This window comes from Streptomyces sp. NPDC043685 (genome assembly GCF_056436585.1).
In genome coordinates, this window is sequence record NZ_JBWKCH010000009.1 from 1 (window position 1) to 54,979 (window position 54,979).

Genomic DNA, 54,979 nt, shown 5'->3' on the forward strand with positions numbered 1-54,979 from the left:
TACTGCAGGGGGGACCCTGTGGGAGAGTAGGACGCCGCCGAACAATTTTTATAGAAAGCCCCCGCATCTTCGGATGCGGGGGCTTTCTGCGTTTCCGGACCCTTTTTACGACGGCTGAACCAGCTTTGTGTCATAGGCCAGGATGACCGCCTGGATGCGGTCCCGGGACCCCGTCTTCGCCAGGATGCGGCCCACATGGGTCTTCACCGTCGACTCGGCCAGATGGAGCCGCGTGGCTATCTCCGTGTTCGTCCAGCCCCGGCCGATGACCGTCAGGATCTCGCGTTCCCGGTCGGTGAGGGACGCCAGGCGGGGATCCTCCTCCGTGCCGTTCTCCGCGCCGGGGCCGGTGGGCAGGTGGTGGACGTAGGCGTCGAGGAGGCGGCGGGTCAGGCTGGGGGCGACCACCGCGTCGCCCGTGGCGACCGCGCGGATGCCGGCGAGGAGTTCCTCGGGCTGGGCGTCCTTGACGAGGAAGCCGGAGGCGCCCGCGCGGAGGCCGGCGTAGGCGTACTCGTCCAGGTCGAACGTGGTGACGATCAGGATGCGGGTGCGGTCGCCGGCGGCGGTGATGCGGCGGGTCGCCTCGATGCCGTCGAGGCCGGGCATGCGGATGTCCATGAGGACGACATCGGGGTGGAGCTCGGCCGCCATGCGGACCGCTTCGCTGCCGTTCGCCGCCTCGCCCACGACCGTCATGTCGTCCTGGCTCTCCAGCAGCATGCGGGAGCCGAAGCGTTGCAGTGGCTGGTCGTCGGCGATGAGGACCGTGGTCACTGGGGGGATTCCTCCGGGAGATGTAGGCGGACACGCCAGCCCTGCTCCGGGTGGGGGCGGGGGCCGGCCTCAAGTGTGCCGCCGTACAAGGCGGTTCGCTCGCGCATTCCGGGTAGTCCGCGGCCGTCCCGGGAGGTTCCGCCGGGAGGGCCGCCCGGACGCGTGCCGGTGTCCGTGATCGTGACGGTGACGGCTCCCTTCTCCTCGTAGGAGAGGGATATCTCCGCTGTGGCGTCGGGGCCGGCGTGTTTGAGGGTGTTGGTGAGGGCTTCCTGGACGACCCGGTAGACCGTGAGCTGGCGGCCCGGGGGGAGGGCCGGGCTGCCGTGGGTGGTGATGCCGACGGGGAGGCCGGCGGAGCGCACCCCGTCGAGGAGCCGGTCGAGGTCGGTGAGGCCGGGCTGGGGGGTCAGGTCGGCGCGGGGCTTGTCCTCCTCGCGCAGCACGTCGAGGAGACGGCGGAGTTCGGTGAGGGCCTGGCGGCTGGTGGTCGCGATGGCGTCGAGGGCCTGGGCGGCCCGTTCGGGCGACTTGGCGGCGGCGTACCGGCCGCCGTCGGCGAGGCCGGTGATGACGGAGAGGTTGTGGCCGATGATGTCGTGCATCTCGCGGGCGATGCGGGCGCGTTCGGCGGCGGTGGCGAGCTGGGCCTGCTGATCGCGTTCGGTCTCCAGGCGGCGGGCCCTGTCCTCCAGGGCCGCCGTGTAACCGCGGCGGGTGCGGACCGTGATGCCGATGAGGGCCGCCACCGCGGTGGACATCAGGTGTGATCCGATCTGCTGGTCCCAGCTGCCCTCCCCGTGGCGCAGGGCCGAGACGAGGACCGGGGTCATCACCAGGGCCGTCGCCCACCACAGGCTGCGCAGGGGGCGGCGCAGCGCCAGGTGGTAGACGAGGACCAGCTGGAGCAGGGCCGCCTGGAGGGCGGCGCCGGTCCATGCGTCGACGAGGGTGAACGGGACCATGGCGGCGAGGGCCGCCGCGGGGTGGGTGCGGCGCCACAGGAGCGGGACCGAGAGGCCGAGGCTCAGGGTGAGGAGCAGCCAGCCGGGGAGGACGAGCTGGTGGGCGTTGTGGCGCCAGCCGCCGCCGGCGTAGTCGATCAGGGCCGCGGTCACCCAGAAGCCGGTGAAGTGCAGGTCCCACAGCAGGGGGTGGCGCCGGTCGAAGGCGCGCACCTTGTGGGTGAGGCGCTGGGCGTATTCGGTGAGGGGCTCCGGCGCCCGGTCTCGCGTCACGGGGTCCATCGTGAGGGATCCGGTGCCGGGCGTCATACGTCTCGGCGGCGCAGGACCAGGGCCGCCAGTGCGAGGGTCGTCGCGGTCCACAGGAGCATGGCAGACAGGGCCGCTCCCGGGGAGGTGGCTCCGGGCAGGGGCTGGGCCGTGGTGAGGGCTTCCAGGGCCCTGCCGGGGAAGTGGCGGACGGCGTCGTCGACCAGGGCGTACGGGAGCATGGCCAGGATCTCCGGGAGGATCATGACGAGGCCGATGAAGGCGCCGATGGCGGTGGGGACCGAGCGGAGCAGGGCGCCGAGGGCCAGGGCCAGGACGGCGAGGAGGGTGAGGCCGGCCGCGTTGCCCGCGAGGGCGCGCAGGACGCCCGGGTCGCCGAGGGAGGCGGACTGGTCGGTGCCGGAGAGGAAGAGCTGGGCCAGGGGGAAGGTCAGGAGGTTCGTCGCCAGGGTGAGGGGCAGGGCGACCGCGGCCAGGACGGCGGCCTTGGACCACAGCACGGGCAGGCGGCGCGGGACGGCGGTCATGGTGGCGCGGATCTGGCCGGTGGAGTACTCGCCGGCCGTGGCCAGGATGCCGAGCACCCCGAGGTTGATCTGGGCGAACTGGGTGCCGAGGAGGACGAAGACGACCGTGTCCAGGCCGCCTTCGCCCGTGCCGTCGTAGGCGGCGCCCAGGCCCGCGCCCATGGCGGTGGTGAGGGCGCTGGTGACGACGAGGGTGATCCAGGTGGAGCGCAGGGTCCAGAACTTGTGCCACTCGGAGCGCAGGACGCGGGCCGGGGTCACGCGGTGGGGGAGGGGCGCCGTGGTCATGCCGCTGCTCCTTGCGGGGTCGCCGGGTACTCCACCGCGTCGCGGGTGAGGTCCATGAAGGCCTCCTCCAGGGAGGTGGCACAGGGGGTCAGTTCGTAGAGGGGGATGGCGTGGGCGGCTGCCGTGCGGCCGATGTGTTCGGCGTCGGTGCCGCGGATGTGGAGGGTGCCGGGGGTGTCGGTGGTGATGTCGACGCCGGGGGCGGTGAGGAGGCGTACGAGGGCCGGGGCCTGCGGGGTGACGACCTTGGTGGTGCCCGCGCCGGAGTGGTGGACGAAGTCGGTGACCGTGGTGTCGGCGAGGAGGCGGCCGCGGCCGATGATGACCAGGTGCTCGGCGGTGAGGGCCATTTCGCTCATCAGGTGGGAGGAGACGAGGACCGTGCGGCCTTCCGCCGCGAGGGACTTGAGGAGGGTGCGGATCCACAGGACGCCCTCCGGGTCGAGGCCGTTTACCGGTTCGTCGAGGATCAGCACGGCCGGGTCGCCGAGGAGGGCCGCGGCGATGCCGAGGCGCTGTCCCATGCCGAGGGAGAAGCCCTTGACGCGGCGGTGGGCCACGCCGGTCAGGCCGGTGAGGCCGAGGACGTGCTCGACGCGGGAGCGGGGGATGCCGTGGGTGAGGGCGAGGGCGCGCAGGTGGTGGTAGGCGGTGCGGCCGGGGTGCACCGAGCGGGCCTCCAGCAGCGCGCCGACCTCGGTGAGGGGTGCGGGGTGGGCGGCGTAGGAGCGGCCGCCGACGGTGGCGTGGCCGCGGGTGGGGGCGTCGAGGCCCAGGAGCATGCGCATGGTCGTGGACTTGCCGGCGCCGTTCGGGCCGAGGAAGCCGGTGACCGTCCCCGGGCGGACGGTGAAGGACAGGTCCGTGACGACCGTCCGGTCGCCGTAGCGCTTGGTGAGTTCGTGTGCCGTCAGCATGCTTCGATGCTCGTGGGCGCGGGGGCCGCGGGCGTCGGACCGGCGGGGTAATCGGGGTGAGGGGCGTCGTACCCGGGTACTACCGTGGCCGCATGAGCTATGTGATCCGGTCCGTCTGTGCTGATGAGTGGCCTGCGGCGAAGGAGCTGCGGCTGGCGGCGCTGCGGGACCCGGTGGCGCACCTGGCGTTCCTGGAGACGTACGAGGAGGCCGCTGCCCGGCCGGACTCCTACTGGCGGGAGCGGACGGCCGGGGCCGCCGAGGGGGTGGAGGCGCGGCAGCAGATCATCGCCGCGGGGCCGGACGGGCGGTGGGTGGCGACGCTGACCGTGCTCGTGGAGGAGCCCGGGACGACCGACTGGGCCGGCTTCCCGGTGGAGCGGAAGCAGGGGCATGTGGTCGGGGTGTTCGTGCGGCCCGAGGAGCGGGGGAGCGGGCTGACCGAGGTGCTGTTCGACGCGGCCCTGGAGTGGGCGTGGGGGCGCGGTCTGGAGCGGGTGCGGCTCATCGTGCACGAGGAGAACGGGCGGGCGCAGCGGTTCTACCGGCGGGTGGGGTTCCTGCCGAGCGGGGTGACGGTGCCGTTGGGGGACGCGGGGGAGCGCGAGCTGGAGTTCGTCCTCGAGCGGGAGTGACGGCGCCTAGACGGGCAGTTCGTCGTGCGGCCAGCGGGCGCGGCCCTGTTCGCGGGACCGGAGCAGGGCCAGGGTCGGCATGCCCCGGTCCGCTCCGGTGGCCAGCAGCTCCGGGAGTTGGGGAAGCGGGGCCACGGCCGCGACGTCGTCCAGGACGAGCGTCATTGGTGGGTCGAGGCGACCGGCCGATGACCGTTCGGCCATGTGCCGGCCGCGCTCGACCACGCTCGAGACGAGGGCCGTCAGGAAGGGCATGGCGCCCGGGTGCGTCCTGGGGTCCTCGATGGATTCCCCCACCACGTAAAGCGTGCCCCCTTCGTGGACGAAGGAATCCAAGGCGAGGGCATCAGTTCGGTTGGGAGTGCAGGCTTCGCGGATGTTGACCGTGGACAGGGCAGCGAGGGCACGGGTGGTCAGCTGCTGGGCCATGTCGCGGCGTTCGGGGTGGGCCGTGAGGGCGCCTTCGAGTTCACCGGCGCTGCCGGGGGCGGCCTTGGGGCTGGTGCGCAGGATGCGTACGGCGTCCTGGATCTGGGTGCCCTGGGACCAGCGGTGGACGTGGCGGATGGTGCGGCCGTCGATGGCGGCGGCGTGCAGGTAGCTGCGCAGGAGTGTGGCCGCCGTGTCGGTGAGGGCCTGGTCGAGTTTGGCGGTGGGGCGTACGGGGGTGAGGAGGGCGGTGGCTCTGGCGGCCGCCGTGTCCTTGTCCTCGCAGCCGGCCGTGGGGGACCAGTGGAGGCGGGCCGGGGTGTCGCAGAGGTGGGCGGGGTCGTAGAGGTGGGTGGGGCCCAGTTTGGCTCGGGCGTCCTTGGTGTCCTGCCACAGGAGCGGGTTCGACGTGACGACGAGGGCGGGGCCCTCCGCGTCGCGCACGGCTTGGGCGGCGGTCGTGCGGCGGGTTTCCCTGGGGGCCACGAGGATCTTCTCCCGGGTGCCCGGCCGTTCCTGGCCGAACAGGGGCACCGGGGGTGTGGTGGGGGCGGTCGCTGACGCAGCCGGACCGGTTGCCGTCCGGGGCGGGTGCGAGCGGGGTGTCGGCACCTCGTGTCGCGCCGTCGTGGGGCCGGGGCCCTGTGGCGGTGCGGGGGTCTCGTGCACGGCCGCCGCCGTCGGAGCCGGCTGGTCCTGCGCGGTCAGGATCCTCTCCTGACGCCGTCGCGCCCGGACCGCGCGCCATCGGGCCAGGGTGCCCATGACGAACACCGTCAGGACGACCAGGATCATCAGCTGGCCGATGAACAGGCCCCAGAACAGGCCGTAGCCGGAGAGCTCGCCGGGGGGTGTGTCGGGCCAGGCGCCGGGGACGTCGTGGGGCTGGGCGATGAGGCCGCGCATGGCCAGTGGCGTCCGGGCGAAGGTGACGCCGGACGGCCAGTGACCGTGGGCGAACACGGCGGACAGGCCCGTGGCCGTCCACACCAGCACGGTCATGCCGAGGAGGAACGCGAGTATGCCGACCAGCAGGCCGTCCGGGATGCCTCCCTGGGGGCCGCGCTGGGTGGGGCGGTCGTCCGGTCTCACGCGTGCTCCCCTGTGCCTACGCCACCGTCGATTCGGAGTCGCCCAGGTGGTGCTCCACGAAGGCCGCGGCCCGTTCCTCCGCCTCGAGTTCGGCGGCGTGCAGGGCGTCGTCCGCGAGGTCGGCGGAGGACTGGGTCATCGCGCGGTCGGTGAAGACCAGGGGGCGTTCGGTCTCCGTGACCAGGTGTTTGACGACCTGGACGTTGCCGTTGACGTCCCAGACGGCGATGCCGGGGGTGAGCGTCGGGATGATCTCCACCGCCCACCTGGGCAGCCCCAGCACCCGTCCCGTCGCTCTGGCCTCGTCGGCCTTCTGGGCGTAGATCGTCCTGGTCGACGCCATCTTCAGGATCGCGGCGGCCTCCTTGGCCGCAGCGCCGTCGACGACGTCGGAGAGGTGGTGGACCACCGCCACGAACGACAGGCCCAGGCGTCGGCCGAACTTCAGCAGGCGCTGGAAGAGCTGCGCGACGAAGGGGCTGTTGATGATGTGCCAGGCCTCCTCGACCAGGAAGATGCGCTTCTTCCGGTCGGGGCGGATCCAGGTGTGCTCCAGCCACACGCCGACGATCGCCATGAGGATGGGCATGGCGATGGAGTTGCGGTCGATGTGGGACAGGTCGAAGACGATGAGCGGGGCGTCCAGGTCGATGCCGACCGTGGTGGGGCCGTCGAACATGCCGCGCAGGTCGCCGTCGACCAGGCGGTCCAGGACCAGGGCGACGTCGAGGCCCCAGGCGCGCACGTCGTCTATGGCGACGTTCATCGCCTCGGCCGACTCGGGCTCGGGGTGGCGCAGTTGCTCGACGATGTCGGTCAGGACCGGCTGGCGGTCGGTGATCGTCGCGTTGACGTAGGCGTGGGCGACCTTGAGGGCGAAGCCGGAGCGCTCGTCCAGGCCGTGGCCCATGGCGACCTCGATGATCGTGCGGAGCAGCGCGAGCTGGCCCGTCGTGGTGATCGCGGGGTCGAGCGGGTTGAGGCGGATCCCCATGTCCAGGGCCGCCATCGGGTCCAGGCGGATGGGAGTTATGCCCAGCTCCTGCGCGATGAGGTTCCACTCGCCGACGCCGTCCTCGCCCTGGGCGTCCAGGACGACGACCTGGCGGTCCTTGAAGCGGAGCTGGCGCAGCACGTACGTCTTCTCCAGCGCCGACTTGCCGTTGCCGGACTCCCCGAGGACCAGCCAGTGGGGGGCCGGGAGCTGCTGGCCGTAGAGCTGGAAGGGGTCGTAGATGTAGCCCTTGCCGGAGTAAACCTCGCGGCCGATGATGACGCCCGAGTCGCCGAGGCCGGGGGCGGCGGTCGGGAGGTAGACGGCCTGGGCCTGGCCCGTGGACGTGCGCACCGGGAGCCGGGTCGTCTCGACCTTCCCGAAGAGGAAGGACGTGAAGGCCTCGGTGAGGACGGACAGCGGATCCCGCATCAGGTCCTACCTCCGGATGCCGGTGGCGAAGGGAAGGGTGTTCACGAAGGCGCGGTGGTGCTCGCGGTCGCACCATTCGAGCTTGAGGTACGACTTTCCGGCCGAGGCCCTTATCGTGCGCTTGTCGCGGGCGAGGGCTTCGGGGGAGCGGGAGCTGACGGTGATGTAGCCGACGAGGTTGACGCCGGCGGCGCCGCTGGCGAGGTCCTCGCCGCGCTGGTCGAGCCGGGAGTGGGCGGCCACGTCACGGGGGTCGACCGTGCGGTTCATCTTGGCGGCGCGGGACGCCTCGGCCTCGTCGTTGGTCTTCTCGGTGAGCATGCGCTCGATGGCGACCTCGGTGGGTTCGAGGTCCATGGTGACGGCGACCGTGCGGATGACGTCCGGGGTGTGGACGAGCAGCGGGGCGAGGAAGTTGACGCCGACGGGGGTCATCGGCCACTCCTTCACCCAGGCGGTGGCGTGGCACCAGGGGGCCCGGGTGGAGGACTCGCGGGTCTTGGCCTGGAGGTAGGTGGGCTCCATGGCGTCCAGCTCGGCCGGCCAGGCGTTGCGCTTGGTCATCGCCTGGATGTGGTCGATGGGGTGGTCCGGGTCGTACATGGAGTGGATCAGCGAGGACAGCCGGCTCTGGCCGAGGGGCTGGCGTACGCGGATGTCGGCCTCCTGGAGGCGCGAGCAGATGTCGGTGAGCTCGCGGGCCATGACGACGGCGAGTCCGGCGTCGCGGTCGACCTTGCCGCCGTGGGCGCGGGCGGCGCGGGCCATGGCGTTGGCCTCGGCGGCGAGGTCGCGGGTGTAGTGCATGCACGCGACGAGGTAGGCGCGGTGCTGCTCGCTGCTGGTGGACACCATCGACTGGAGCTGGTCGTAGGACTCCTGGAGCCACGGCAGGGCCTTGTCGTCGCCGCGGACGGCGACGTCCTTGGCGTGGGCGTCCGGGTCCGCCGGGAGGGTGCGGGCCAGCATCTGGAGCCGGGTGACGAAGCCGTCGCCGTTGGCCACGTGCTTGAGCAGCGTGCCGAAGCGGTCGACCAGGGCCTCCTGGTCCTCGCTGTCGCGCAGGCCGACGCCCGGGCCCTCGATCTCGATGGCGGCGGTGACGGTCTTGCGGTCGGCGTGCAGGAGCACGGCGATCTCGTCGGGTCCGAAGGGGGCGGCCAGCCAGGTGATGCGGCCGATGCCGGGGGGCGGGCCGATCTCCACCTCGCGGCCGTCCAGCCGGGTGCCGGCCTCGATGACGGCGGAGCGGTAGGCGGTGCCCCGCTTCAGGGTGCGCTTGTAGCTGCGGTTGATCTCGAACCACTTGTAGAAGGTGCGGTGCTTGTAGGGCACGTACACCGCGGCCAGCGCCAGCATCGGGAACCCGGCGAGCAGCACGATGCGCAGGGACAGCACCGGGACGAGGAGCCCGCACATCATGCCGAGGAACGCGCCCACGACGATCAGGGCGATCTCACCGGTCTCGCGGTTGCGGCCGATGATCGCGTTCGGCCGGGCGCGGCCGATCAGATATGTCCGGCGGGGCGTGACCGGATGGGACACGTGGGACTCGGTCGTCAACGCCCTTCACCTCCCGTGCGATTGGTACTGCTGTTGCGGGTGTTGCTGGCGTGGGGAGTGTTGACGGGACTGCTCGAACGGGGGGCGGGTGCGGCGGAGGGGACAGATCCGCCGCCGCCGTTCGAGGGACGCCCGCTGTGCGCGGCGACTCCGCCGGATGCGGGGTTGCTGGGGCGGGGGGCGGAGGACTGGCTGCCTCCGCCGTTGTGGTCGGCGCGGGTGCTGTGGGTCTTGATGCCCTGCGCGACCAGGGAGGCCGGGGAGCTGATGACCGCGGCGGCCTTGCTCTCGGCGCCCTGCATGAGGCGGTTGTTGCGGGAGCCGGCGATCTCGTCGCCGAAGCCGGGGACGAAGCGGTAGATCATCGCGCTGGCGAAGATGGCGAGCAGGATGATGGCGAGGCCGGAGACGACCGCGGAGAAGGCGTTGGGGCCGTCGTCGGCGGAGAGCGCGCCGGCCAGGCCGAGGACGATGACGATGACCGGCTTGATGAGGATGACCGCGATCATGATGCCGGCCCAGCGGCGGACGTGGCCCCACAGGTTCTTGTCGACGAGACCGGCGTAGACGACGGTGCCGAGGAGGGCGCCGACGTAGAGGAGCGCGGCCCTGATGACGAGCTCCAGCCAGAGGACGCCGGCGGCGAGGATGCTGACCAGGGAGACCACGATCAGCATGATCGGGCCGCCGCCGATGTCCTCGCCCTTCTTGAGGGCCTCGGAGAAGGTGCCGAAGAAGGCGTCGGTCTGGTCGCCGGTGGCTTTGGCGAGGACCTCGGTGACGCCGTCGGTCGCCGATACGACGGTGTAGAGGATCAGCGGGGTGAAGGCGGAGGCGAGGACGGTCAGCCAGAGGAAGCCGATGGCCTCCGACAGGGCGGTGGTCAGGGGTACGCCGCGCACGGCTCGCTTGGCGACGGCGAGCAGCCAGAGCAGGAGCGTGAGGATCGTCGACGCGGCGAAGACGACGGCGTACTGCTGGAGGAACTTGGGGTTGGTGAAGTCGACGTTGGCGGTCTCCTTCACGGCGTCGCTGAGCTTGTCGACGGTCCAGGAGGCGGCGTCGGCGCAGCCCTTGGCCAGGGAGGAGAGGGGGTCGAGGGTGGAGGTGGGGTCGAGCCGCGAGGTGCCGCCGCCTCCGCCACTGCCGGTGTCGCCCTCACAGATCTCCCGGGCCTCGCCCCTGAGGAGGTCGCAGGCGCTGTTGCTGGGTGTGGGGGACGGAGTGGGGGCGGCGAAGGCGCGAGTGGCCAGCAGGACGGTGGCCGTCTGCACCGCCGCGACCGCGGCGCCGAGTGTGAGTACGCGATGCCTACCGGGCATAGGTGAACCCTCCGTACTCCTCGACGGCCTTGCTCATGTCCTCCGCGGTGGAGGCTCTCTGGTCGCGCCCGACCGGGACCGGGCCGTCCTTCTGGGTGGAGTCGGTGACCTTCCAGTCACCGTCGACCCACTTCAGCTGGTAGGTCGTGGTGTACCAACTCTCGGTCACGGGGTTTTTGGAGCCCTCGCCCGAGAGGCCGAAGAGGGACGTGTACCAGAGGGCGACCGAGGCCGTGGTGTCGTTGTAGGAGGTGACCTTGGTGCCGACCGGGACGACGCGTGAGACGAACGTCTGGCCGCTCGGCGCGGTGCCGTCCTTGTTGAGGCCGATCTTCTCGAGGAAGCTCTCCTGCGAGTACACCTGGTCGAACGCGGGCAGTTGGGTGGCGGCGACATCGGGGGCGTACACGGTGTTGACGATCGCGTGTCGCTTGTCGAGGTCGTACATGTCGGCCGACCCGAGGGCTACTCCGTAATTGGTGGCCGCGGACTGGGCGCCCTGCTCCGAATGGGCGTAGCCCGTGGCGATGTCGCCGGTCTTCGACTTCACCGGCTGCTTCCCCGTGGGCGCTGTCGCCGAGCTCTCGGCCTTGTCCCCGCCCGAGCCGCCGGTCTCGGTGTCACCACCCCCCCGGTTCGCGAAGGCGATCGCTGCGATCAGGAGGACCACCACGCCCACCACCGTGACCAGGCTGCGGGACGAGCCGCGGCGGCGGGGCTCGCCGAAGGCGTCGCCGGACTCGGGCAGGCGGGTGCGGGTCTGGCCCGTGCCCGCGTAGCCACCGGAGGACTCGTGGTCGTCACCCAGACTCATGCCGCGTACGCCCCCTCGACGTCGTGCGGAAACACTTCGTACCGGTCGTACTTCTCATACTCCTCGTACGACGGTAGCCGTGCTGGTTCCCGCGCGGGCGCGGTGTGGTGACTCGACATCAGGGAAACGCAACCTCAGCCGGTGGGCACGACGGGCGGGTGGGATGGAGCGGGAGAAGGAGCCGGGCGTGACCGGCCGGGCGGACGGTGCCCCGGCTACACGGCCATGCCGTACACGATGGTGAACAGCGTGCCGAGCGAGCCGATGATGAAGACGCCTGTCAGGCCCGCGATGATGAGGCCCTTGCCCTGCTCCGCGCTGAAGGTGTCGCGCAGTGCGGTGGCTCCGATGCGCTGCTTGGCGGCGCCCCAGATGGCGATGCCGAGGCACAGCAGGATGGCCACCGCCATCACGACCTCGATCATCACCTTCGCCTCGTTGCCCAGGCTGCCGAAGGGGCCCCAGTCCGGAGCGATCCCGCCGATGATGGTGTTGATGTCACCCTTGTCGGCCGCAAAGAGCATGTAAGTCACCGCCCCTGTTGGGTAGTTCGCATCCTCTGCGGTCATGCAGAGGTCAGGCCTCATTCTCGCCGACAATGACGCTGTCGTATGTCGACTTGGCGTCATTGATGGGCGGGTTCCGTACGAATACCTTGCCACCGATCCGCGCCGGGCCCTAGGGGAGGCGACGGGTGGTGTGCGAAGGATCGTATGGTCACTCTGTGTATCACGGCAGGTCACGCCGGGCAATGAGGCCTGAGCGGAACCTGGTGTGTGGTTCCGTCGTTGTGCCCTCTTGCGGCCTTTCTCACCTTTACCGGCTGTTTTCTGACGGCCGGTCGGGTGAGTGGTCGCCCCGGTGTTCCCCGGGTGAAGGCTACCTGGCAAGGCGAACGGGCCGCGGCTGGGTTGCCGCGGCCCGTTCGCCCTCGGCCGGTTCCGGGGCCCCACGGCCCCGGATGGCGGCGCTCGGTGACGTTCTGTCACGAGCGGGAGGTGTCAGCCGGTGAAGGCGACCAGCCCCTTCGGGGTGCCCAGACCGGTCGGGCCGTCGTAGCCCGTCCGGGCGGTGCAGAAGTAGGCGGTGGCGCAGCTTCCGTTGCTGCCGCTGGTGACGTCGTTCAGGGCGGTGGTGTTCGCGTAGGGGAACTTCGCCGGGTAGGAGCCGCTGGACGGGGTGCCCGCGAGGGCGTAGACGGCCGCGATGATCGGGGCGGAGGCGCTGGTGCCGCCGTAGGTGGCCCAGCCCTGGCCGTCGGCGCCGTAGGTGTCGTAGACGGAGACGCCGGTGGCCGGGTCGGCGACGGCCGAGACGTCGGCGATCATGCGCCGGGCGCAGCCGGTGTCGGTCTGCCAGGCGGGCTTGGTGTCGTAGGCGGAGCAGCCGGAGCCGGTGCCTTCGGTGCTGCTGGTCCGCCAGACGCTCTCGGTCCAGCCGCGGGTGGTGGAGGAGGAGGGGGTGAGGGCGGTGCCGCCGACGGACGTCACGTACCTGGAGGCCGCCGGGTACTCGGCGCCGTAGCCCGCGTCGCCCGCGCTGACGGTGATGGCGACGCCCGGGTGGTCGAAGTAGGCGGAGTCGTACGAGGCGTCGGAGGAGGACTCGCCGCCGCCGTAGCTGTTGGAGACGTACTTCGCGCCCAGGGCGACGGCCTCGTTGACGGCGGTGCCGAGGTTGGCCATGGACGCGGACTTGGCCTCGACCAGGGTGATGCGGCAGTTCGGGCAGACGGCGCTCGCCATGTCGAGGTCGAGGGAGATCTCGCCGGCCCAGCCGCTGTCGGGTGCGGGCAGGGCGGTGGTGGAGCCGGTCTGGCTCACCTTCTTGAAGCATCCGTTCGCGGTGGTGCAGGCGGGCAGGCCGTAGTGCGAGCGGTAGGCGGCGAGGTCGGACTCGGCATTGGGGTCGTCGTAGGCGTCGACGATGGCGATGGTCCGGCCGGAGCCGTTGCCGGTGGCGGCGGAGGTCAGGCCGTAGGCGCTGCGCAGGTCGGAGGGGCCGTAGCCGGACGGGGAGGTGGCCTCGGCGGCCTTGGCCGCTATGCCGTGCTGTCGCTGGAAGGCGGTGCGGCCGCCCGTGACGCGCAGGGCGTTGCAGGCCATCTCGTCGGTGTGGCGGGGCAGGGCGCAGGAGCGGGTCCAGGTCACCTGGGAGGAGGTGCTCGTGTCCGCGGCCTGGGCGTGGGCGGCGGTGGTGAGGCCGGTGAGCAGGAGTGCGGCGGCGGCGGTGGCGGCGGACGCCGTGCGGCGCCATCTGCGGCGGGGGGCGGGGGAGTCGGTGGGTGTGCGCAAGGTACAGCCTCCTGGCAGTGGTGGGGCAGAGGCCTGCGGGTGGGGGACCGCCGGTGTGATTCCCGGCGGGGGCGGCGACCCGCGACGACCCTCGCTTGTTGAGTACGTGACAACAAGACGGTGATCGGAATCCTGACTTCCGCCTTACCGAAGGGGGGCTGGCGCTTACCGATCGCTGACGGCTCGATGGCGGGGCGATGGGCGCGGCTTGACCCGGCCGCTCCCGTGCGGCCGGTGACCCGCTGACGGTCCGGCGGCTGTGGCGGGTGCCGGAGGAGCCGACGAGCCCACGCCTGTGGCCGGCCCGGGCCGGACGGGCCGGCGTCTGACGTTCCTCTCACCTTCGTCGGGCACAGTCGCTCCGGTGAAGCGCGTCCTGTCCATCGCCGTGGTCCTCGTCGCCCTCATCACCGCGTCCGCCGCGACCGCCGACGACGGGGCCGGGCCCTTCGGCGTGACCGTCACCGCGCGCACCCCCCGGGTCGGGGTGCTCGTCCCCGCCGACCGGGCGGCCCGCCTGCCCGGCGGGCACTTCTGCACGGCGTCCGTGGTCGGCTCGCCGCGCCGGGACCTGATCGTCACCGCGGCGCACTGCCTGGGCGGCGACGGCGGCCTGCTCTTCGTGCCGGGGTACCGCAACGGCCGCGCGCCGTACGGGGAGTGGCCGGTGCGGCGGCGCTACCTGCCCCGCGGGTGGGTCGAGGGACGGCACGAGGACAGCGACGTCGGCTTCGCCCGGCTCGCGCCGCGGGGCGGGGTGGAGGTCCAGGACGTCGTCGGCGGGAACCGGTTCACGACCGGTACGGCCACGGGGGCCACCGCGGTGACCGTCACCGGGTATCCCGACGCGCGCGAGACGCCCGTCAGCTGCACCGCCAAGCCCGCCGCGCACAGCCGCACCCAGCAGCGCATCGCCTGCCCCGGCTTCAGCGGGGGCACGAGCGGCAGCCCCTGGGTGAACGGGGACGGGCAGGTCGTCGGCGTCCTCGGCGGGCACGACCAGGGCGGGACGACCGCCGGGGTCTCCTACAGCGTGGTCCTCGGCGCGGAGGCACGGCGGCTGTACCGGGAAGCGGCCGGAGACACGTGACGCGCCGCGCCCCCGTGCGCCGGGCTGGTCCGCCGTGCCCGCACCGTGCCGCCCGTGCCGTGCCCCGTCCCACCGTCCGCCCCCGACTCTCCTGCCCGTGATCATTCCCGGGTGTGGCGGCCGCCTCTACACTGAGCGACGGACTCCTGGGCGACGAGGGGCGGTTGACGGTGCGTAAGGCGTGGATCGTGGCGGGTGTTGCGATCAGCTCCGCCCTGGCCTTCGTGATGCTGCTCGTCGTCGGTGTCTACCTCGTCGCCGGGAACCTGGTCAACGGCGAGGCCGGCGGGGCGAAATCACTGGCCAAGGGATCCGTGCCCGCCGCGTACGCGGCCACCGTGCAGAAGTGGGGCAATCTCTGCCCCGCCATCAGTCCGGCCCTGCTCGCCGCCCAGCTCTACCAGGAGAGCGGCTTCAACCCGAGGGCCCAGAGCCACGCCGCCGCGCAGGGGATAGCGCAGTTCATCCCCGGCACCTGGGCCAGCCACGGCATCGACGGCGACGGCGACGGCGACCGTGATGTGTGGGACCCGAAGGACGCGATCCCCTCGGCCGCCTCCTACGACTGCGAACTCGCGTCGTACGTGAAGAAGGTTGGCGGGAATCCGACCGAGAACATGCTGGCCGCCTACAACGCGGGCGCGTACGCGGTGATCAAGTACGGGGGCGTGCCGCCGTACAGCGAGACCCGGAACTACGTGAAGCGGATCACCACGCTCGCGGAGAGCTTCGCCGCGCCGGTCGGGCGGGTCGACCCCTCCGAGCAGGCCGCCGCCGCCATCGAGTACGCGCAGAAGAAGCTCGGCACGCCCTACCTCTGGGGCGGTACCGGCACCGCTGAGCAGGGCGGACGCTTCGACTGCTCGGGACTGACCCAGGCCGCCTACGCCACCGTGGGCATCAGGCTCCCGCGGGTGGCGAACGACCAGTACAACGCCGGTCCGCACCCCTCGCGGGACGAGCTGCTCCCCGGCGACCTCGTGTTCTTCTCGGACGACCTCACCAATTCGCGCGCCATCCGGCATGTCGGCATTTATGTCGGAGGTGGGTACATGATCGACGCGCCCCGGACCGGTGCCGTCATCCGATTCGACCCGATCGACACCCCTGACTACTTCGGAGCCACCCGCGTCACCGAAGATGGCGCGAAAGCACTGCCCACGACGGTGTGAACCGTGCGTGAACCCACCCCCTGAGCTGCGACAACGTATCTCTCTTCGATAACGTCTGCGTGATCATTCGGTGGAGTGTGGAACGTATCAACGGGGACCGTGCGTTCCTGGAGACGTAGCCGAGCGGACGTTCATCGGCACGCGTCCCGCACGCGTGCGGCGGAAGCGGATCTGCAACCACGGGGGTGGCGGGAGCGGCGCACGCAAAGGTGCGCCGGGAGAGACGACGAAGGGGCCGCAGCACCATGGCTGGACTCGCCGATTCCGGGTCGAACCCCGACGTCGACCTGCTGTACGACATCAATGGCCTGGCCAAGGACGCGCCGGCGTGGTTCGACCGCGTCATGGAGTTCGTCGGTGAGTACGGGCTGCTGTTCGCCATCGTCGCGCTGGTGGTGGCCTGCTGGTGGACCGTCAGGCGACGCGGGGACGAGGACGCGGTGTCCACCGTCGCGGCCCTGATCTGGGCGCCGCTGGCGGCGGGGATCGCCGTCCTGGTGAACGTGCCGATACGGGGATTCGTGGAGCGGCCCCGGCCGTTCCTCGATCACCAGGGCATCGAGGTGCTCGTCCAGGGCAAGACCGACTACTCGTTCGTCAGCGACCACGCGACGATCGTGATGGCGCTGGCCGTCGGACTGTTCGTCGCCCACCGCAGGTTCGGCCTGGTCGCTCTCGTGCTCGCGCTGTTCGGCGGGTTCATCCGCGTCTACATGGGCGTGCACTACCCGACGGACGTGGTCGGCGGCTTCGCGCTGGGCACGGCGGTGGCGCTGCTGCTGTCGCCGCTCGCCATGGCGCTGCTGACGCCCCTGGTGCGGGCCGTCGAGCGGTCGCCCCGGGCGGGATGGCTGGTGCGCGCCCGCGGGCGGGCCGAAGGGGAGGACACGGCGCTCCCCGAGGCCCGCAGCGAGCGGGCCTCGGAGCGGGACCTCGCCGCGTAGCGCCGAGGCGGCCCCTTACAGCGCCTGGGGATAGGTGAAGAAGCGGTCGGGGTCGTACCGCTTCTTCAGCTGGGTCAGGCGGGTCGCGGCGTCTCCGTAGTACGCCGTGCGCCAGTCGGTCAGGGTCGGGTCCGTGTAGTTCTGGTAGGCCGCGCCCGAGGCGTAGGGGCGCATCGCCCTGTGGGCGGAGGCCAGCCAGTCGCGGGCCGTCGCCCCGCTCGTGCCGGCCCGCCAGGCGGCGATGTACTGGGCCAGCATCCGCGAACGCCGGTGCACGAAGGCCGTCGACGTCGGGGAGACGCGGTTGACCGCTCCGCCGAGGGCCGTCAGCGCGATGCTGGCCGTGCCGCCGCGCACCGAGGCGATCCGGGACAGCAGCGTGCGGATGCCGTCCGGGGAGAGCGAGCGGTCGAAGAAGTCCGAGGCGGCCGCGTAGGTCTCGCGGCCCAGCGCGCCCTTCGGGGAGCGGCCCGGCGTCGAGCCGGGCAGATGGCACTGCGCGTCCGTCGGGAACGAGGAGCAGCCCGCGTACACCTCCATCGACTCCTCGTACGAGCGGCGCTTGAGGGAGACGCTGCGGGCCGGGGCGCCGACGCGGTCGGCCAGGCGGTCCACGGCGTTCTTCAGCTCGCCGTGGGTGCCGAGGGAGAACGCCGAGACCGAGACGGTCGGGGTGCCGCCCGCGGCGTTCGCCACGTGCAGGGAGGACCAGATCTCGTCGGGCTGCGACGGGCCCCATTCCTGCCAGGCCTTCACCACCGCGGCCGCCTTCGACCACGGCCAGGACAGGTACGCCGAGACGCCCTGCGGGGCCGGGTGGGTCTTGAAGTGCAGCTCCGTCACCACGCCGAAGTTGCCGTTGCCGGCGCCGCGCAGGGCCCAGAACAGGTCCTTGTTCTCACGGGAGTCGGCGGTGAGCTGCTTGCCGTCGGCGGTGATCAGGGTGGCCCGGGTGAGGCTGTCGCAGGTCAGGCCGTAGGCGCGGGAGACCACGCCGTGGCCGCCGCCGAGGGTGAGGCCGGAGACGCCGACGGTGGGGCAGGAGCCGGCGGGGATGGTGACGCCCTTCGCGGCCAGCGCCCGGTAGACGTCGATGAGTTTGGCGCCGGCGCCGACCACGGCGGTGTCGCCGGAGGCGCGGACACGGCTGAGTTTGGAGACGTCGACGATCAGGCGGCCGTTGCCGGAGGACCAGCCTCCGTAGGAGTGGCCGCCGTTGCGGATCGCCACCCGCAGGGCGTGGGCACGGGCGTAGGCCAGCGTCGTGCGGATGTCGTCCGGGTGGGACACGTACGCGACCGCGGCGGGCTTCAGGCTGTCGAAGCGGGTGTTGTAGAGCTGCTTGGCCGCGGGCCAGTCGGCGTCGCCCGGGCGGATCAGCGGGCCGTCGAGGTCGCGCGCCAGGGCCGACCAGTCGAGGGCGGTGGATCTCGAGGTGGTGGAGGTGCGCGCGACGTCGGACGCCGTGGCTTCGGAGCGGGCGCCCGGCTGGGTGCAGGCGGAGGTGAAGGGGGTCGCGGCCGCGGCGATGGCTGCCGTGCCGGCTGTGAGGATGGTGCGCCGTTCCATGGGGCCTCCCGGTGGTTCCGTCGTGGGAGACGGGGTGACGGTGGTGCGGGTTCCACGGCTCCGACGTGACCCGGAGCGGGCGTCTGCCGCGGGCGTCAGCCGGGGGTGTGTTTCTCCGCGTCGGTGCGCGCCTGGCTTCGCGCTCTTCGCGCCGGGCCGCGCCAGCCGCAGGTGCAGTGAGCCATGCAGAAGGGTCCCTTCTCCATGGTCGTCGTGCGGTGTTCCGGGAGGTTGGGGGGAGGTTCCAGCCCGTCCTGCTGCGCCACGACGACAACGGTACCCAGCCCGGGTAAAGGGTTCGTATGCCGACCCCGGCGGCTCGCGTGACGGGGGCACATACCCGTCGTTAACCGGAACAACGAGGGGGCCCGTGACGGACGTACCGGCTGGGGGTAGGCAGGCGATGACTGGGCGGCAGCGGCATGGGCGGCGCGGGCGGACGGGTGCGGCTCTGGCCGTGGCCGGGCTCCTGGCCGGGGCGGGGCTGGGCACCGGAGGATGTGCCGGGGGTGACGCGGTCGCCGGGGACTCGCGCGGCGGGGACGCGGTCGTCGCGCTGCGCCGGGCCGCCGACCGGCTTGTCGAGGCGGGCAGTTCGAAGGCCCGTACGTCGATGGAGATGGCCGCCGGCGGGACGCGGGTCACCATCCGGGGCGCCGGGGTGTACGACTACCGCAAGCGGATGGGGCGGCTGAAAGTGCTGCTTCCGCAGGACCCCGCGGGGGTCGCCGAGCGCCGGCCGATCACCGAACTGCTCGCACCGGGCGCGCTGTTCATGAAGAACCGGGGCGCCGGAGTGCCCTCGGACAAGTGGGTGCGGGTGGACACGCGCACCCTGTCCGACGGCAACCTCGTCACCGGCGGGGCCACCGATCCGTTCACGGCGTCCGAGGTGCTGCTCGGGACGCGGACCGCGACGTACGTCGGCAGGACGGAGGTCGCCGGGACCGGGGTGCGGCACTACCGGGGGACGGCCGACCTCGGTGACGCGGCCCGGCGTGCCTCGCAGGGGAACGCGGGGCCCCTGAAGGCGGCGGCCAAGGGGTTCGCCACCGCCGAGGTGCCCTTCGACGCCTACCTCGACGACGAGGGGCGCATCCGCAAGGTCAGGCACCGGTTCAGTTTCCTCAACGGGCAGCAGAAGAGCCCGGTGGCCGTCGCCTCGACGACGCTGCTCTACGATTTCGGGGCCTCGGCGCGCGTACGGTTGCCCCGGACCGACGACATCTACGCGGGCAAGATCGCCGAGGACTGACCGGCCTGAACTAGCCCGTCCGTGCCATGCGCGGTGTGTAGGCCGCTCCCTACTCTAGGAAGTCGGTAACGGCAGAGACGAGGTGATGCACGTGGCTCCGGTCGGCGGTACGGCAGTTCAGGACCACGTGGCCCTCGCCGAGATCGAGCTGTGCGGCGAGCTGATCATCGCCGCCTCGGCCGCCCAGGAGCGGCTCAGCCTGGAGAGCATCGACGCGGTGCTGAGAGTCGCCGAGGAGCGGGACGCCGTACGGGAGTGACCCGGCTCACGTCCGCAGCATGCGGGCGATCGCCTGGGTGGCCTCCTTCACCTTCGCGTCGATCTCGTCGCCGCCCTTGAGGGCCGCGTCCGCGACGCAGTGCCGCAGGTGCTCCTCGAGCAGTTGCAGGGCGAAGGACTGCAGGGCCTTGGTGGAGGCGGAGACCTGGGTGAGTATGTCGATGCAGTAGACGTCCTCGTCGACCATGCGCTGCAGGCCGCGGATCTGGCCCTCGATGCGGCGCAGGCGCTTGAGGTGTTCGTCCTTCTGCTTGTGGTACCCGTGCACCCCGTGGTCGTGGTCGGTGATCCCGCCCGCCTCCACGGGGTCGGCGGTGCCGGTGGTGACATGGGCGACATGTGTGGTGTCGGTCACGTCCGTCATCGCTTCCTCCTGGTGGGCAGTGGGTCGATATATACCCCTGGTGGGTATATGGTACCGAACTTTGCCGGGTATACGGCCTGGAAACCGCCCCCGTGCTCATCACTGTGCCTGATGGGCGACACTGGTGGGCGGCCCGATAGCCGTGGCCGGATGATGCGCCTAGCATCAGCCTGACCGAAACCGAAGCACCCCGAGGACCCCACGTGCGCTTTCGTCTGACCCCCAGGGAGACGAGCTTCTACGACATGTTCGCCGCCTCCGCGGACAACATCGTCACGGGCTCGAAGCTCCTGATGGAACTGCTCGGGGCGGACACATCCGCCCGGGCCGAGATCGCAGAGCGTATGCGGGCAGCGGAACACGCAGGTGACGACGCCACGCACGCGATCTTCCACCAGCTGAACTCCTCCTTCATCACGCCGTTCGACCGCGAGGACATCTACACCCTCGCCTCGTCCCTCGACGACATCATGGACTTCATGGAGGAGGCCGTCGACCTGGTCGTCCTCTACAACGTCGAGGAACTGCCCAAGGGCGTCGAGCAGCAGATCGAGGTCCTGGCACGCGCCGCCGAACTGACGGCCGAGGCGATGCCGCACCTGCGCACCATGGAGAACCTCACCGAGTACTGGATCGAGGTCAACCGCCTGGAGAACCAGGCGGACCAGATCCACCGCAAGCTGCTGGCGCACCTGTTCAACGGCAAGTACGACGCCATGGACGTGCTCAAGCTCAAGCAGATCGTGGATGTGCTGGAGGAAGCGGCGGACGCCTTCGAGCACGTGGCGAACACGGTGGAGACCATCGCCGTCAAGGAGTCCTGAGCCCTTCATGGACACCCTTGCTCTGGTCGTGACCATCGCGGTCGCGCTCTTCTTCACGTACACCAACGGCTTTCACGACTCGGCGAACGCGATCGCCACGTCCGTCTCGACCCGTGCGCTGACGCCGCGGGCGGCGCTGGCGATGGCCGCGGTGATGAACCTCGCCGGTGCGTTCATGGGCTCGGGCGTCGCCAAGACCGTCAGTGAGGGCCTGATCCAGACACCGACCGGGTCGAAGGGGATGGGTATCCTCTTCGCCGCGCTGGTGGGCGCCATCGTCTGGAACCTCATCACCTGGTACTTCGGGCTGCCGTCCTCCTCCTCGCACGCGCTGTTCGGCGGCATGGTCGGCGCGGCCCTGGCCGGCGGGACGACCGTCTACTGGAGCGGGGTGCTGGAGAAGGTCGTCATCCCCATGTTCATCTCCCCGGTGGTCGGTCTGCTGGCCGGATACCTGGTGATGACCGCGATCATGTGGATCTTCCGGAAGGCCAACCCGCACAAGGCCAAGAGGGGCTTCCGCATAGCGCAGACCGTCTCGGCGGCCGGCATGGCGCTGGGACACGGTCTGCAGGACGCGCAGAAGACCATGGGCATCGTGGTGATGGCGCTCGTCATCGCCGATGTCGAGGACTACGGCGACCCGATCCCGGTGTGGGTCAAGATCGCCTGCGCGGTGATGCTGTCGCTGGGCACGTACGCCGGTGGCTGGCGGATCATGCGGACGCTGGGGCGGAAGATCATCGAGCTGGACCCGCCGCAGGGCTTCGCGGCGGAGGCGACGGGCGCGTCGATCATGTTCACCTCGGCGTTCCTGTTCAAGGCGCCGATCTCCACGACCCATGTGATCACCTCCGCGATCATGGGCGTCGGGGCGACGAAGCGGGTGAACGCCGTGCGGTGGGGCGTCGCCAAGAACATCATCCTGGGGTGGTTCATCACGATGCCGGCCGCGGCGATCGTGGCCGCCGCGTCGTTCGGGATCGTGAACCTGGCGTTCCTGTAGGCCGGATCCCGGCGCAGCGAAGCAGTACGTGAAAAGGCCCGCCCCTGGGAGAGGGGCGGGCCCTTTTCGGCCTCGCGGTGGCACCGCCATGCAGCACCGCGAGGAGACTTCGCGGGGCGGATCAGCCGAAGCGGCCGGAGATGTAGTCCTCCGTGGCCTGGACCGACGGGTTGGAGAAGATGCGCTCCGTGTCGTCGATCTCGATGAGCCGGCCGGGCTGGCCGACCGCCGCGAGGTTGAAGAACGCCGTGCGGTCGGAGACGCGGGCCGCCTGCTGCATGTTGTGCGTCACGATGACGATCGTGAACCGTTCCTTCAGCTCGCCGATCAGGTCCTCGATCGCCAGCGTGGAGATGGGGTCCAGGGCCGAGCAGGGCTCGTCCATGAGCAGCACGTTCGGCTCGACCGCGATCGCCCGGGCGATGCACAGACGCTGCTGCTGACCGCCGGACAGGCCCGAGCCGGGCTTGTTCAGGCGGTCCTTGACCTCGTTCCAGAGGTTCGCGCCCTTGAGGGAGCGCTCGACGATGTCGGAGAGCTCGCTCTTCTTGTAGTTGCCGTTCAGCCGCAGGCCCGCCGCCACGTTGTCGAAGATCGACATCGTCGGGAACGGGTTCGGCCGCTGGAAGACCATGCCGACCTCGCGGCGCACCGACACCGGGTCGATGCCCGTGCCGTAGAGGTCCTCGTCGTCCAGCAGCACCTTGCCCTCGACCCGGCCGCCCGAGGTCACCTCGTGCATGCGGTTGAGGGTGCGCAGGAACGTCGACTTGCCGCAGCCGGAGGGGCCGATGAACGCCGTCACCGAGCGCGGCTCGACGGTCATCGAGATGTCTTCGATCGCCTTGTGGGAGCCGTAGTAGGCGGTCAGTCCGCTGACGTCGATTCGCTTGGCCATTACTTCACTTCCAGACTCGGTCGGTCGCTGTATGGCCGCGTCAGCGACCGGTGCTCGGGGACTTCCAGCGGGCGATCCCGCGGGCCACCAGGTTCAGGAGCATCACGAAGGCGATCAGGGTGAGCGAGGCCGCCCAGGCGCGGTCGTACGCCGCGCCGGAGCCCGCGCTGTTCGCGTACTGCTGGTAGATGTACAGCGGCAGCGAGGCCTGCGCCCCCTCGAAGGGGTTGGCGTTGATGAACGCGTTGCCCCACACCAGCAGCAGGACCGGGGCGGTCTCACCGGTGATTCGGGCGATCGCGAGCATGATGCCGGTGGTGATGCCGCCGATGGAGGTCGGCAGGACCACCTTCAGGATGGTGCGCCACTTCGGGACGCCGAGCGCCAGGGAGGCCTCGCGCAGCTCGTTCGGGACGAGCTTGAGCATCTCCTCCGTGGAGCGCACGACGACCGGCATCATCAGGATGGCCAGGGCCAGCGAACCGGCGAAGCCGAAGGGCTGCATGTCGAACATCAGCATGAGGCTGAGGATGAACAGGCCCGCGACGATCGACGGGATGCCGGTCATGACGTCGACGAAGAACGTGATGGCCTTGGAGAGGTTGCCCCGGCCGTACTCGACGAGGTAGATCGCGGTGAGCACGCCGATCGGCGCGGCGATCACCGTGGCGAGTCCGACCTGCTCCAGGGTGCCGAGAATGGCGTGGTAGATGCCGCCGCCGGGCTCGGTGTCGGCGACGACGCCCATGGAGTGCGTCAGGAAGTACAGGTCGAGGACCTTCACGCCGCGCACGACGGTCGACCAGACCAGCGAGGCCAGCGGGACGACGGCGAGCAGGAAGGCGACCCAGACCAGGGAGGTCGCGATGCGGTCCTTCGCCTGCCGCTTGCCCTCGACGCCCGCGGCGATGGCGTACGTGCCGACGACGTAGAGGATCGCGGCGATCAGGCCCCACTGGACGCGGCTGTGCAGGCCGCCGGCCAGGCCGATGACGACCGCGAGGGCGATCGAGCCGCCGGCGATGGCGTAGGGGGACCACTTGGGCAGGCGGGCGCCGCGCAGGCCGCTGGGGCCCTTCGGGGTCACGGTTGCGGTGCTCATGCGTTGGCCCCCGAGTACTCCTTGCGGCGGGCGATGATCGCGCGGGCCGCGCCGTTGACCAGCAGGGTGATGACGAACAGGACCAGACCGGAGGCGATCAGCGCGTCGCGGCCGAACTCGGTGGCCTCACCGAACTTGCTGGCGATGTTCTGGGCGAACGTGCCGCCGCCCGGGTCCAGCAGGCTGGCCTGGATGTCGAAGGTCGGGGAGAGCACCGTGGCGACGGCCATGGTCTCGCCGAGAGCGCGGCCGAGGCCCAGCATCGAGGCGGAGATGACGCCGGAGCGGCCGAAGGGGATGACCGCCATGCGGATCACCTCCCAGCGGGTGGCGCCCAGCGCCAGGGCCGCCTCCTCGTGCATCTGCGGGACCTGCCGGAACACCTCGCGGCTCACGTTGGTGATGATCGGCAGGATCATGATCGCGAGCAGGATCCCGACGGTCAGCATCGAGCGGGGGGCGCCGCCCTCCCAGGAGAAGACGCCGGTCCAGCCGAGGTACTCGTCCAGCCAGCCGAAGAGGCCGTTCATGTTCGGCACGAGGACGAGGGCGCCCCACAGGCCGTAGACGATGGACGGCACGGCGGCGAGCAGGTCGATCACGTACGCGATGGGGCCGCGCATCCGGCGCGGTGCGTAGTGCGTGAGGAACAGCGCGATGGCGACGGCGACCGGGACCGCGATGACCATGGCGACGATCGAGGAGACGACCGTGCCGAAGGCCAGGACGGCGATGCCGAAGTTCGGCGGGACGAGGTTGGTGTCCCACTGGAAGGTCGTGAGGAAGTTGCCCTCGTCCTTGCTGATGGCGAGGGAGGCGCGGTAGGTGAGGAAGACCGCGATCGCGGCCATGATCACCAGCAGCAGGATGCCGGAACCGCGGGAGAGACCGAGGAAGATCCGGTCCCCGGGGCGGGTGGCTCCGCGTGCGGCGCGCTTGTCGAGGGCCGGCTGCGAGGCGGGGGGAGGAGCGTCTTTTGTCTGTGTGGGTGTGCCCATCAGGTTCTCCGGTCTGCGGAGCCGTACCGGGGGTACGGCCACTGGCGGCGGTGCACCGGACGGTGCGGCCCGGCCCCGGGGAGGGGGCCGGACCGCACTCGGGTCAGCTCAGGCCCTCGATGGTGGTGCGGACCTGGGAGATGATGTCGGCCGGGATCGGCGCGTAGTCGTTCTCCGAGAGGACCTTCTGGCCGTCCTCGGAGGCGATGTAGCGCAGGAACGCCTTGGTGCCCGGGAGGGTGTCGGACTTGTTGCCCTTGTCGCAGACGATCTCGTAGGTGACGAGGACCATCGGGTAGGCGCCCTCGGCCTTGGTGCCGTAGTTCAGCTGGAGCGCGAGGTCCTTGCCCGTGCCGACGACCTTGGCCTCGGAGATCGCCTTGGTGGCGTTCTCGACGGTGGCCTTGACCGGCTGGGCGGCGCCCGTGTCGAGGTCGACGGTCTTCAGGCCGTCCTTGGCGTAGGACAGCTCGAAGTAGCCGATGGCGCCGTTGGTCTGCTTCACCTGCTGGGCGACACCGGAGGAGCCGGAGGCGGACTGGCCGCCCTTGGCCTGCCAGGTCTTGCCGCCGTCGTAGGGCCAGTCGCTCTTGGCGGTGGCGATCAGGTACTTGGTGAAGTTGTCCGTGGTGCCGGAGTCGTCCGAGCGGTGGAACGCCTGGATCTTGAGGTCCGGGAGCTTCGCGTCCGGGTTCAGCTTCTTGATCGCCGGGTCGTTCCAGTTGCCGATCTTGCCGTTGAAGATCTTCGCCAGGGTCGGGGCGTCCAGGACGAGGTTGTCCACGCCGTTGACGTTGTAACCGACCGCGATCGGGCCGCCGACCATCGGCAGGTCGATGCCCTGACCGCCGGTGCAGACCTTCTTGGAGGCGGTGACCTCGTCGGGCTTCAGCGCGGAGTCGGAGCCGGCGAAGGCGACCTGACCCTGGGTGAACGCGGTGACGCCGGCGCCGGAGCCGCCGCCCTTGTAGTTGATCTGCACACCCTGGCAGGCGGAGGTGAACTGCTTCACCCAGGCGTCGATGGCGTTCTTCTGCGCGGACGAGCCGTCGGCGAGGAGCTGGCCCTTGGCGTCGTCGCACTTGACGTTGCTCGGTGCGGCGGCGTTGGACGAGGTGCCGCCCTTGGTGTCGCCACCGGTGTCGTCGGAGCCGCACGCCGTGAGGGCCAGGGCGCCGGAGACGGCGAGAGCACCGAGAGCGAGGGCCCGCCGGTTCATGCGCTGAAGCTTCACTTGAGTTCCTTCCAGGAGCCGCCGTCCTGATCGGCGGCGTGCGAAGAGTGAGTGACGCGGACGCGGTCGCGCTCGACAGGCGCTCTCGCGTCGGTAAGGCCGAAATTAGGCAGATCAGGTGAAGCGGCCGATGGCCACACATGAACGAGGGGTGAACCCCTGCCTAAGGTGTGGTTAGGTCACGGAATGCTCACGGGGAGGGCACGTGAGGATTCCGCTTCGCGGGCGCGTCCCCCTGGACTTCGGCGGCCGGCCTCACTCCGGGCGGGCGGCCGGACGCGGCCGGTCCAGTACCGCGAGCAGCGCGTCGACCAGGGGGCGGTCCTGGGGGCGGGTGAGGCGGGCGCGGGCCGCGTCGGGGACCAGCCACGCGATGCGGTCCACTTCGTCGGTGGGGGTGAAGGCGCAGGTCAGCGCCTCGGCGGCCCAGTAGCGGACATGCTTGGGGCGGCCGTTCGCCAGATAGTGCTGGCCGGGCAGCTCGGTGCCCGGCTCGGCCCGGCAGCCCGTCTCCTCCGCCACCTCGCGCAGGGCACCGACGAGTGCGTCCTCGTCGCGCTTGAGTTTGCCCTTCGGCCAGGACCAGTCGTCGTATTTCGGCCGGTGGACCAGGCAGAGCCGCACCTCGCCGTCGGCGGAGCGGCGCCACAGGATGCAGCCGGCCGCACGGACGGTGGCGCCGGGGGACGTCGGGTTCATCCGGTCCTCACCGCCTCTTTCTGCCAGCACTGCTGGAACGCGAAGCGCGCCGCCTCCACCTCGTGCCGCTGGTCGGCGTGGAGCACGCCGAGGGCGTACGCCGTGGCCGGGGCGATCCTGGGCGTGCGGGCCGCCTGGGCCGCCGCCGCTGCCGCCTCGGAGGCGTCGCGATGCCGGTTCAGGGCCTGTCCGGCGGAGAGCAGGCGCAGGTCGACCACGGCGTTGCCCTTGGGTCCGCTGACGGCCTCCCGGGCGTAGCGGTGCAGGCGCAGCAGCAGCCGGACCTGGTGCCACGGGGCGTCCTGCGGGTGCGGGACCGTGTCCGGGGACAGGCCGTGGACGAGGGCCGCGGCGTTGTACGGGTTCCCCGCGGTGACCAGCGGGAGGGCGGCCACGGCGTCGGCGAGGCGGTCCTGGGCGGCGGTGGCGAGGGGCCGCAGGTCGGTGCCGGCGGCGCCCTGGGCGAGGGGCACCTCGCTGGCCAGGACGGCGACCCGGTCCGCGACGGCGTGGAAGCGGCTGCTGCCCAGGGCCTGCAGGGCCGTGGAGTGGGCGCGGGTGCGGGCCAGGGTCAGCTGCCGGTCGAGCAGGGCGCCCGCCTTGGCGGCGCCGACGGTCAGGCCGCGTTCCGGTGCCGCGGCCGGTAGGGTGCGCGGTCCGGCGTCACGGGGTGCCGCTCGCTGCGGGGCGGGCGCAGCCCCGGCGGCACGACCGCCCGCGGCCGGGCCGGCGCGCGTGCCGGCCGCGGCGTCCGCGCGGCCGGCGGGCGCCGCGCCGGCCGGATGCCCCGGCAGCGCGGTCGAGCCCGACAACCGGTGCAAGGCGCTCAGCAGGCGCTCCAGCCGGGCCGTGTACGCGTGCTCCATCGCCAGCGTCCCCGACACCCAGGCCAGTTCGGGGCGCATCGCCTCGCACCAGTCGGTGTCGAGGAGGGGCTGGAACGTGTGCAGGCTCGCGCTGATGCGGCGGGCCGAGCGGCGCAGGGCGCGGGCCGCCTCGGCGGACGCCTCCGAGCCGTTGGCCCCCGCCCCCGTCTCCCGGTGCAGGCGCAGCGCCCGGAGGAACTCCGTGGCCTGGGTCCGCAGGTAGCCCGCGAGGGCGTCACCGGTCGGGTCGGGCCCGGCGTGCCCGGGCCGGGGGTCCGTGGGGTCAAGGTGTTGCTGTGCCACGCCGGCGCCTCCGGGCGTCTATGAGCATCTCCTGGACGTTGCGCAGGGGCTGTCCGTCCGCGTCGGTCGCATGCCGGGTCCAGTCGCCGTCCGGGCCGAGGTGCCAGGAGGCGGTGGAGTCGGACATGCCGGTCTCCAGCAGCCGGTTCAGGGCCGCCCGGTGGGCCGGGTCGGTGACCCGGACCAGGGCCTCTATCCGCCGGTCGAGGTTGCGGTGCATCATGTCGGCGCTGCCGAACCACACCTCGGGCTCGCCGCCGTTGCCGAAGGCGAACACCCGGGAGTGCTCCAGGAAGCGGCCGAGGATCGAGCGGACCCGGATGTTCTCCGACAGGCCCGCCACGCCCGGGCGCACCGCGCAGATGCCGCGCACCCAGATGTCCACCGGCACGCCCGCCTGGGCGGCGCGGTAGCAGGCGTCGATGATGGCCTCGTCGACCATCGAGTTGACCTTGATGCGGACGTACGCGGGGCGCCCCGCACGGTGGTGCTGGACTTCCTTGGTGATCCGCGAGACCAGCCCGTCGCGCAGCGACTTGGGCGCCACGAGCAGCCGGCGGTAGGTCTCCCGGCGCGAGTAGCCGGACAGGCGGTTGAAGAGGTCCGACAGGTCCGCGCCGACCTGCGGGTCGGCCGTGAGCAGACCGAGGTCCTCGTAGAGGCGGGCCGTCTTCGGATGGTAGTTGCCGGTGCCGACGTGGCTGTAGCGGCGGAGCGTCTCGCCCTCCTGGCGGACCACCAGCGACAGCTTGCAGTGCGTCTTCAGACCGACCAGGCCGTAGACCACGTGGCAGCCGGCCTCCTCCAGCTTGCGCGCCCACTTGATGTTGGCGTGCTCGTCGAAGCGGGCCTTGATCTCGACCAGCACCAGGACCTGCTTGCCGGACTCGGCGGCCTCGATGAGCGCGTCGACTATCGGGGAGTCGCCCGAGGTCCGGTACAGGGTCTGCTTGATGGCGAGGACGTCCGGGTCGCCGGCCGCCTGCTCCAGGAAGGCCTGGACGGAGGTAGAGAACGAGTCGTAGGGGTGGTGCAGCAGGACGTCGCGCTCCCGCAGGGCGGCGAAGATGTCCGGCGGGGACGCCGACTCGACCTCGGCGAGGTCGCGGTGGGTGCCGGCGACGAACTTGCGGTACTTGAGCTCCGGCCGGTCCAGGGAGGCGATCCGGAACAGGCCCGTGAGGTCCAGCGGGCCCGGCAGCGGGTAGACCTCGGCCTCGCCGATCTTCAGCTCGCGCACCAGCAGGTCCAGGACCTCGCGGTCGATGGACTCCTCGACCTCCAGGCGCACCGGCGGCCCGAAGCGGCGCCGCATGAGCTCCTTCTCCAGGGCCTGGAGAAGGTTCTCCGCGTCGTCCTCCTCGACCTCCAGGTCCTCGTTGCGGGTGAGGCGGAAGGCGTGGTGCTCCAGGACCTCCATGCCCGGGAACAGCTCCTCCAGGTGGGCGGCGATGACGTCCTCGATGGGGACGTAGCGGCCCGGGGAGCTCTCCAGGAAGCGGGACAGCAGCGGCGGCACCTTCACCCGGGCGAAGTGCTTGTGGCCGGTGACCGGGTTGCGCACGACGACGGCCAGGTTCAGGGACAGGCCGGAGATGTACGGGAAGGGGTGCGCCGGGTCGACCGCCAGCGGGGTCAGCACGGGGAAGATCTGGTGCCGGAACAGGGTGAACAGGCGGGCCTGCTCCTTCTCCTGGAGTTCGTTCCAGCGGACCAGGTGGATGCCCTCCTCCGCGAGGGCGGGGGCGACGTCCTCGTGGTAGCAGGCGGCGTGCCGGGCCATGAGCTCGCGCGAGCGGGCCCAGATCATCTCCAGCACCTCGCGCGGCTGGAGGCCCGAGGCGGAGCGGGTGGCCACGCCGGTGGCGATACGGCGCTTCAGCCCGGCGACCCGGACCATGAAGAACTCGTCCAGGTTGCTGGCGAAGATCGCGAGGAAGTTGGCCCGCTCCAGCAGGGGCGTGTTCGGGTCCTCCGCGAGTTCCAGCACGCGCTCGTTGAACGCGAGCCAACTGCGCTCCCGGTCGAGGAAACGGCCCTGTGGCAGCTGGGGTCCGTCGTACGGCGATTCCTCGTACCCGTCGAGGTCGGCGTCGATGTCCGGTTCCAGATCGGAGACCGCGGCGGCCACCGTGTGGGGGCGGTGGGCGGCGATGGAGCCCACGGAGGGCTGCGCGTGCTGGACCTGTGCCTGGGTGTTCGGCTGGCTCATGGACCCATTCTTCCGCGCCGCGAGCATCACGGGCGCGTCGGACAGCGCTGGCGGGAGCGGAGGCGTCACATGAGTGCTCCCGTTTCCCTCGGGACCCTCGCGGGGCGGGGAAGGCTCGGGCACGGCGGGATTCATTGGCCGAGCTTCGCAAGCTCGTCTGAATCGATGGTTACGGAGACATGACGTGCGGGACACCGGGGGGCGGCTCGCGGGCGTCCACCGGGCCCGTCGAGAGGGGCGGGCGGCTGCCCACAGGCTGTGGACGGCGCTCGGCGGCGCACGGGCGGGAGTGTCCCCGAGGGGCGGGCCGCGCGTCCATCCCCCCGTGGAAGGACGCGCGGACCGGGTTCAGGGCAGGCGGCGGGCCAGGAGGAGGAAGGCGGCGGCCGTGGCGGTGCCGGCCACGGCCAGCAGCAGGCCGGTCTCCACGTACTGGAGCGGCCAGAAGTGCGACTCGGGGTGGAAGGTCGCGCGGCTGAGCCGGACGCCGTGCCGGGTGGGGTCGGCCCAGGCGACCTGGAAGGCCGAGCGGGGCAGTTCGAGGGTGCCGGCCTCGGTGCGGGTGACGGCCGGCCAGAGGCTCTCGCGGTGTCGCTCCAGCAGGCTGTGGAGGAGCAGCGAGGCGGCGAGGGCCACGCCGGTGGCGGGCAGGGCCCGGCGCCACACCAGTCCGGCGAGGGCGCCGAGGGCGAGTCCGGCCAGGGCGTAGGCGACGGCGACCGGGCCCGTCGACACGAACACGTCCGGGGCGTACCAGTCGCCGGCCAGGTCGGGATCGCCGTCCCCGCGCGCCCAGTCGTTCAGCAGGAGGAGCCCGCCGGTCCCGGCGGTGAGCAGCGCGGCCGGGGCGGCCAGCTTCACGGCCAGCCACCGCAGCGGCGCGACCGACTGGGTCCAGGCGAGCTGGGCGGTGCCGCTCTCCAGTTCGCGGCCGATCAGGGCGCCGCCCGCCCAGGCCGCCACGGGGAACATCACCCAGGACAGGGCGGTGGCGAGCACGGCGATGCCGTTCGCGTACGTCTCGTCGGCGGTGATCGCCTCGACCGCCGCGCAGGACGGGAGCCGGTCCGTGGAGGGCGTGCCACAGGCGCTCATGCCGGCCTGCGCCTCGTCCCGGAGGGAGTGCAGCCAGACCAGGGCGACGGCCGCGGCGGCCAGGGCCACGAGCGACAGGACGAGGGCGGTGCGGTGCGTCCTGCCGACCGCCCGGAGCGTGCCGCCCGGGCGGGCCGCGGGCCGGCCGGCGGACGCGGCGGCCGGCGGACGCGGCGGCCGGCGGACGCGGCGGCCGGCGGACGCGGCGGCCGGCGTGTCGAGGGCGGTCATACGGAGGCTCCCGTGCGGCGGCGCAGCAGGACGAAGGCGGTCGCGACCGCCAGGGCGGCTACGGCGAGGAGGACGCCGGTCTCCATGAGCTGGAGAGGCCAGAAATGGGAGGCCGGGTGGTAGTCGGCGTAGTAGCGGGTGATGCCCAGCCGGGCCTCGCAGCCGGGCTCGCCCGAGCACGCCGGCAGCGGGACGCGGGCACCCGCGGTGGTCAGGGCGCCGCTCTCGACGATCATGCCGCCGGAGCCGGGATTGGAGTCCAGGTCCGTCACGACCGTCTTCACGGGCCACAGGTGCGGGCGCAGTTCCTCGACGGCCGAGCCGAGTGACCCGACGGCCAGGACCGCGACGCCGAGGGCGGGCAGCGTCCGGCGCAGCAGCATGCCCGCCAGGACCCCGACGGCCAGGGCGGCGAGCGCCTGGGCGGCGGCCACGGTGCCGTTGACCTCGAAGACGCCGTCGTCGTGCCACTGGTACCAGCCCATGACGCCGTTCAGGGGACGGCCGGACGACCACAGCGCGCGGTGCAGCAGCGTCACCGTGAGTGTGCCCGTCACGAGCAGCACGGCCGGGACCGCGAGCTTCGCGGCCAGCCAGCGGGCCGGGCCGACCGACTGGGTCCAGGCCAGCTGGGCGGTGCCGTTCTCCAGTTCGCGGCCGATGAGGGCACCGCCCGCCCAGGCCCCGGTGAGCAGCGGGAGGAGCCCCACCAGGTGGGTGCCGAGCGTCGAGATCATCTGGTACCGGGTGTTCGCGGGCCCGGGGGAGTCGCAGCCGAGGCCGGGGCGGGGCAGGTCGCAGCCCATGTCCCTGTACTCGGCCCAGGCGGCGTCCGCGCCCGGGCCCATCGCCCACAGCAGCGCCCCCGCGGCCACCGCCACCAGTCCCAGCCAGAACAGCAGGGCCGTGCGGTGCACCCGGAGCATGGCCAGGAGCAGCCCGCGCGACGGCGAGGTGCGCCGGGTGAGGGCGGGCGCGCTTACGGTGTCGAGGGCGCTCATACGGCGGCCTCCGGCCGGTCGAGCAGGAGCGGCGGGGCGTCGGGGGAGCGCAGGTGGGCCAGGACGACTTCCTCCAGGGTCGGGTGCTCGCCCCGGACCACGTCGCCGAGGGGACCCGTGGGCCGGACCAGGGCGGTCAGTTGGCGGCCGGTGGTGCGGGACTCGACCACGGTGTGCGGGTCCAGGGCGTCGCCCGCCCGGCCGGTGACGAGGGTGTGCGCGGCGAGCAGGTCCTCCAGCGGCCCGGCGAGACGCACACGGCCACCGCCGAGCAGCAGCAGGTGGTCGCAGGAGCCCTCCAGCTCCGCGACGACGTGCGAGGACATGACAACCGTGGTGCCGTGGTCGGCGGCGTCGGCCATGAGCGTCGCCATCAGCTGGTGCCGGGCGAGGGGGTCGAGGTCGGCCATCGGCTCGTCCAGCAGCAGCAGTTCGGGCCGCTTGCCGAGGGCCAGGGCGAGCGCGACACGGGTGCGCTGACCGCCGGAGAGCGACCGGATCTTCGTGTCCGGGTCGAGGTCGCCCTCCGCGACGATCCGCTCGGCGACCCGGGCGTCCCAGCGGCGGGGGTTGAGGTCGCGGCCCAGACGCAGGGTGCCGGTGACGGTGAGCTGGGGGTGCAGGGGCTTGTTCTGCGCGACGTAGGCGAGGCGCTCGCGGGATGCCGCCGGGGCCCGGCCGAGCACGGTGACCGAGCCGTCGGTGGGCCGCAGCAGCCCGGCCGCCAAGGCGAGCAGGGCGGACTTGCCGGCGCCGTTCGGACCGACGACGGCGCACACGCGGCCCGTCGGTATCCGGAAGGAGCAGCCGTCCAGGGCCGGCCTGCGGCGGCGCCCGAACCTCCTGCCCAGTTCCGCCGCCTCGATGGCGGTGTCGGTCATGCGTCCCCCTTGTGATCTGTGACGTACGCGTCGAGTACGGATGTGAAGAGGGCGGCCACGTCCTCGCGTTCCAGGCCGGCCTCGCGCGCCCTGGCCGCCCAGGCGTCCAGCTCCGCGCGCAGCGGGGAGTCGGCGGGCGCGGTGCTCAGGGACCTGCGCACGAACGTGCCCAGGCCGCGGCGGGCCTCCACCAGGCCCTCGCGCTCCAGCTCCCGGTAGGCCTTGAGGACCGTGTTCGGGTTGATGGCGGTGGCCTCCACGACCTCGCGGGCCGTGGGGAGCTTGTCGCCCGGCTCCAGCAGGCCCAGGCGCAGGGCCTGTTTGGTCTGCTGCACGATCTGGACGTAGGTGGCCACGCCGCTGCGCCGGTCGATGCGGTACTCGACCACTGCTGAAACCACCCTTTCACTAATTGAGTAGTGAAAGGGTGGTGGAAGAGGGGCCGGAAAGTCAAGCGCGAGTGCGTGAACCGTTCGGCCGGGGCCGTCCGATGAGGAGACGTGAGCGATACGAGAAGCGACGGGGAGCTGCTGCGGGCCATCGCCGCGGACGCCGACCGGCGCGCCTTCGAGGAGCTGTACCGGCGCTACGCGCCGTGGCTCCGGGCCCGGTTGCGGGGGCGGTGCGCCGACCTCGGCGTCGTCGACGACGTCGTGCAGGAGACCTTCCTCGCGGTGTGGCGGGGCGCCGCCCGCTACCGGGAGGAAGCCGGTTCCGCGGACGCGGCCGGGTGGCTGTGGCGCATCGGCTCCCGGCGGCTGGTGGACGCGCTGCGGGGCGACGGGGCGCGGGGACGGCTGCGGCAGGCCCTGGCGAGGCTGCGGCATCGGGACGAGGTGTCGGCGGAGGAACGCGTGCTCGCGGGGGTGGAGCACGGGGACCTCGCCGGGGCCCTGGTCCGGCTGTCGCCGGAGCTGCGGGCGGTGTTGCAGGCGACCGTCATCGACGGGCTGACGACCCGTGAGGCGGCGGTGCTGCTCGGGATACCGCCCGGGACGGTCAAGACACGGGCGATGCGCGCCCGGAAGCAGTTGCGGGAGGCGTTGGCATGAGCTGGCACGTGGCCGAAGAGGATCTGCGCGCCTATGCGCGAGGGGAGTTGCAGCCCCCTGTGCTCTGGTCCGCCGACGCGCATCTGGCCTCGTGCGCCCGGTGCCGTGAGGTGCTGGCGGAGGTCAGCGACCCGGTCGTCCTCGACGCGGGGTGGGACCGGCTCGACACCGAGCTGGACGCGCCCCGGGCCGGGCTGCTGGAGGGGCTGCTCGTGCGGCTCGGCGTGGCCGGGCACACCGCGCGGCTGCTGGCGGCGACGCCCGTGCTGCGCGGGTCCTGGCTCGGGGCGGTCGTCGCCGTGCTGCTCCTGAGCGTGGGGGCCGGGCACGCCGTGCGCGGCGGGGAGTTCCCCACGCCGTTCCTGGCCCTCGCGCCGCTGCTGCCGCTGGCGGGGGTGGCGCTGTCGTACGGACCCGTGCTGGATCCGACGTACGAGATGACCGTGGTCGCGCCGATGCACGGGTTCCGGCTGCTGATGATCCGGACGGTGGCCGTCCTCGCCGTCGTGCTCGGGCTGAACGGGCTGGCCACCCTGGCACTGCCCGCCTACGGGCTGCGCGCCCTGGCCTGGCTGCTGCCCGCGTTGGCGCTCACCGCGACCGGGCTCGCGCTGACGCCCCGGCTGGGGCCGGTGCTCGCGCCGTCCCTGGTGGGCGGGGCGTGGGTCGGGCTGCTGCTGACGGCCGACGCGCTGCGGACGGGGGCGGACGTGCCGCTCGCACCGTTCACCCTCGCCGGGCAGGGCGTGGCCGCGACGGTCGCCGCGCTCGCCGCCGGGCTGCTCTTCCTGTTCCGTGACCGATTCGACCTCTTCCAGGGACGTGCCGTATGACCCCGACCGTGTCCGCCTCCGGGCTGAGCCTCAGCTACGGCGGCACCCGCGCCCTCGACGACGTGTCGCTGCGGCTGACCGGCGGCGTCACCGGGCTGCTCGGGCCCAACGGCGCCGGCAAGACCACACTGCTGCGGGTGCTGGCCACCGCCCTGCCCGCCGACCGGGGCGCCTTCACCGTGCTCGGGCACGACCCGGGGACCGCCCGAGGCCGCCAGGAGGTGCGGCGCCGGCTGGGCTACCTGCCACAGACGCCGGGCTTCCACCCGGACTTCACCGCCTTCGAGTTCGTCGACTACGTGGCGATCCTGAAGGAGATGACCGACCGGGGCGCCCGGCACCGGGAGGTGCGGCGGGTGCTCGACGAGGTCGGCCTGGCGGACGTGCGGGGCAAGCGGATCCGCAAGCTGTCCGGCGGGATGCGGCAGCGCGTCGCCCTGGGGGCCGCCCTGGTCGGTGACCCCGGCTTCCTGGTCCTCGACGAGCCGACCGTGGGGCTGGACCCCGAACAGCGCATGCGGTTCCGGGAGTTGATCGCCGGAGCGGGGGAGGGGCGGACGGTGCTGCTGTCCACCCACCAGACGGAGGACGTGGCGATGCTCTGCCACCGCGTGATCGTCATGGCCGGCGGGCGGGTGCGGTTCGAGGGCACCCCGGCCGAGCTGACCGCCCGGGCCGCGGGGCGCGTGTGGAGCAGCACCGAACGGGACCCGGGCGCGAAGGCGGGGTGGCGCACCGGCACCGGGACCTTCCGCAACGTGGGGGACCCGCCACCCGGCGCCCAACTGCTCGAACCCACTCTGGAGGACGGCTACCTGCTCACGCTCGACGACGCCGGAGCGGAGGTGGCGGCATGACCGCGGTCGTGGAGAAGCCGCTCGCACCGGCGATACGGAACGAGCCCGGCGGAGCCTTCAAGGCCGTGCTCGCCCTGGCCCTGTTCGAGACGCGCCGGCTGCTGACCCGGATTCCGGTGCTGCTCGCCTTCGCCGTGTACCTCGGCTGGACCGTGTGGCGCGCCGGCAGGGCCTGGGGCGATTTCCCGGCCCTCCAGGACGCGGACCGCGCCACCCAGAGCGCCCCGATGTTGGTCGGCCTCGCGGTCCTGCTGTCCGTCAACCAGGCCGCGCTGCGCTCCCGACGGCACGGCACCGAACGGCACTTCGCGGTGCTGGTGCTCCCGCACTGGTGCCGTACGGTCGCCCACGCCCTGTCGGTCGTGGCCGCGGCCCTGGTCACCGCCGTGTGCGTGGCCGGACAGTTCGGGTGGGAGGCGCTGCGGCCCGGGGCGATCGGGCAGGGGTCGGTGGCCGAACTGCTCGTCGGGCCGCTGACGGTCCTGCTGTTCGGCCTGGCCGGGCTGCTCGTGGCAGGGCTGGTGCGGTCCGCTCTGGTGGCGCCGCTGCTGGTGGTGCTCTTCCTGTTCCTGTTCCTCTTCTTCTCGGGCCTGGACTACGGGGCGAGGTGGCTGCTGCCGGCAGTCGAGGAGGCGACCTCCACCACCCTGCCGTCGGACCTGATGGGCCGGCCGGCCGCCTGGCACGCCCTGTACCTCGCCGGACTGGCCCTGCTCCTGGGCCTGGTGGCGGTCCTGGTCGCCGGTGGCCGCAAGCCGGCCGTGCTCGCCGGTGTCGCCGGGGCGCTGGCCCTGACGCTGGTGGGCGGAGTGGCCCAGTCGGCGGGCGACTCCCCCGAACTGGTCGAGGCGCGCGAGCGCGCAACGGTGCACCCCGAGCAGGTGCAGTCCTGTGTCCGCCGGGACGGCTCCACCTACTGCGCGTTCCCCGAGTGGGCGCCACGGGTCGGGGACTGGGCCGCGGTGGTGGACCGGGTCCGCTCCTTGGCCGGCGGCAGGGCCCAGGAGCAGGACGTCGTCGTACGGCAGCGGGTCGACGCACGCTACGGCCTCTCCGGTGACGCGGCTCTGGAACCCCTGAGGCGCCCGCACGAGGTGACGGTGGGCACCCAGTGGGGCGGCAACCGCGTCCCCGAGTTCTCGGCCGCCGTGGCCGGTGTGCTGATCGCGGGCGACGAGAAGGCCGCGACCTCGATCTGCGACGGCCGGATCGTCCCCCTCATGTGGCTGGCCGTGGGCTGGGAATCCGACCCGCTCGCCGCGCTGCGCCGCGTCCGTCTCAACGACACCGTCACCGGCTCCGACTACGTGCTCCAGCCCACGAACGGGCTGTACATGACCGAGGCCCAGACCGAGGTGCTGCGCGCGCTGCTCGACCTGCCCCGCGGTGAGGCCGGCACACGGGTCAAGGAGCGGTGGGACGAACTGACCGCGCCGAAGGTCACCGCGGCCCGGGCCGCCGAACTGCTGGGCCTGCCCGCGCCCGAGGGGGAGGACAAGTGCTCTTGAACCGGCACCTGGTGCTCCCCGTCCACCGGACGGTGCCATGGGGCACGGTCGGCGCGGCCGGGGCGGCGGGACTGCTGCTCGCCGCGCTGACCCGGACCGGCGAGAGCGCGGAGCGGCTCTCCCTGTACCTGCTGCGGGCCGCGATCCTCGCCTTCGCGGTGGGCCTGGCCTTCCTCCTGGACGACCCGGCCCGGCACACCACGGCCGCCGTGCCGACCCCGCGCCCGGTCCGGACCGCCCTGCGTGTCGCCCTGGCCGCCCCGGCCGCTGCGGCCTGGTGGACGGCAGCCCTGCTGCTCGTGCCGCCGGGCGTGCGGCCCCCGGTCGGCGACATCACCCTCGAAGCCGGGGCGGCCTGTGTCCTGGCGGTGACCGGCGCGGCGGTCGCGGTGCGCTTCAGCGAGGTCACCCGGCCCGGACTGCCGGTGTCGGGCGGGCTGCTGACCGCAGGCGTCCTGGTGATGCTGTTCTGGCCCGGGCGCTGGGCGCTGTTCGTATCCGTGGCGGACGAACGGTGGGCCGCGGCCCACGACCGGTGGGCCGTGGTGCTGGCGGGGGCCGCGGTCCTGGGCGCGGTGTGCTGGGGGGAGCCGCTGCGGCGGAGGATCCGGCTCTAGGAGAAGCCGGTGCACATCCAGTGGTTGTGCACCGGATCTGTCCTGCCTCACAGACTGCTACCTCACGAACTGCCCGACAACCACGTGTTGTGCGGCTAGGCTGCCCTTCGTGGACCTCAAAGCCGTACGTGCCTTCGTCGCCATCGCCGACTCCGGGCAGTTCCAGAAGGCCGCCGTGGACCTGGCCCTCACCCAGCAGGCCGTCTCCAAGCGGATCGCCGCGCTGGAGAAGGACCTCGGGGTGCGGCTGCTGGTCCGCACGCCGAGGGGCGCGGAACTCACCATCGACGGGCAGGCCCTGCTGCCGCACGCCCGGGTCCTGCTCCAGGCGGCGGAACGGGCCACCGCCGCGGTGCGTCCGGGGGACCGGGCACTGCGGGTCGACGTCGTGGGACGCCGGGCCGCCACCGGCGGACTCGTGCAGGGCTTCCACCGGGCGCGTCCGGAGATCGCGCTGGACGTCGTCACGCTGTTCGACGTGGAGACGGCCGTGACCGCCGTGCGGGACGGGGCCGTCGACGCCACCTTCCGGGCCGTCACCATGCCGGGGCACCGGCTCCCCGACGGCATCGGCGCCGTCCCGGTCCTCGACGAGCCGCTGCACCTGTGCGTCGGCCCCGGGCACGCCTTCGCCCGGGCCCCCTGGGTGTCCCCCGCGCAGCTGGCCGGGCACCGGATCTGGATGCCCGGCAACGTGCCCGGGACCGAGTGGCACGCCTACTACGAGGCGCTCGCCGCCGAGTTCGGGCCGTCCATCGACACCATCGGCCCCAACTTCGGCCTGGAAGCGCTCCTCGACACCATCGCCGGTTCCCCGACCGTGGCGACCTTCCTCAGCGAACGGACCCCGCACGTCTGGCCGGCCGGCCACGACCTGCGGCTCGTGCCGCTGCGTGACCCCGTCCCGGTCTACCCGCACTCCCTGCTCTGGCGCACGGACAACCCGCACCCCGGCCTGACCGCGCTGCGGGACCACCTGGCGGCGACCCGGCCGCTGCCGCCGGAGGGAACGACCTGGCGTCCGGCCTGGGCCCGGAGCGCGCCTACCCCAGCCGCTTCTCCATCAGCGTGAAGGACTTGGGCGCCCCTCCCGGCTGCGGCTTGCCCTCCTTGCGTCCCACGACCCGGTAACCGGCCTGCTGGTAGTAGGCCGTGAGCGGGGTGTTCGTGGCCAGACAGTCCAGGCGCACGGCGGTCCGCCCCGCCTCGGCCACACGGTGTTCCGCGGCCGTCAGCAGCAGCCGGCCCGCCCCGGGCGCGGCCGTGCTCCGGTCCACCATCAGCCGGTGCACGTACCCGGCCACCGGCGGCTGCGGACCCCAGGCGTCCTCGTCCTCCCACCACAGCTCCCAGGCACCGGCGAGGCGCCCGCCGCTCTCCGCCAGCCAGACCTCGCCGTGCGCCATGACCCGGCGGAAGTGCTCCTCGTCCAGCTCCCCCGGCCGCCACTGGCCGGTGACGCCACGGGCCAGCATCCAGCGGGCGGCGTCGTCGCGGAGCCGGACCAGGGCCGCGAGGTCGGATGCGACGGCAGGGCGGACACACAGGCCCGGCACCGCGGGAGCGCTCACGTCTCCGTCCGGTACATCAGGTCCACCTCGTGCGTGGTGAACCCCAGCCGCTCGTACACCGACACCGCCGCCTTGTTGTCGGCGTCGACGTACAGCATCGCCGTCGGAAGCCCCTGCCCCGCCAGGTGCCGCAGCCCGATCGTGGTGAGGGACCTGCCGAGGCCGCCGCCCTGCGCGCCGGGGCCGACGCCGAGGACGTAGACCTCACCCAGGCCTTCCTCGGCGTGCACCTTCGTCCAGTGGAAGCCCACGAGTTCGTCGCCGCGGAAGGCGAGGAAGAAGCCCGCCGGGTCGAACCACGGCTCGGACTTGCGGTCGTCGAGGTCGCGCTGGGTCAGGGAGCCCTGCTCGGGGTGGTGGGCGAAGGCGGCGGCGTTCACCGCGAGCCAGGCCGCGTCGTCCCGGCCGGGCTCGAAGGTCCGCACGGTGACACCCTCGGGGAGCACCGGCTCGGGCGCGTCGAAGTCGGTCAACGGCCGCCGCATCTGGCGCAGTTCACGGAAGAGCGTCAGGCCGAGGACCTGCGCGAGGTGGCGGGCGGCGGAGTGCCCGCCGTGCGCCCACACCCGCAGCCGCTTGCCCGACGCGGCCAGCAGCGCGGACCCGAGCGCCCGCCCGTGCCCGTGCCCGCGATGCCCGGGGTGCACCACCAGCTCGGCGGCCGGCGGCTCCACCGGGTCCGTGTCCTCCAACTGGGCATAACCGACAAGTTCCCCACCGGCGGTGAGCAGCAGATGGGACACGCCCGCACGCTCGCCGCCCCGCAGCTGCAACCGGCCCTGTTCGGACACCGCCTGCTGCCCGTCGGTCCGGGCCGCCTCCTCGAGCAGTCCGAGCACGGCCTCGGTCTGCTCCGCGGAGAGCGCGGCAAGGGTCTCGATCGAGCGGGGGCGTCCGGGCCGTACGGTGTCGTCGCTGGTCATGCGTACGAGGGTACGGGGCACCACCGGCAAAACGGCGGCAAAGAAGCAACCAGGTCGTAACCACGAAACACCTGTCGCGCTACGCGCGTTGACTCTAGGCTGCGCCGGACGACATCACCGTCCGACAGACCCACAGGGGGGCGTATGCCAGCCACTTCACCGGCGCATCCGGAGCGCCGGAGACGCCGTACGAACCGTTTCGCCGCTCTCGCCGCCGGTGTGGTCACCGTCGGCGCGCTGGCCGCCGCGGCGCTGCCGGGTTCGGCCAGCGCCGGGGAGGACCAGCACGAGGGCGGGTACGGCCACGGCCGCTACCAGGACGTCCAGCTGCTGTCCTTCAACGACCTGCACGGCAACCTGGAGCCGCCCGCCGGTTCCTCCGGCCGGGTCACCGAGACGCAGCCCGACGGCACGACGAAGACCATAGACGCCGGCGGTGTCGAGTACCTCGCCACGCATCTGCGGCAGGCCCGCAAGGGCGAGAAGTACTCCATCACCGCGGCCGGCGGCGACATGGTCGGCGCCTCCCCGCTGATCTCCGGGCTGTTCCACGACGAGCCGGCCATCGAGGCGCTCAACAAGCTCGACCTCGACGTCACCTCCGTCGGCAACCACGAGTTCGACGAGGGCGCCAAGGAGCTGGCCCGCCTGCAGAACGGCGGCTGCCACCCGAAGGACGGCTGCTACACGGACGAGAAGTTCACGGGCGCCGACTTCCCCTACCTCGCGGCCAACGTCCTCGACGAGAAGACGAAGAAGCCGATCCTCAAGCCCTACTGGGTGTGGAAGAAGAACGGCGTCAAGGTCGGCTTCATCGGCGTGACCCTGGAGGGCACCCCGGACATCGTCTCCGCCGAGGGCGTCAAGGGCCTGTCCTTCAAGGACGAGGTCGAGACGATCGACAAGTACGCCAAGGTGCTCCAGAAGCAGGGCGTGAAGTCGATCGTCGCGCTCATCCACGAGGGCGGCTTCCCGGCGTCGACGTCGTACAACTACGACTGTGACTCCCCGGGCGCGGGCGACGGCATCTCCGGGCCGATCGTCGACATCGCCAAGAACGTCACGCCGCAGGTGGACGCGCTGGTCACCGGCCACACCCACAACGCGTACGTGTGCAGCATCGCCGACCCGGCGGGCAAGCCCCGCATGGTCACCTCGGCCGCGTCCTTCGGCCGCCTCTACACCGACACCACGCTGACCTACGACCGCAGGACCGGCGACATCGCCCGTACGGCGGTGAAGTCCGCGAACCGCGTGGTCACCCGGGACGTCCCCAAGGCGCCCGACATGACCGAGCTGATCAGCAAGTGGAACACGCTGGCCGCGCCCATCGGCAACAAGCCGATCGGTTACATCTCCGGCGACATCGGCAACACCGGCACCGAGTCCCCGCTCGGCGACCTCATCGCCGACGCGCAGCTCGCCCACGGCAAGCAGCTCGACCCGGAGACCGACCTGGCGCTGATGAACCCGGGCGGTATCCGCGCCCCGCTGACCTACGCGGCGAAGGCCGGTGAGGGCGACGGTGTCGTCACCTACGCCGAGGGCTTCACGGTCCAGCCGTTCGCGAACACCGTGAACCTCCAGGACTTCACGGGCGCGCAGGTCATCCAGGCGCTCAAGGAGCAGGTGTCCGGCCCGAACGCGGCGGCCCCGAAGGTCCTCCAGGTCTCGTCCGGCCTGACCTACACGCTGGACCTCACCAAGTCCGGTGCCGACCGGGTGGTCACGGACAGCATCAGGCTGAACGGTGCGGCCATCGACCCGGCGGCCACCTACCGCGTCGCGACGAACAGCTTCCTCGCGGGCGGCGGCGACGGCTTCCCGACCCTCGGCCAGGGCACGAACGACGTGGTCGGCAGCGACGACCTGGCCGCCCTGGAGCAGTACCTGACGGCCAACTCCTCGGCGTCGAACCCGATCGCCCCGCCGAAGGCGGACCGCATCACCATCGTGAAGTAAGTCGCATACCCGGGGTTCAGGTTGCGGGTGGGGGAGGTACGCATGATCGGATGGATCGATGCGTACCCCCCACCACGTAGCTGCGCATCCCCGTCCGAACCCGTACGAGGAGCTCGCCGCCCTCGATGACGGGCCTTTGGAGGAGACCCCTCTGGAGGAGTTCCTCGCGAAGGAACCGGATGCGGGCGCCGAGGACGCCTGGACTCCGCCGGACCACCGCCGTGGCGGCAGGCGGCGCCGGAAGAATCGTTTCTCTGGTTTGCCGCTCGCGGTGAAGGCGGTGGTCGGCCTGGCCGTCCTGGCCTCCTTCGCCGCCCTCGGTGACCGCTGGGCCGTGCTGTACGCCGAGCACCGGGCCGCCGGCACCCTCAAGGACCGCCTCGACCTGGCCGCCGCGCCCGAGGTGGAGATCGGCGGCTTCCCCTTCCTCACCCAGCTCGCCGACAAGCGCCTGGAGTCGGTGAAGGTGACCGTCCCGGACGTCGCCGCCGACCGGGTCTCCCTGGCCAAGGTGTCGGCCACGGCCCACGACGTGAGGCTGGACGCCGACGGCCCCACCTCCGTGCGCGGCGCCCACGTCCCCCGCTTCGACGGGGAGGTCCAGCTGACCTTCGCCGACCTCAACCGCGAACTCGGCGCCTCCCAGGTGACGTTCACCGGTGAGGGCCGGGACCGCGTCCGGGCGGACGGCACCCTGCCCGTCGCCGGGCACGACCTGCGGCTGCGCGCCGAGGCCCGGATCGAGCGGCAGGGCGAGCGGGGCATCGCCACCGAGATCGGCAACATGCGCCTGGACATCGGCGACCTGGCCACCTACCGCCCCGGCACCCGCCCCTCGGAGGGCCTGCACCTGACACCCAAGGGCACCGCCGACCTCGCCCGGGAGACCCGCAAGGCCAAGGCGCTGCTGTCGGTCCCGGCCATCGTGCGGCGGATGGGCGTGCCCGAGGCGACCGTGCGCGAGGCCCTGGCCGACGACGGCAAGCTCACCGAACTGACCGGCTCCCCGCGCTTCGCCCGCCAGGCTGCCCGCCTCAACCTCATCGACCTGGCCCTGGAGCACCCCGACGTCATGCGCCGCCTGGGTCTCGACCCCAAGTTGCTCGACTCCCTGACGGGTCTGACCCGCCCGGTGCTGGCCGACCGGCTGTCCCTGGCGTTCGAACTGCCCGAGCCGGAGCAGGGGAACGTGCGGCTGCGGGACGTGCGGGTGGAGAAGGACGGCATCCGGGTGCGGGTGTCGGGCACCGGGCTGACCGTGGGCTCCTAGGCTGCGTTCGGGCTCTCGGTCTGCCTTCTTGATGAAATTTGGTGTGCTGATGTGTTGAGCTCTGTTCGAGTCCTCTTCTAGTTTGCGGGAGCCAACGAGCCGCCGATCTGTACGCGAGGTTCGCTCGAACGTACTGCTCAGAAGGGGACGTCGTGTCACGAAAGACTCACCGGGGGACAGCCGGCCTGGGAGCGCTGCTCGCCTGCGTCACGGCATTCGGCGGGGCCCTCGCCTCTCCCGCAGCCGCATCCCCCGCCACCCCGCCGCCCGTCAGCGACTTCAAGGGCGTCAACTGGGCCGACCCGCGCGACAACTACGCCCATGACGCGGTCGTGCCCTCGGGTCTGTCGACCTCCGACAGCTACGCCACCACCTACGCCAAGTCCAAGGCGATCATCGGCGGGTTCTCCAAGCTCGGCGCCAACACCGTCCGCTTGCCGGTCAATCCGACCTCCGTGAACGGCCCGTTCTGGAAGTCGTACCGGGGCGCGATCGACGCCGCCACCGCCAAGGGCTTCAAGGTCGTCCTGGGCTACTGGGAGGCCGACAACGCCAAGGACGGCAAGATCGACGACCAGGCCTCCTGGGACCGGATGTGGGCGCGGATCACCTCCGCCTACGCCCGCAACTCCAAGGTGTACTTCGAGCCGATGAACGAGCCGTTCGGCTACACCGCCCAGGAGTGGACCGACATCGCCGCGAAGTGGGTGAGCACCCACGGCAACGTGCCCCGCGACCGCATCCTGATCGGCGGCTACAAGTACAGCGAGGACGTCAAGCCGGTCTGCGCCGACCCGCGCCTGAAGGGCACCCGCCTGGCCCTGCACAACTACGGCTTCTGGCACACCGACTGGACCAGCGTCGACCAGTGGAAGGCGGACTTCAAGAGCCGCATCGGCGACTGCGCCTCCCGCACGATCCTCGACGAGTTCGGTGCCTCCATGACCACCGGCCTGGACTACAACGGCCCGGCGGGCAGCTCCAACGAGATCGCGTACATCCAGGCCGCGACCGACACCATCCGGGAGCTGGGCCTGGGCTCGGTCTACTGGCCCGGCCTGCGCAACGGTGACACCTACTCCCTCACCACGCTCCAGGGCACGGGCACGAACCTCAGCCTGACGGTGAACAACCAGAGCGGCCTGGACCGGCTGCACTACGCCTGGAAGCAGTAGGTCCCAGCGGATCCATGGTGGCCCTTCCGGGTCCGGCGCCGCTCGTCAGCCGGACCCGGAAGGGAGTCTTCAGGACGCCGAAGGCGTCCAGCCCGCGAGCCAGTCCGCGACCTCCTGGTTCGCGGCCTGCGCGTCGGACAGGTGAGGACGGTCGGCGCTCGCCGGGCCCGCACCCGCGCCGTGGTTGCCGTACTCGGCGAACCGGTCGTCCCTCCACGAGAAGCCGCTCATGTCGGTCCACGGCGTGGACTTGATCGCGTTGCTGAGGTTGGTGTTGCGGACCGTGGTCTGCGGATCGAGGGACGCGTCCCCGCCCGCGTGCCAGGGCCGGCCGAGGTGGAAGGTCCCGGCCGAGACGTCGCCGTTCACCGTGGAGTTGGCGATCAGGATGCCCCTGCGGTTCGCGGCGGTGCTCGGCGCGGTGATGTAACCGCCCGAGGCGCCGTCCCAGCGCTTCTTCAGCGTGATGACGGACTTGTCGACGACGGCCGTGGCCCGGCCGAAGATGAAGTCGACGTTGCCGACGACGTAGGAGTTGCCGACGTACACCCGGCCCAGCCGGTCCTTCGACGCGGTGTCCAGCAGCAGGGTGTCCTGGTCGCCGCTGACGATGATCCCGTCGAGGAACACCTTGTCGGCGGCGGTCCGCAGGGCGACGGCCTGCCGGTCCTTGATGTTCTGGTTGGCCTTCTCGTCGAAGTCGTTGGAGATGGTCAGGTTGCGCGCCTGGAAGTCGTCCGCCTCGACGGCGACGGTGGCGCTGCCGCCCGTGCCGTAGGTGCCGCCGCCTGGCTTCGGGGTCCCGGACGCGTTGTTGTAGACGATGGTCGTGTCCTTGCGGCTGCTGCCGGTGCCCCGGATGGTGACGTGCGGCTTGTTGGAGGGCACCTTCACCAGTTCCCGGTACGTCCCGGGCTTCACGGCGATCACCACGCGGGAGGGGTTGTTCGCCGGTACGGCGTTCACGGCGGCCTGCACGGTGCGGTACTGGCCGCTGCCGTCCTGGGCGACGGTGAGGGTGGTGGCGGCCGCGGCCCTGGTGGAGGCGGTGGTGGTGCCGAGGGAAGCACGCGGTCCGGCCTGGGACTTCAGGAGCGCCGGAAGGGCGGCGGCCTTGTCGAGGGTGTAGGGGTAGTACGTCTTCGGGTCGAAGGCGCTCCCGCCGCTCTCGTTGCGCCCGCTGGTGCCGGTGAAGACGTTGCCGCGCTGCACGATCGCGGCGCCGCCGTCCTTGATGACGGGGTTGTTCACGCCCTGGAAGAGGGAGTTCTCGAGCACCATCCTCGTGCCGCCGCGCGAGTAGTTCCCGTACGAGGACTTGATGCCGGTGCCCGGGGCGTCCTCCAGGAAGTTGTTGTACAGGTGCGCGTGGGCGGCGTTGTCCGTGGAGGGGTTGCGCTGCTCGGTCTCGCGGATCCAGTTGTGGTGGATCGTGATGTCGGTCTTGACGTTCTCGGTCCAGCCGATGCCGAAGGTCTTGTTGTTGTCGCTGAGCTTGTTCCACGACACGGTGACGTTCGTGCTGTCCTTGCGGACGTCGATGAGCCCGTCGGCCATGTGCCGCAGATCGTTGTGGTCGATCCAGACGTGATGGGCGCCGTCCATCTGGATCGCGTCGAAGTCGTGCTCCTTGTCGTTCCAGATGCCCTGGTACGCGTCCCGGATGGTCAGGTTCCGGATGATCACGTTGTGCACGCCCTGGCCGAGGAAGAACCCGCCGCCGACGATGTGCCCGGCGGTCCCCTGACCCACGATGGTCTTGTCGGACCGCACCTTGATCTCTTTGCCGACCGGGTTCATCGTGATGGTCCCGGCGACGACGATGACGTAGGGCTCGGCCGCGGTCGCGTACTTCTCCAGATCGGCGAGCGTCCTGACGGTGACGGTCTTCCCGCCCCGGCCGCCGTAGGTCCCGTTCTGCCCGAGGGAGTTGACGGAGGCGAACCCGTCGGCGGTGTCGGTGGCCCAGGACGGGGCGGCGGCGGAGGCCTGCCGGCCGGTGGAACCCAGGACACCGAGGTCGGTGCCGTAGGCGAGGGTACCGGCGGCGGTGAGGGCCAGGGGGACCCCGACCGCCAGGGCGGTACGGCTTCTGCGACGACGGTGCTGGGCGCTGCTGCGCGGCTCACTCATGCGGCGATCCGTTCCATGTGGGGGAATGACCGCTGATGAGTCGCCGCCCCCGGAGGAAAGGTTGCCGGGTCATGTCATCCCTTCCGGCTGATCGCGATCCGCAGCACGTCCCCCAGCGACTCCAGGGCCCGCGTCAACGCGAAACGCACGGCGCGTTCCCCGGCCTCGGGGTCGCCCAGTACGGCTCCGGCTCCGGCGAGCACCTGCTCGGCCGACGCCAGTTGAGCGGCCTCGACGTCGTCGGCGAGCTGCGAGAGCCGGCTGTCGGGGCTGTCGGTGCTGAGGTAGCAGGGCTTGCCGTCGGACCCGGTCCAGGGGAGCAGCCTCATGCGTGGACCTCCAGTCCGTGGAGGTAGGGCCGGACCAGGGGGGTGTCCATTTCGAGGGACTCCACGTGGAGGGCGCGAGGGGGACGCGCGGGCGGGGGCGACGACCGCAGGACAGGGGTGGCGGATCGGTGACGCCCCCGGGCGGGCAACAGGAGCCGTACGAGGGTGAGCAGGAGGGACTCGCAGAGTTGGGCGGTGAGCAGGCGTAGGCGCATGGAGGTGTCCCTTCCGGGGGCCAGGCAAGGGGTTTGGCGAGCGGTGATCACCCTTCGTGCCTTGATGGTTACGGACCGCGCGTACGCTCTGGAAGAGGGCTGGCGTTGTCCGGGCGCCAGGCAACGGGGAGGGGTGACATGGGCGAATTTGTTGACGAGCAGCGGGAGTCGAGGCGCGCCGAGCTCGGACGGACGCTGCGGTTCCTGCGGGAGAAGTCGGGCAAGACGCTTGCGCAGTTGTCGGCGGAGACGTCGTACGACAAGAGCTATCTCTTTCGCCTGGAGAAGGGAGAGAGGCTGTCCAAGCGGTCGGTCATGGAGGACCTCGACAGCTACTTCGAGTCCGGTGATCTGCTCCTGCGCCTGTGGCGGGACGCGCGCAAGGAGGTCATCAAGGACAAGTACAAGGCGTTCATGGACCTGGAGGCGACGGCTCGGGTCATGTGGATGTTCCAACTGGCGGTGCCTGGGCTGTTGCAGACAGAGGACTATGCCCGCACGGTGCCGAGCTGCCATCGGTCGTGCTTCAGGTACTGCCTCACACGGCAGGCGTGCATGACCTCATGAACAGCCACCTCACGCTGCTGTGGCAACGAGTCGGAGACCCCGTTGCCTACGTGGAAGGCAACAGCTTCGGCGAGTTGATCGACGACCCGGACAAGGTCTTGTCCTTCCGCTGGTCCTACGATCTCGTCCGGGACGCGGCGCTGGCTCCTGAGGAGTCGACAGCGTTCATCAAGCGTCTCTTGGAGGAGTGCAGATCATGAACCGAACCCTCGACCTCAGCACCGCCGTGTGGCGCAAGTCGTCCTACAGCGACGGGGGCCAGACGAACTGCCTGGAGATCGCCGCCAACTGCCCCGGCACCGCTCCGGTCCGGGACAGCAAACTGCCCGACGGTCCGGTACTCGTGTTCGGCGCGAGCCCCTGGGCGTCGTTCCTCGCCCACGTCAAGAAGTAGGAGGATCCTCCGGCGGAGGCACCGCCGCCCCCGGCAGCCGTACCGTCGCCACCGTGCCGCCGCCCTCGGCGTGGGACAGCGACACCTCGCCCCCCGCCTGCTGCACCGTACGCGCGACGATCGACAGGCCCAGGCCCGAACCCGGCAGCGCCCGGGCGCTCGGGGAGCGCCAGAAGCGGTCGAAGACGTGGGGGAGTTCGTCGGCGGGGATGCCCGGGCCGTGGTCGCGGACCGTGAGGACGCCCTCGGACAGACGGACCTCGATCGTGCCGCCCGCCGGGCTGAACTTGACCGCGTTGTCCAGGATGTTGACCACCGCCCGTTCCAGGGCGGAGGGTTCCGCCCGGACGAACCAGGGCTCGATGTCCGCCGTGATCGTCAGCTCCGGGCCGCGCAGCCGGGCCCGCCGCAGCGCCGACTCGACCGTGTCCTGCCAGGCGACGATCTGTGCCCGGCCCGCGTGCTGGCCCGTGGCCGGGCGGGACAGCTCCTGGAGGTCGCCGATGAGTGCGGCCAGCTCCGTCATCTGCGCCTTCACCGACGCGAGCAGGGCCTTGCGGTCCGCCTCGGGAAGCGGCCGGCCCGTCTCCTCGCTGCGGGTGAGCAGTTCGATGTTGGTGCGCAGGGAGGTGAGCGGGGTGCGCAGCTCATGGCCGGCGTCCGCGATCAGCTGCTGCTGGAGGTCGCGGGAGCTGGCCAGGGCCGAGGTCATGGCGTTGAAGGAGTGGGACAGACGGGCGATCTCGTCCTCGCTGTCGTCCTCCACGGGGATGCGGATGTTCAGATCCTCCGTGCGGGCCACGTGTTCGACGGCGTCCGTCAGCTTGTCGACGGGGCGCAGCCCGGCCCGGGCGACGGCCAGTCCGGCGGCCCCGGCGCCGAGCACTCCCACCCCGGAGACGAGCAGGAGGATCAGCGCCAGTTCGTTGAGCGTGGACTGCGTTCCCTTGAGCGGCAGGGCGATGACGAGGGAGTAGTCGGCGGCGACGCCCGGGGGCAGGTGATCGTCCTTGATGACGACCGCCGTCGTCAGGACGCGCAGCCTGTTGCCGTGGTCGTCCGTGCCGTCGCGGATGCGGCCCTGGTTCGGGTCGGGGTCCCTGGCCACGGCCTTGTCGTCGCCGGTGACGCGGATCCGGGTCGTGGAGGACGGGAAGAGACACAGCGTGCCGTCGACGCGGACCAGCTGCCCGTAGGTCTTGGGCCGCGACCCCATGCCCAGCGCGTCGGAAGGCGTCTGACGGCAATCGCCGGTGAGCGCCTGCAACTCGTCCGGGCGCAGCGGCGCGACCGACGACTTCAGGTCGTTGTCGATCTCGTCGTACAGCTTGCCCTGCACGATGAACCAGCAGGTCACCGAGACCGCCGCCACGGCGAACGCCACGGCCGCCGCCACCAGCAGGGCCAGCCGGGAGCGGATCGGCAGGGAGCGGAACCGGCGCACGACCTTGTTCACTCGGTGCCGCCCTGCCGCAGTACATAGCCGACGCCCCGCACCGTGTGCACCAGCCGCGGCTCACCGCCCGCCTCGGTCTTGCGGCGCAGGTACATCACGTACACGTCGAGGGAGTTCGACGACGGCTCGAAGTCGAAGCCCCAGACGGCCTTGAGGATCTGCTCCCGGGTGAGGACCTGGCGCGGATGGGCCATGAACATCTCCAGGAGCGTGAACTCCGTCCGGGTCAGCTCCACCTGGCGCCCGCCCCGCGTGACCTCACGCGTGGACAGGTCCATGCGCAGGTCGGCGAAGGTGAGCGCGTCCTCGTCGGCCGGGCCGGCCGCGCCCACGGTCGCCGCGTAGGAGCTGCGGCGCAGCAACGCGCGGATCCGGGCGAAGAGTTCGTCGAGTTCGAAGGGCTTGACGAGGTAGTCGTCGGCGCCCGCGTCGAGGCCGGTGACACGGTCGCCGACGGTGTCACGGGCCGTGAGCATCAGGATCGGCGTGGTGTCCCCGGTGGCGCGGATGCGGCGGGCCGCCGTCAGGCCGTCCATGCGCGGCATCTGGATGTCGAGGACGATTAGGTCGGGCCGGTAGGCCGCCGCCTTGTCCAGCGCGTCCGCCCCGTCGACGGCGACCTCGGTCCCGTACCCCTCGAAGGCGAGACTGCGCTGGAGCGCCTCGCGTACGGCCGGCTCGTCGTCGACGATCAGGATGCGCTGCGGGTCACGGTCACCGTCTGCGGGGCTCATGGGTCGGGAGTCCTAGGGGATGAAGGGGGACGGGGGTGCTGCGTTGACGCTCTCAGCGTCCCACGTCAGCGGGCGGTGACGGGAGGAGCATCAGCCCGGCGGCGTGCGGCGAGGGGGAGGAACGTCCGCCGGTGAAGCACGACGCCGGAGGCGCCTCGGCCCGGTGGCGGGCGGTGACGGGAGAAGCGACCCTCGTGGCCCGTGGCCCGAGGCCCGAGGCCCGAGGCCCGGGCGCCGGAGGCGGATCGGTGCGGGCGACGGCAAGCGCGTCAGCCCCGTCCCGCACGGCGTCGGGCCGTCGCCCCGCGGGACGCCCGGCGGGCCGCTGCCGTCCCCGCCGACGCCACCTCCGCCGCCCGGCCCGTCGGCGGGTGCGGTTCGTGCGCCACCGCCAGGGGCAGCCCGATCCCCGCCGGGTCCCCGCCCGGCTCCGTGTGCGCAACCTGCTCGATCATCGCCCTGCTCCTCGCTGTCGTCGCTGTCGCTGGCCGCGACTCAGTCGGTCGCACCCGCCCGCAGCTTCGCGAGGTCGGCCTTGACCGTGTTGATCGGGATGGCGAAGCCCAGGCCGACGCTGCCCGCGTCGGAGGACGAGGAGGCCTGGCTCGTCGGCGAGTACATCGCGGAGTTGATCCCGACGATGTTGCCGTTCATGTCGATCAGCGCACCACCGGAGTTGCCCGGGTTGAGGGACGCGTCGGTCTGGAGCGCCTTGTACGTCGTCGTGCTGGACCCGGTGTCGCCGTTGAACTGGCGCCCGCCGAACTCGAACGGCCACTGGTCGCCCTGCCCCTGCCCCCACTGCTGCTGGCCCTGGTCCTGGCCCTCCTCGGTCGGGACGGTGACGTCGCGGTCGAGGGCCGAGATGATGCCGCTGGTGACGGTGCCGGACAGCCCCTCGGGCGAGCCGATCGCCACGACCTGGTCGCCGACCTGGAGTCCGGCCGAGTCGCCGAGCGTGGCCGCCTTCAGACCGGAGGCGTTCTCCAGCTTGATCAGCGCCAGGTCCTTCTTGCTGTCGGTGCCGACGACCTTCGCGGTGTACGACTTGCCGTCGCTGGTCGTCGCCTTGATCCGCGAGGCCCCGGCGACGACGTGGTTGTTGGTGACGATCTCGCCGCCGCTGGTGATGATCACGCCGGAGCCGGTGGAGGAACCGGCGTTGGAGTCGGCGCTGATCTCGACGATGCTCGGGCTGACCGCCTTCGCGACCCCGGCGACCGTGCCCTTCTGGCTGGAGGGGACCACGGTGGTGCTGGTGGAGCTGGAGGCGACGGTGTCGTTGCCGGTCAGTTCCTGGATGCCGTAGGCGGTGCCGCCGCCTATCGCCGCCGCGACGATCGCCACGGCGGCGATCAGGCCGAGCGGGCCACGGCCGCGCTTCTTCGGATGCGGAGCATGCGCCGGGGCGTACGCCGGCGGGGGCGGCCACTCGGGGTTCACCGGGGCCTGCTGCTGACCCTCGTAAGGGTTCTCGTACTCGCCACTGCGGTGGAAGCTCTCGGTCATGGAACCGAGCTTGTCGCCCGACCATGAGAGCTTCCTGAGTGCTCCCTGAGAAGCCCGACAGAACCTCGTATGCCCGATATAAAGAGGCCCGGGCTCACCCGCCGGAGGCTACGCGCAGCCGCAGGACTGCCGGGTCACCAGCCGCGACGGGAAGACCTTCAGCCGCTCGCGCCGGGCCCCCGCGACCCGCAGCCCGTCGTCGAGGACGAGGTCCACCGCCGCCCGGGCCATCGCCGGACGGTCGGACGCGATCGTCGTCAGGGGCGGGTCGGTGAGCGCCGCCTCCTTGATGTCGTCGAAGCCGGCCACCGCCAGCTCGCCGGGCACGTCGATGCGCAGCTCGCGCGCCGCGCGCAGCAGGCCGATCGCCTGGTCGTCGGTGGAGCAGAAGATCGCCGGTGGCCGCTCGGGCCCCGAGAGGATCTTCAGGGCCGCCTGGTAGGCGTCGTAGCGGTTGTACAGGGCCTCGAAGAGGCGGCCCTCCGTGGAGATCCCGGCGTCGTCCATCGCGCGGCGCCAGCCCTCGACGTGGTCGGAGACCGGGTCACCGACCGCGGGGGTCTCGGCTATGCCGCCCATACAGGCGACGTACTCGTAGCCGTGCTCCAGCAGGTGCCGGACGGCGAGCTCGGCGCCGCCCAGGTCGTCCGTGGTGACGGCCACGTCGTCGATGGCCTCGGGCCGCTCGTGCAGCAGCACCACCCGGGCGTCCCAGGCCTCGATCTCGGCGGCGGCCAGGTCGTTGAGCGCGTGGCTGACGAGGATGAGGCCGGAGACCCGCATGCCGAGGAAGGCGCGCAGGTAGTGGACCTCGCGCTCGCCCACGTAGTCGGTGTTGCCGACGAGGACCATCTTCCCGCGCTCGGAGGCGGCCTGCTCGACCGCGTGCGCCATCTCCCCGAAGAAGGGCTGGCGGGCGTCCGGGATGATCAGGCCTATGAGGTCGGTGCGCCGGGACGCCATCGCCTGGGCCACCCGGTCGGGCCGGTACCCCAGTTCCTTGATCGCGGCGAGGACACGCTCGCGCGTGGCCGGGGCGACCGGCCGGGGTCCGTTGTTGATGACATAGCTGACCACGGCAGTGGAAGTCCCTGCCAGCCGCGCCACATCATCCCGAGTCACCTTGGCCACGCGCGGAGTCTACGCGGATATACCCGCTCCGGGCAGGGCGTAAAGGAGGTTCCGTACGATATCCCGACCGCCGTCCGGGGCACCCCGTGCGGGAAGCGATGCCCAGGTCGGCGCCGTTGTACGCCTCGTTACGCCTTGGCGCTCGCGTCGGCGGCCTCCCGGTCGGCCGACTTGTCCGCGCTGTCCGGCTTTGCCTTGGCGGCCTTGGCCTTCGCCTCCTCGGCGGCCCGCTCCACCTTCTCCGGCGTAACGAATCGATAACCCACGTTCCGGACGGTGCCGATCAGCGACTCGTGCTCGGGGCCGAGCTTGGCGCGCAGCCGCCGGACGTGCACGTCGACCGTGCGCGTACCGCCGAAGTAGTCGTAGCCCCAGACCTCCTGGAGCAGCTGGGCGCGGGTGAAGACCCGGCCGGGGTGCTGCGCGAGGTACTTCAGGAGCTCGAACTCCTTGAAGGTCAGGTCCAGGACGCGGCCCTTGAGCTTGGCCGAGTACGTCGCCTCGTCGACCGACAGGTCGCCGTTGCGGATCTCCATGGGGGAGTCGTCGCCGACGATCTGCTGCCGGCCCATGGCCAGGCGCAGCCGCGCCTCGACCTCCGCGGGACCGGCGGTGTCGAGCAGGACGTCGTCGATGCCCCAGTCGGCGGTGACGGCGGCGAGGCCGCCCTCGGTGACGACGAGGACGAGCGGACAGCCCGGCCCGGTGGAGCGCAGCAGCTGGCACAGGCTGCGGACCTGGGGGAGGTCCCGGCGGCCGTCGACGAGGATGACGTCGGCGCCGGGGGTGTCGACGAGGGCGGGGCCCTCCGCGGGGGCCACACGCACGTTGTGCAGGAGCAGGCCGAGGGCGGGAAGCACCTCCGTCGACGGCTGGAGGGCGTTGGTCAGGAGCAGCAGAGAACTCATATGTCTGGTTCCTCCTCGGTCCCTGCGAGGACGTTTGTTGGCACAGCACCGCTCTGCGATCCCGAAGGCCCCGTACACCTGCGGTTTCCCGCGTCGTATACAACGCTTCCGAAAGCACAAAAGGACCCGGGGGCTACGGTGCCCGAGTCCTCTGCCCAGCAGAATAGCCCACATGAGCTCTGGTCCGGCAGGTCATGTGGCGCGTTCCACCGATCGTCCGCATGTCGAGACGGGTGGGGGAAAGCCTGTGCGGATGTCGTCGAGGGCGTTTCTGAGGACGTCCGACGGTGTGGCGATCGACGCCGTGTACGAGCCCGGAGCGGCCGCGTACGACACCTCGGGGACTCCTTCCGCTCATCCCGTGTTCGTCGTCGCCCACGGGTTCACCGGCGCGGTGGACCGCCCGCACGTGCGGCGGATCGCGGAGGCGTTCGCCCTCCACGGGGGCGTGGTCACCTTCTCCTTCCGCGGGCACGGCATGTCCGGCGGGCAC

At 71.7% G+C, this 54,979-nt stretch carries 56 protein-coding genes (1 of these 56 cut by a window edge); 21 read left to right on the forward strand and 35 right to left on the reverse strand.

All coding sequences use genetic code 11. The features are described 5' to 3' along the window. Window positions 1–105: 105 nt before the first annotated feature. From AC0665_RS27535 to AC0665_RS27550, 4 genes are read right to left on the reverse strand one after another with little or no spacing between them, the layout of a single operon-like run. On the reverse strand, window positions 106–777 hold the full coding sequence (locus AC0665_RS27535) for a response regulator (protein WP_468412120.1): 672 nt from the start codon (window positions 775–777) through the stop codon (window positions 106–108). After that, window positions 774–2,024, reverse strand: coding sequence for a sensor histidine kinase (locus AC0665_RS27540; protein ID WP_478705977.1), 1,251 nt, complete (start codon window positions 2,022–2,024; stop codon window positions 774–776). Before AC0665_RS27540 ends, AC0665_RS27535 begins: the two co-directional genes overlap by 4 nt. 23 nt (window positions 2,025–2,047) lie before the next feature. Then, a complete protein-coding gene (locus tag AC0665_RS27545; RefSeq protein ID WP_478705978.1) occupies window positions 2,048–2,827 on the reverse strand; it encodes an ABC transporter permease in 780 nt (259 codons plus the stop codon). Next, entirely contained in the window at window positions 2,824–3,744 is a 921-nt protein-coding gene (locus tag AC0665_RS27550; RefSeq protein WP_478607450.1) for an ABC transporter ATP-binding protein, read from the reverse strand. The genes AC0665_RS27545 and AC0665_RS27550 overlap by 4 nt, the downstream gene beginning before the upstream one ends. 92 nt (window positions 3,745–3,836) lie before the next feature. On the opposite strand from AC0665_RS27550, the gene AC0665_RS27555 reads away from it, so the two are divergent. Continuing rightward, on the forward strand, window positions 3,837–4,379 hold the full coding sequence (locus AC0665_RS27555; RefSeq protein ID WP_478705979.1) for a GNAT family N-acetyltransferase: 543 nt from the start codon (window positions 3,837–3,839) through the stop codon (window positions 4,377–4,379). Window positions 4,380–4,385: 6 nt separating this feature from the next. Here AC0665_RS27555 and AC0665_RS27560 read toward each other — a convergent pair whose 3' ends face one another. From AC0665_RS27560 to AC0665_RS27590, 7 genes are all read right to left on the reverse strand, one after another. Further along, window positions 4,386–5,900, reverse strand: coding sequence for a type IV secretory system conjugative DNA transfer family protein (locus AC0665_RS27560; RefSeq protein ID WP_478705980.1), 1,515 nt, complete (start codon window positions 5,898–5,900; stop codon window positions 4,386–4,388). 16 nt (window positions 5,901–5,916) lie between these two features. Continuing rightward, window positions 5,917–7,326 carry an ATP-binding protein gene (locus tag AC0665_RS27565; protein ID WP_468412108.1) on the reverse strand — a complete coding sequence of 470 codons (1,410 nt, stop codon included), beginning with the start codon at window positions 7,324–7,326 and terminating at the stop codon, window positions 5,917–5,919. Between the two features lie 6 nt (window positions 7,327–7,332). Next, window positions 7,333–8,889: an SCO6880 family protein gene (locus AC0665_RS27570; RefSeq protein WP_468412107.1), complete on the reverse strand. Its 1,557-nt coding sequence runs from the start codon at window positions 8,887–8,889 to the stop codon at window positions 7,333–7,335. Continuing rightward, window positions 8,886–10,211 carry a hypothetical protein gene (locus AC0665_RS27575; protein ID WP_478509671.1) on the reverse strand — a complete coding sequence of 442 codons (1,326 nt, stop codon included), beginning with the start codon at window positions 10,209–10,211 and terminating at the stop codon, window positions 8,886–8,888. The genes AC0665_RS27570 and AC0665_RS27575 overlap by 4 nt, the downstream gene beginning before the upstream one ends. After that, complete coding sequence (locus tag AC0665_RS27580) at window positions 10,201–11,025, reverse strand: DUF8175 domain-containg protein (RefSeq protein WP_478509670.1); 825 nt, start codon at window positions 11,023–11,025, stop codon at window positions 10,201–10,203. Before AC0665_RS27580 ends, AC0665_RS27575 begins: the two co-directional genes overlap by 11 nt. Window positions 11,026–11,240: 215 nt before the next feature. Continuing rightward, window positions 11,241–11,549 (reverse strand): hypothetical protein, encoded by a 309-nt coding sequence (locus tag AC0665_RS27585; RefSeq protein ID WP_003991275.1) that lies wholly within the window; start codon window positions 11,547–11,549, stop codon window positions 11,241–11,243. 477 nt (window positions 11,550–12,026) lie between these two features. After that, window positions 12,027–13,319, reverse strand: a complete 1,293-nt coding sequence (locus tag AC0665_RS27590) for a S53 family peptidase (RefSeq protein WP_478607455.1) — start codon at window positions 13,317–13,319, stop codon at window positions 12,027–12,029. Between the two features lie 364 nt (window positions 13,320–13,683). Between AC0665_RS27590 and AC0665_RS27595 the strand changes: the two genes are divergently transcribed. From AC0665_RS27595 to AC0665_RS27605, 3 genes are all read left to right on the forward strand, one after another. Continuing rightward, window positions 13,684–14,409, forward strand: coding sequence for a trypsin-like serine peptidase (locus AC0665_RS27595; RefSeq protein WP_478607457.1), 726 nt, complete (start codon window positions 13,684–13,686; stop codon window positions 14,407–14,409). A 164-nt stretch (window positions 14,410–14,573) separates the two neighbouring features. Then, window positions 14,574–15,581, forward strand: coding sequence for a C40 family peptidase (locus AC0665_RS27600; protein WP_478706116.1), 1,008 nt, complete (start codon window positions 14,574–14,576; stop codon window positions 15,579–15,581). Window positions 15,582–15,826: 245 nt separating this feature from the next. Beyond that, on the forward strand, window positions 15,827–16,525 hold the full coding sequence (locus AC0665_RS27605; protein WP_478705981.1) for a phosphatase PAP2 family protein: 699 nt from the start codon (window positions 15,827–15,829) through the stop codon (window positions 16,523–16,525). A 15-nt stretch (window positions 16,526–16,540) separates the two neighbouring features. On the opposite strand, the gene AC0665_RS27610 is transcribed toward AC0665_RS27605, so the two are convergent. Next, a complete protein-coding gene (locus AC0665_RS27610; RefSeq protein ID WP_478509667.1) occupies window positions 16,541–18,094 on the reverse strand; it encodes an FAD-binding oxidoreductase in 1,554 nt (517 codons plus the stop codon). Window positions 18,095–18,497: 403 nt separating this feature from the next. Between AC0665_RS27610 and AC0665_RS27615 the strand changes: the two genes are divergently transcribed. Together AC0665_RS27615 and AC0665_RS27620 are read left to right on the forward strand one after the other, a co-directional pair. Continuing rightward, window positions 18,498–19,349 carry an SCO4651 family lipoprotein gene (locus tag AC0665_RS27615; protein WP_468412093.1) on the forward strand — a complete coding sequence of 284 codons (852 nt, stop codon included), beginning with the start codon at window positions 18,498–18,500 and terminating at the stop codon, window positions 19,347–19,349. Between the two features lie 85 nt (window positions 19,350–19,434). Continuing rightward, entirely contained in the window at window positions 19,435–19,608 is a 174-nt protein-coding gene (locus tag AC0665_RS27620) for a hypothetical protein (RefSeq protein WP_468635994.1), read from the forward strand. A 6-nt stretch (window positions 19,609–19,614) separates the two neighbouring features. Here AC0665_RS27620 and AC0665_RS27625 read toward each other — a convergent pair whose 3' ends face one another. Then, complete coding sequence (locus AC0665_RS27625; RefSeq protein ID WP_478705982.1) at window positions 19,615–19,992, reverse strand: metal-sensitive transcriptional regulator; 378 nt, start codon at window positions 19,990–19,992, stop codon at window positions 19,615–19,617. Window positions 19,993–20,195: 203 nt separating this feature from the next. Here AC0665_RS27625 and AC0665_RS27630 point away from each other — a divergent pair, with 203 nt between their 5' ends. Continuing rightward, complete coding sequence (locus AC0665_RS27630) at window positions 20,196–20,816, forward strand: DUF47 domain-containing protein (protein ID WP_363119978.1); 621 nt, start codon at window positions 20,196–20,198, stop codon at window positions 20,814–20,816. Between the two features lie 7 nt (window positions 20,817–20,823). Next, window positions 20,824–21,822, forward strand: coding sequence for an inorganic phosphate transporter (locus AC0665_RS27635; protein WP_468412091.1), 999 nt, complete (start codon window positions 20,824–20,826; stop codon window positions 21,820–21,822). Window positions 21,823–21,943: 121 nt separating this feature from the next. Here AC0665_RS27635 and pstB read toward each other — a convergent pair whose 3' ends face one another. The 11 genes from pstB to AC0665_RS27690 all read right to left on the reverse strand — a co-directional run bounded on the left by pstB (window position 21,944) and on the right by AC0665_RS27690 (window position 33,731). Further along, window positions 21,944–22,720, reverse strand: coding sequence for a phosphate ABC transporter ATP-binding protein PstB (gene pstB, locus AC0665_RS27640; RefSeq protein ID WP_468412089.1), 777 nt, complete (start codon window positions 22,718–22,720; stop codon window positions 21,944–21,946). A gap of 40 nt (window positions 22,721–22,760) precedes the next feature. Then, complete coding sequence (pstA, locus tag AC0665_RS27645) at window positions 22,761–23,822, reverse strand: phosphate ABC transporter permease PstA (RefSeq protein WP_468635997.1); 1,062 nt, start codon at window positions 23,820–23,822, stop codon at window positions 22,761–22,763. After that, window positions 23,819–24,820, reverse strand: coding sequence for a phosphate ABC transporter permease subunit PstC (pstC, locus tag AC0665_RS27650; RefSeq protein ID WP_468412085.1), 1,002 nt, complete (start codon window positions 24,818–24,820; stop codon window positions 23,819–23,821). Before pstC ends, pstA begins: the two co-directional genes overlap by 4 nt. 103 nt (window positions 24,821–24,923) lie before the next feature. After that, window positions 24,924–26,054, reverse strand: coding sequence for a phosphate ABC transporter substrate-binding protein PstS (gene pstS / locus AC0665_RS27655; RefSeq protein WP_468412083.1), 1,131 nt, complete (start codon window positions 26,052–26,054; stop codon window positions 24,924–24,926). Window positions 26,055–26,309: 255 nt separating this feature from the next. Then, window positions 26,310–26,753, reverse strand: a complete 444-nt coding sequence (locus AC0665_RS27660; RefSeq protein WP_478705983.1) for an NUDIX hydrolase — start codon at window positions 26,751–26,753, stop codon at window positions 26,310–26,312. After that, window positions 26,750–27,922, reverse strand: coding sequence for a CHAD domain-containing protein (locus tag AC0665_RS27665; protein ID WP_478705984.1), 1,173 nt, complete (start codon window positions 27,920–27,922; stop codon window positions 26,750–26,752). Before AC0665_RS27665 ends, AC0665_RS27660 begins: the two co-directional genes overlap by 4 nt. Continuing rightward, window positions 27,903–30,269 (reverse strand): RNA degradosome polyphosphate kinase, encoded by a 2,367-nt coding sequence (locus tag AC0665_RS27670; protein ID WP_366049911.1) that lies wholly within the window; start codon window positions 30,267–30,269, stop codon window positions 27,903–27,905. Before AC0665_RS27670 ends, AC0665_RS27665 begins: the two co-directional genes overlap by 20 nt. 213 nt (window positions 30,270–30,482) lie before the next feature. Further along, the gene (locus AC0665_RS27675) at window positions 30,483–31,460 is read right to left on the reverse strand and encodes a hypothetical protein (RefSeq protein WP_478705985.1); all 978 of its coding nucleotides are present in this window, start codon (window positions 31,458–31,460) and stop codon (window positions 30,483–30,485) included. Continuing rightward, a complete protein-coding gene (locus tag AC0665_RS27680; RefSeq protein WP_478705986.1) occupies window positions 31,457–32,461 on the reverse strand; it encodes an ABC transporter permease in 1,005 nt (334 codons plus the stop codon). Before AC0665_RS27680 ends, AC0665_RS27675 begins: the two co-directional genes overlap by 4 nt. Beyond that, entirely contained in the window at window positions 32,458–33,342 is an 885-nt protein-coding gene (locus AC0665_RS27685; protein WP_478705987.1) for an ABC transporter ATP-binding protein, read from the reverse strand. The genes AC0665_RS27680 and AC0665_RS27685 overlap by 4 nt, the downstream gene beginning before the upstream one ends. Next, on the reverse strand, window positions 33,339–33,731 hold the full coding sequence (locus AC0665_RS27690; RefSeq protein WP_468412143.1) for a GntR family transcriptional regulator: 393 nt from the start codon (window positions 33,729–33,731) through the stop codon (window positions 33,339–33,341). The genes AC0665_RS27685 and AC0665_RS27690 overlap by 4 nt, the downstream gene beginning before the upstream one ends. A 111-nt stretch (window positions 33,732–33,842) precedes the next feature. Between AC0665_RS27690 and AC0665_RS27695 the strand changes: the two genes are divergently transcribed. The 6 genes from AC0665_RS27695 (at window position 33,843) to AC0665_RS27720 (ending at window position 39,281) form a co-directional block, all read left to right on the forward strand. Next, on the forward strand, window positions 33,843–34,394 hold the full coding sequence (locus tag AC0665_RS27695; RefSeq protein WP_363119966.1) for an RNA polymerase sigma factor: 552 nt from the start codon (window positions 33,843–33,845) through the stop codon (window positions 34,392–34,394). Further along, a complete protein-coding gene (locus tag AC0665_RS27700; RefSeq protein ID WP_468636005.1) occupies window positions 34,391–35,227 on the forward strand; it encodes a zf-HC2 domain-containing protein in 837 nt (278 codons plus the stop codon). The genes AC0665_RS27695 and AC0665_RS27700 overlap by 4 nt, the downstream gene beginning before the upstream one ends. Then, window positions 35,224–36,084: an ABC transporter ATP-binding protein gene (locus tag AC0665_RS27705; RefSeq protein ID WP_478607477.1), complete on the forward strand. Its 861-nt coding sequence runs from the start codon at window positions 35,224–35,226 to the stop codon at window positions 36,082–36,084. The genes AC0665_RS27700 and AC0665_RS27705 overlap by 4 nt, the downstream gene beginning before the upstream one ends. Continuing rightward, on the forward strand, window positions 36,081–37,592 hold the full coding sequence (locus AC0665_RS27710; RefSeq protein WP_478705988.1) for an ABC transporter permease: 1,512 nt from the start codon (window positions 36,081–36,083) through the stop codon (window positions 37,590–37,592). Before AC0665_RS27705 ends, AC0665_RS27710 begins: the two co-directional genes overlap by 4 nt. Beyond that, the gene (locus AC0665_RS27715; protein ID WP_478705989.1) at window positions 37,583–38,209 is read left to right on the forward strand and encodes an ABC transporter; all 627 of its coding nucleotides are present in this window, start codon (window positions 37,583–37,585) and stop codon (window positions 38,207–38,209) included. Before AC0665_RS27710 ends, AC0665_RS27715 begins: the two co-directional genes overlap by 10 nt. Before the next feature lie 109 nt (window positions 38,210–38,318). Next, on the forward strand, window positions 38,319–39,281 hold the full coding sequence (locus AC0665_RS27720; RefSeq protein WP_478607482.1) for a LysR family transcriptional regulator: 963 nt from the start codon (window positions 38,319–38,321) through the stop codon (window positions 39,279–39,281). On the opposite strand, the gene AC0665_RS27725 is transcribed toward AC0665_RS27720, so the two are convergent. Further along, window positions 39,253–39,780: an N-acetyltransferase family protein gene (locus AC0665_RS27725; protein ID WP_478705990.1), complete on the reverse strand. Its 528-nt coding sequence runs from the start codon at window positions 39,778–39,780 to the stop codon at window positions 39,253–39,255. The genes AC0665_RS27720 and AC0665_RS27725 overlap by 29 nt on opposite strands. Continuing rightward, complete coding sequence (mshD, locus tag AC0665_RS27730) at window positions 39,777–40,703, reverse strand: mycothiol synthase (RefSeq protein ID WP_478607485.1); 927 nt, start codon at window positions 40,701–40,703, stop codon at window positions 39,777–39,779. Before mshD ends, AC0665_RS27725 begins: the two co-directional genes overlap by 4 nt. 144 nt (window positions 40,704–40,847) lie before the next feature. Between mshD and AC0665_RS27735 the strand changes: the two genes are divergently transcribed. From AC0665_RS27735 to AC0665_RS27745, 3 genes are all read left to right on the forward strand, one after another. Further along, window positions 40,848–42,665 (forward strand): bifunctional metallophosphatase/5'-nucleotidase, encoded by a 1,818-nt coding sequence (locus AC0665_RS27735; RefSeq protein WP_478705991.1) that lies wholly within the window; start codon window positions 40,848–40,850, stop codon window positions 42,663–42,665. A 58-nt stretch (window positions 42,666–42,723) separates the two neighbouring features. After that, a complete protein-coding gene (locus AC0665_RS27740) occupies window positions 42,724–43,935 on the forward strand; it encodes an LmeA family phospholipid-binding protein (protein ID WP_468412055.1) in 1,212 nt (403 codons plus the stop codon). 152 nt (window positions 43,936–44,087) lie between these two features. Next, window positions 44,088–45,110: a glycoside hydrolase family 5 protein gene (locus tag AC0665_RS27745; protein WP_478607492.1), complete on the forward strand. Its 1,023-nt coding sequence runs from the start codon at window positions 44,088–44,090 to the stop codon at window positions 45,108–45,110. Window positions 45,111–45,179: 69 nt separating this feature from the next. Here AC0665_RS27745 and AC0665_RS27750 read toward each other — a convergent pair whose 3' ends face one another. From AC0665_RS27750 to AC0665_RS27760, 3 genes are all read right to left on the reverse strand, one after another. Continuing rightward, window positions 45,180–47,243 carry a pectinesterase family protein gene (locus AC0665_RS27750; RefSeq protein WP_478705992.1) on the reverse strand — a complete coding sequence of 688 codons (2,064 nt, stop codon included), beginning with the start codon at window positions 47,241–47,243 and terminating at the stop codon, window positions 45,180–45,182. A 74-nt stretch (window positions 47,244–47,317) separates the two neighbouring features. Next, the gene (locus AC0665_RS27755) at window positions 47,318–47,572 is read right to left on the reverse strand and encodes a hypothetical protein (RefSeq protein ID WP_478509649.1); all 255 of its coding nucleotides are present in this window, start codon (window positions 47,570–47,572) and stop codon (window positions 47,318–47,320) included. Next, window positions 47,569–47,787, reverse strand: coding sequence for a hypothetical protein (locus AC0665_RS27760; RefSeq protein WP_478607497.1), 219 nt, complete (start codon window positions 47,785–47,787; stop codon window positions 47,569–47,571). The genes AC0665_RS27755 and AC0665_RS27760 overlap by 4 nt, the downstream gene beginning before the upstream one ends. Window positions 47,788–47,925: 138 nt before the next feature. Between AC0665_RS27760 and AC0665_RS27765 the strand changes: the two genes are divergently transcribed. The 3 genes from AC0665_RS27765 to AC0665_RS27775 are packed head-to-tail and all read left to right on the forward strand — an operon-like array spanning window position 47,926 to window position 48,748. After that, window positions 47,926–48,354 (forward strand): helix-turn-helix domain-containing protein, encoded by a 429-nt coding sequence (locus AC0665_RS27765; RefSeq protein ID WP_478705993.1) that lies wholly within the window; start codon window positions 47,926–47,928, stop codon window positions 48,352–48,354. Further along, on the forward strand, window positions 48,351–48,554 hold the full coding sequence (locus tag AC0665_RS27770) for a Scr1 family TA system antitoxin-like transcriptional regulator (protein ID WP_478705994.1): 204 nt from the start codon (window positions 48,351–48,353) through the stop codon (window positions 48,552–48,554). The genes AC0665_RS27765 and AC0665_RS27770 overlap by 4 nt, the downstream gene beginning before the upstream one ends. After that, window positions 48,551–48,748, forward strand: coding sequence for a DUF397 domain-containing protein (locus AC0665_RS27775; RefSeq protein WP_478607500.1), 198 nt, complete (start codon window positions 48,551–48,553; stop codon window positions 48,746–48,748). Before AC0665_RS27770 ends, AC0665_RS27775 begins: the two co-directional genes overlap by 4 nt. Here the strand turns inward: AC0665_RS27775 and AC0665_RS27780 are convergent. The 6 genes from AC0665_RS27780 to AC0665_RS27805 form a co-directional block, all read right to left on the reverse strand. Next, entirely contained in the window at window positions 48,738–50,204 is a 1,467-nt protein-coding gene (locus tag AC0665_RS27780; RefSeq protein WP_478607503.1) for a sensor histidine kinase, read from the reverse strand. The two genes, AC0665_RS27775 and AC0665_RS27780, sit on opposite strands and share 11 nt — an antisense overlap. Further along, window positions 50,201–50,938, reverse strand: a complete 738-nt coding sequence (locus AC0665_RS27785; RefSeq protein ID WP_478705995.1) for a response regulator transcription factor — start codon at window positions 50,936–50,938, stop codon at window positions 50,201–50,203. The genes AC0665_RS27780 and AC0665_RS27785 overlap by 4 nt, the downstream gene beginning before the upstream one ends. A gap of 269 nt (window positions 50,939–51,207) precedes the next feature. Further along, complete coding sequence (locus tag AC0665_RS27790; protein WP_468412043.1) at window positions 51,208–51,393, reverse strand: hypothetical protein; 186 nt, start codon at window positions 51,391–51,393, stop codon at window positions 51,208–51,210. A gap of 40 nt (window positions 51,394–51,433) precedes the next feature. Then, window positions 51,434–52,447, reverse strand: coding sequence for a S1C family serine protease (locus AC0665_RS27795; protein ID WP_468412041.1), 1,014 nt, complete (start codon window positions 52,445–52,447; stop codon window positions 51,434–51,436). Window positions 52,448–52,555: 108 nt separating this feature from the next. Then, on the reverse strand, window positions 52,556–53,578 hold the full coding sequence (locus tag AC0665_RS27800; protein ID WP_363119949.1) for a LacI family DNA-binding transcriptional regulator: 1,023 nt from the start codon (window positions 53,576–53,578) through the stop codon (window positions 52,556–52,558). A 128-nt stretch (window positions 53,579–53,706) separates the two neighbouring features. Beyond that, on the reverse strand, window positions 53,707–54,486 hold the full coding sequence (locus AC0665_RS27805; RefSeq protein WP_468412037.1) for a winged helix-turn-helix transcriptional regulator: 780 nt from the start codon (window positions 54,484–54,486) through the stop codon (window positions 53,707–53,709). 172 nt (window positions 54,487–54,658) lie between these two features. On the opposite strand from AC0665_RS27805, the gene AC0665_RS27810 reads away from it, so the two are divergent. After that, window positions 54,659–54,979, forward strand: the start of a protein-coding gene (locus tag AC0665_RS27810; RefSeq protein ID WP_468636032.1) for an alpha/beta hydrolase. The gene runs 531 nt beyond the window's last position; 321 of the gene's 852 nt are visible here — the first part of the coding sequence; the start codon lies at window positions 54,659–54,661; its stop codon lies beyond the right edge, outside the window.

Excerpts from the sequence above, each read along its gene's own strand:
- AC0665_RS27540 (WP_478705977.1), bottom strand. The coding sequence starts at position 2,024 with ATGGACCCCGTGACGCGAGACCGGGCGCCGGAGCCCCTCACCGAATAC.
- AC0665_RS27545 (WP_478705978.1), bottom strand. The coding sequence starts at position 2,827 with ATGACCACGGCGCCCCTCCCCCACCGCGTGACCCCGGCCCGCGTCCTG.
- AC0665_RS27550 (WP_478607450.1), bottom strand. The coding sequence starts at position 3,744 with ATGCTGACGGCACACGAACTCACCAAGCGCTACGGCGACCGGACGGTC.
- AC0665_RS27555 (WP_478705979.1), top strand. The coding sequence starts at position 3,837 with ATGAGCTATGTGATCCGGTCCGTCTGTGCTGATGAGTGGCCTGCGGCG.
- AC0665_RS27565 (WP_468412108.1), bottom strand. The coding sequence starts at position 7,326 with ATGCGGGATCCGCTGTCCGTCCTCACCGAGGCCTTCACGTCCTTCCTC.
- AC0665_RS27575 (WP_478509671.1), bottom strand. The coding sequence starts at position 10,211 with ATGCCCGGTAGGCATCGCGTACTCACACTCGGCGCCGCGGTCGCGGCG.
- AC0665_RS27580 (WP_478509670.1), bottom strand. The coding sequence starts at position 11,025 with ATGAGTCTGGGTGACGACCACGAGTCCTCCGGTGGCTACGCGGGCACG.
- AC0665_RS27585 (WP_003991275.1), bottom strand. The coding sequence starts at position 11,549 with ATGCTCTTTGCGGCCGACAAGGGTGACATCAACACCATCATCGGCGGG.
- AC0665_RS27605 (WP_478705981.1), top strand. The coding sequence starts at position 15,827 with ATGGCTGGACTCGCCGATTCCGGGTCGAACCCCGACGTCGACCTGCTG.
- AC0665_RS27610 (WP_478509667.1), bottom strand. The coding sequence starts at position 18,094 with ATGGAACGGCGCACCATCCTCACAGCCGGCACGGCAGCCATCGCCGCG.
- AC0665_RS27615 (WP_468412093.1), top strand. The coding sequence starts at position 18,498 with ATGACTGGGCGGCAGCGGCATGGGCGGCGCGGGCGGACGGGTGCGGCT.
- AC0665_RS27620 (WP_468635994.1), top strand. The coding sequence starts at position 19,435 with ATGCACGTGGCTCCGGTCGGCGGTACGGCAGTTCAGGACCACGTGGCC.
- AC0665_RS27625 (WP_478705982.1), bottom strand. The coding sequence starts at position 19,992 with ATGACGGACGTGACCGACACCACACATGTCGCCCATGTCACCACCGGC.
- AC0665_RS27635 (WP_468412091.1), top strand. The coding sequence starts at position 20,824 with ATGGACACCCTTGCTCTGGTCGTGACCATCGCGGTCGCGCTCTTCTTC.
- pstB (WP_468412089.1), bottom strand. The coding sequence starts at position 22,720 with ATGGCCAAGCGAATCGACGTCAGCGGACTGACCGCCTACTACGGCTCC.
- pstA (WP_468635997.1), bottom strand. The coding sequence starts at position 23,822 with ATGAGCACCGCAACCGTGACCCCGAAGGGCCCCAGCGGCCTGCGCGGC.
- pstC (WP_468412085.1), bottom strand. The coding sequence starts at position 24,820 with ATGGGCACACCCACACAGACAAAAGACGCTCCTCCCCCCGCCTCGCAG.
- AC0665_RS27660 (WP_478705983.1), bottom strand. The coding sequence starts at position 26,753 with ATGAACCCGACGTCCCCCGGCGCCACCGTCCGTGCGGCCGGCTGCATC.
- AC0665_RS27670 (WP_366049911.1), bottom strand. The coding sequence starts at position 30,269 with ATGAATCCCGCCGTGCCCGAGCCTTCCCCGCCCCGCGAGGGTCCCGAG.
- AC0665_RS27675 (WP_478705985.1), bottom strand. The coding sequence starts at position 31,460 with ATGACCGCCCTCGACACGCCGGCCGCCGCGTCCGCCGGCCGCCGCGTC.
- AC0665_RS27680 (WP_478705986.1), bottom strand. The coding sequence starts at position 32,461 with ATGAGCGCCCTCGACACCGTAAGCGCGCCCGCCCTCACCCGGCGCACC.
- AC0665_RS27685 (WP_478705987.1), bottom strand. The coding sequence starts at position 33,342 with ATGACCGACACCGCCATCGAGGCGGCGGAACTGGGCAGGAGGTTCGGG.
- AC0665_RS27700 (WP_468636005.1), top strand. The coding sequence starts at position 34,391 with ATGAGCTGGCACGTGGCCGAAGAGGATCTGCGCGCCTATGCGCGAGGG.
- AC0665_RS27705 (WP_478607477.1), top strand. The coding sequence starts at position 35,224 with ATGACCCCGACCGTGTCCGCCTCCGGGCTGAGCCTCAGCTACGGCGGC.
- AC0665_RS27710 (WP_478705988.1), top strand. The coding sequence starts at position 36,081 with ATGACCGCGGTCGTGGAGAAGCCGCTCGCACCGGCGATACGGAACGAG.
- mshD (WP_478607485.1), bottom strand. The coding sequence starts at position 40,703 with ATGACCAGCGACGACACCGTACGGCCCGGACGCCCCCGCTCGATCGAG.
- AC0665_RS27735 (WP_478705991.1), top strand. The coding sequence starts at position 40,848 with ATGCCAGCCACTTCACCGGCGCATCCGGAGCGCCGGAGACGCCGTACG.
- AC0665_RS27740 (WP_468412055.1), top strand. The coding sequence starts at position 42,724 with ATGCGTACCCCCCACCACGTAGCTGCGCATCCCCGTCCGAACCCGTAC.
- AC0665_RS27750 (WP_478705992.1), bottom strand. The coding sequence starts at position 47,243 with ATGAGTGAGCCGCGCAGCAGCGCCCAGCACCGTCGTCGCAGAAGCCGT.
- AC0665_RS27755 (WP_478509649.1), bottom strand. The coding sequence starts at position 47,572 with ATGAGGCTGCTCCCCTGGACCGGGTCCGACGGCAAGCCCTGCTACCTC.
- AC0665_RS27760 (WP_478607497.1), bottom strand. The coding sequence starts at position 47,787 with ATGCGCCTACGCCTGCTCACCGCCCAACTCTGCGAGTCCCTCCTGCTC.
- AC0665_RS27765 (WP_478705993.1), top strand. The coding sequence starts at position 47,926 with ATGGGCGAATTTGTTGACGAGCAGCGGGAGTCGAGGCGCGCCGAGCTC.
- AC0665_RS27770 (WP_478705994.1), top strand. The coding sequence starts at position 48,351 with ATGAACAGCCACCTCACGCTGCTGTGGCAACGAGTCGGAGACCCCGTT.
- AC0665_RS27775 (WP_478607500.1), top strand. The coding sequence starts at position 48,551 with ATGAACCGAACCCTCGACCTCAGCACCGCCGTGTGGCGCAAGTCGTCC.
- AC0665_RS27785 (WP_478705995.1), bottom strand. The coding sequence starts at position 50,938 with ATGAGCCCCGCAGACGGTGACCGTGACCCGCAGCGCATCCTGATCGTC.
- AC0665_RS27790 (WP_468412043.1), bottom strand. The coding sequence starts at position 51,393 with ATGATCGAGCAGGTTGCGCACACGGAGCCGGGCGGGGACCCGGCGGGG.
- AC0665_RS27795 (WP_468412041.1), bottom strand. The coding sequence starts at position 52,447 with ATGACCGAGAGCTTCCACCGCAGTGGCGAGTACGAGAACCCTTACGAG.
- AC0665_RS27805 (WP_468412037.1), bottom strand. The coding sequence starts at position 54,486 with ATGAGTTCTCTGCTGCTCCTGACCAACGCCCTCCAGCCGTCGACGGAG.